General features: G+C 72.2%; 40 protein-coding genes and 1 pseudogene (1 of these 41 running past the window's edge). 21 read left to right on the forward strand and 20 right to left on the reverse strand.

Annotation, left to right across the window (positions count from 1 at the left end):
• The first annotated feature begins 374 nt into the window (after nucleotides 1-374).
• Nucleotides 375-962 (forward strand): Uma2 family endonuclease, encoded by a 588-nt coding sequence (locus tag AAFN69_RS21520; protein WP_347730269.1) that lies wholly within the window; start codon nucleotides 375-377, stop codon nucleotides 960-962.
• Between the two features lie 15 nt (nucleotides 963-977).
• Here the strand turns inward: AAFN69_RS21520 and AAFN69_RS21525 are convergent, their stop codons facing one another.
• The 6 genes from AAFN69_RS21525 to AAFN69_RS21550 form a co-directional block, all read right to left on the reverse strand.
• The gene (locus AAFN69_RS21525) at nucleotides 978-2,438 is read right to left on the reverse strand and encodes a penicillin-binding transpeptidase domain-containing protein (protein ID WP_347730270.1); all 1,461 of its coding nucleotides are present in this window, start codon (nucleotides 2,436-2,438) and stop codon (nucleotides 978-980) included.
• On the reverse strand, nucleotides 2,435-3,814 hold the full coding sequence (locus AAFN69_RS21530; protein ID WP_347730271.1) for an FtsW/RodA/SpoVE family cell cycle protein: 1,380 nt from the start codon (nucleotides 3,812-3,814) through the stop codon (nucleotides 2,435-2,437). The genes AAFN69_RS21525 and AAFN69_RS21530 overlap by 4 nt, the downstream gene beginning before the upstream one ends.
• An 86-nt stretch (nucleotides 3,815-3,900) precedes the next feature.
• The gene (locus tag AAFN69_RS21535) at nucleotides 3,901-5,232 is read right to left on the reverse strand and encodes a HAMP domain-containing sensor histidine kinase (protein WP_347730272.1); all 1,332 of its coding nucleotides are present in this window, start codon (nucleotides 5,230-5,232) and stop codon (nucleotides 3,901-3,903) included.
• A complete protein-coding gene (locus tag AAFN69_RS21540) occupies nucleotides 5,229-5,999 on the reverse strand; it encodes a hypothetical protein (RefSeq protein WP_347730273.1) in 771 nt (256 codons plus the stop codon). The genes AAFN69_RS21535 and AAFN69_RS21540 overlap by 4 nt, the downstream gene beginning before the upstream one ends.
• Nucleotides 6,000-6,320: 321 nt before the next feature.
• Nucleotides 6,321-6,680: a zinc-ribbon domain-containing protein gene (locus AAFN69_RS21545; RefSeq protein ID WP_347730274.1), complete on the reverse strand. Its 360-nt coding sequence runs from the start codon at nucleotides 6,678-6,680 to the stop codon at nucleotides 6,321-6,323.
• The gene (locus tag AAFN69_RS21550) at nucleotides 6,677-9,097 is read right to left on the reverse strand and encodes a PBS lyase (protein WP_347730275.1); all 2,421 of its coding nucleotides are present in this window, start codon (nucleotides 9,095-9,097) and stop codon (nucleotides 6,677-6,679) included. Before AAFN69_RS21550 ends, AAFN69_RS21545 begins: the two co-directional genes overlap by 4 nt.
• Before the next feature lie 186 nt (nucleotides 9,098-9,283).
• Between AAFN69_RS21550 and AAFN69_RS21555 the strand changes: the two genes are divergently transcribed.
• Nucleotides 9,284-10,123, forward strand: coding sequence for a nuclease-related domain-containing protein (locus AAFN69_RS21555; RefSeq protein ID WP_347730276.1), 840 nt, complete (start codon nucleotides 9,284-9,286; stop codon nucleotides 10,121-10,123).
• Between the two features lie 210 nt (nucleotides 10,124-10,333).
• Here AAFN69_RS21555 and AAFN69_RS21560 read toward each other — a convergent pair whose 3' ends face one another.
• Together AAFN69_RS21560 and ligD are read right to left on the reverse strand one after the other, a co-directional pair.
• A complete protein-coding gene (locus tag AAFN69_RS21560) occupies nucleotides 10,334-11,251 on the reverse strand; it encodes an ATP-dependent DNA ligase (RefSeq protein WP_347730277.1) in 918 nt (305 codons plus the stop codon).
• A 49-nt stretch (nucleotides 11,252-11,300) separates the two neighbouring features.
• Nucleotides 11,301-12,176 (reverse strand): non-homologous end-joining DNA ligase, encoded by an 876-nt coding sequence (gene ligD / locus AAFN69_RS21565; protein WP_347730278.1) that lies wholly within the window; start codon nucleotides 12,174-12,176, stop codon nucleotides 11,301-11,303.
• A 90-nt stretch (nucleotides 12,177-12,266) separates the two neighbouring features.
• Between ligD and AAFN69_RS21570 the strand changes: the two genes are divergently transcribed.
• Entirely contained in the window at nucleotides 12,267-13,436 is a 1,170-nt protein-coding gene (locus tag AAFN69_RS21570; protein ID WP_347730509.1) for a Ku protein, read from the forward strand.
• A 226-nt stretch (nucleotides 13,437-13,662) separates the two neighbouring features.
• Here AAFN69_RS21570 and AAFN69_RS21575 read toward each other — a convergent pair whose 3' ends face one another.
• Together AAFN69_RS21575 and AAFN69_RS21580 are read right to left on the reverse strand one after the other, a co-directional pair.
• Complete coding sequence (locus tag AAFN69_RS21575) at nucleotides 13,663-16,986, reverse strand: S8 family serine peptidase (protein ID WP_347730510.1); 3,324 nt, start codon at nucleotides 16,984-16,986, stop codon at nucleotides 13,663-13,665.
• 423 nt (nucleotides 16,987-17,409) lie between these two features.
• Nucleotides 17,410-17,937: a S8 family serine peptidase gene (locus tag AAFN69_RS21580; protein ID WP_347730279.1), complete on the reverse strand. Its 528-nt coding sequence runs from the start codon at nucleotides 17,935-17,937 to the stop codon at nucleotides 17,410-17,412.
• A gap of 557 nt (nucleotides 17,938-18,494) precedes the next feature.
• Here AAFN69_RS21580 and AAFN69_RS21585 point away from each other — a divergent pair.
• Nucleotides 18,495-19,424 (forward strand): class I SAM-dependent methyltransferase, encoded by a 930-nt coding sequence (locus AAFN69_RS21585; protein WP_347730280.1) that lies wholly within the window; start codon nucleotides 18,495-18,497, stop codon nucleotides 19,422-19,424.
• 263 nt (nucleotides 19,425-19,687) lie between these two features.
• Nucleotides 19,688-19,816, forward strand: a pseudogene (locus AAFN69_RS21590) (ATP-binding protein); the annotation flags it as partial.
• A gap of 148 nt (nucleotides 19,817-19,964) precedes the next feature.
• On the opposite strand, the gene AAFN69_RS21595 reads toward AAFN69_RS21590, so the two are convergent.
• A complete protein-coding gene (locus AAFN69_RS21595; RefSeq protein WP_347730281.1) occupies nucleotides 19,965-20,906 on the reverse strand; it encodes an SCO0930 family lipoprotein in 942 nt (313 codons plus the stop codon).
• 343 nt (nucleotides 20,907-21,249) lie between these two features.
• Between AAFN69_RS21595 and AAFN69_RS21600 the strand changes: the two genes are divergently transcribed.
• The 4 genes from AAFN69_RS21600 (at nucleotide 21,250) to AAFN69_RS21615 (ending at nucleotide 24,619) form a co-directional block, all read left to right on the forward strand.
• Nucleotides 21,250-22,254, forward strand: a complete 1,005-nt coding sequence (locus AAFN69_RS21600; RefSeq protein ID WP_347730282.1) for a DUF1996 domain-containing protein — start codon at nucleotides 21,250-21,252, stop codon at nucleotides 22,252-22,254.
• Between the two features lie 60 nt (nucleotides 22,255-22,314).
• Nucleotides 22,315-22,887: a sigma-70 family RNA polymerase sigma factor gene (locus tag AAFN69_RS21605; RefSeq protein WP_347730283.1), complete on the forward strand. Its 573-nt coding sequence runs from the start codon at nucleotides 22,315-22,317 to the stop codon at nucleotides 22,885-22,887.
• Nucleotides 22,884-23,591, forward strand: coding sequence for a zf-HC2 domain-containing protein (locus AAFN69_RS21610; RefSeq protein WP_347730284.1), 708 nt, complete (start codon nucleotides 22,884-22,886; stop codon nucleotides 23,589-23,591). The genes AAFN69_RS21605 and AAFN69_RS21610 overlap by 4 nt, the downstream gene beginning before the upstream one ends.
• Before the next feature lie 335 nt (nucleotides 23,592-23,926).
• Nucleotides 23,927-24,619: an alpha/beta hydrolase gene (locus AAFN69_RS21615; RefSeq protein WP_347730285.1), complete on the forward strand. Its 693-nt coding sequence runs from the start codon at nucleotides 23,927-23,929 to the stop codon at nucleotides 24,617-24,619.
• Between the two features lie 77 nt (nucleotides 24,620-24,696).
• On the opposite strand, the gene AAFN69_RS21620 is transcribed toward AAFN69_RS21615, so the two are convergent.
• Nucleotides 24,697-25,473: an AraC family transcriptional regulator gene (locus tag AAFN69_RS21620; RefSeq protein WP_347730286.1), complete on the reverse strand. Its 777-nt coding sequence runs from the start codon at nucleotides 25,471-25,473 to the stop codon at nucleotides 24,697-24,699.
• Nucleotides 25,474-25,649: 176 nt separating this feature from the next.
• Between AAFN69_RS21620 and AAFN69_RS21625 the strand changes: the two genes are divergently transcribed.
• Genes AAFN69_RS21625 through AAFN69_RS21640 form a run of 4 tightly spaced genes read left to right on the forward strand, consistent with a single transcriptional unit; the run spans nucleotide 25,650 to nucleotide 29,677 of the window.
• A complete protein-coding gene (locus AAFN69_RS21625) occupies nucleotides 25,650-26,654 on the forward strand; it encodes an iron ABC transporter permease (protein ID WP_347730287.1) in 1,005 nt (334 codons plus the stop codon).
• Nucleotides 26,655-26,659: 5 nt separating this feature from the next.
• Complete coding sequence (locus AAFN69_RS21630; RefSeq protein ID WP_347730289.1) at nucleotides 26,660-27,802, forward strand: iron ABC transporter permease; 1,143 nt, start codon at nucleotides 26,660-26,662, stop codon at nucleotides 27,800-27,802.
• The gene (locus AAFN69_RS21635; RefSeq protein WP_347730290.1) at nucleotides 27,799-28,647 is read left to right on the forward strand and encodes an ABC transporter ATP-binding protein; all 849 of its coding nucleotides are present in this window, start codon (nucleotides 27,799-27,801) and stop codon (nucleotides 28,645-28,647) included. Before AAFN69_RS21630 ends, AAFN69_RS21635 begins: the two co-directional genes overlap by 4 nt.
• A 1-nt stretch (nucleotide 28,648) precedes the next feature.
• Complete coding sequence (locus AAFN69_RS21640; protein WP_347730291.1) at nucleotides 28,649-29,677, forward strand: ABC transporter substrate-binding protein; 1,029 nt, start codon at nucleotides 28,649-28,651, stop codon at nucleotides 29,675-29,677.
• A 99-nt stretch (nucleotides 29,678-29,776) separates the two neighbouring features.
• On the opposite strand, the gene AAFN69_RS21645 is transcribed toward AAFN69_RS21640, so the two are convergent.
• Nucleotides 29,777-31,678, reverse strand: coding sequence for an ABC transporter ATP-binding protein (locus tag AAFN69_RS21645; protein WP_347730292.1), 1,902 nt, complete (start codon nucleotides 31,676-31,678; stop codon nucleotides 29,777-29,779).
• Nucleotides 31,671-33,341 carry an ABC transporter ATP-binding protein gene (locus tag AAFN69_RS21650; RefSeq protein ID WP_347730511.1) on the reverse strand — a complete coding sequence of 557 codons (1,671 nt, stop codon included), beginning with the start codon at nucleotides 33,339-33,341 and terminating at the stop codon, nucleotides 31,671-31,673. Before AAFN69_RS21650 ends, AAFN69_RS21645 begins: the two co-directional genes overlap by 8 nt.
• Nucleotides 33,342-33,640: 299 nt before the next feature.
• Here AAFN69_RS21650 and AAFN69_RS21655 point away from each other — a divergent pair, with 299 nt between their 5' ends.
• Both AAFN69_RS21655 and AAFN69_RS21660 read left to right on the forward strand, forming a co-directional pair.
• Nucleotides 33,641-35,488, forward strand: a complete 1,848-nt coding sequence (locus tag AAFN69_RS21655; RefSeq protein ID WP_347730293.1) for a siderophore-interacting protein — start codon at nucleotides 33,641-33,643, stop codon at nucleotides 35,486-35,488.
• Nucleotides 35,489-35,699: 211 nt separating this feature from the next.
• Nucleotides 35,700-36,611, forward strand: a complete 912-nt coding sequence (locus AAFN69_RS21660; protein ID WP_347730294.1) for a LysR family transcriptional regulator — start codon at nucleotides 35,700-35,702, stop codon at nucleotides 36,609-36,611.
• Nucleotides 36,612-36,743: 132 nt separating this feature from the next.
• Here the strand turns inward: AAFN69_RS21660 and AAFN69_RS21665 are convergent, their stop codons facing one another.
• Nucleotides 36,744-37,868: an aspartate kinase gene (locus AAFN69_RS21665; RefSeq protein ID WP_347730295.1), complete on the reverse strand. Its 1,125-nt coding sequence runs from the start codon at nucleotides 37,866-37,868 to the stop codon at nucleotides 36,744-36,746.
• Nucleotides 37,865-38,911 carry an aspartate-semialdehyde dehydrogenase gene (locus tag AAFN69_RS21670; protein WP_347730296.1) on the reverse strand — a complete coding sequence of 349 codons (1,047 nt, stop codon included), beginning with the start codon at nucleotides 38,909-38,911 and terminating at the stop codon, nucleotides 37,865-37,867. Before AAFN69_RS21670 ends, AAFN69_RS21665 begins: the two co-directional genes overlap by 4 nt.
• Nucleotides 38,912-39,390: 479 nt before the next feature.
• Here AAFN69_RS21670 and AAFN69_RS21675 point away from each other — a divergent pair, with 479 nt between their 5' ends.
• The 5 genes from AAFN69_RS21675 (at nucleotide 39,391) to AAFN69_RS21695 (ending at nucleotide 46,534) form a co-directional block, all read left to right on the forward strand.
• Nucleotides 39,391-42,150, forward strand: coding sequence for a hypothetical protein (locus tag AAFN69_RS21675; protein WP_347730297.1), 2,760 nt, complete (start codon nucleotides 39,391-39,393; stop codon nucleotides 42,148-42,150).
• Between the two features lie 294 nt (nucleotides 42,151-42,444).
• Nucleotides 42,445-43,188: a two-component system response regulator CseB gene (gene cseB / locus AAFN69_RS21680; protein ID WP_347730512.1), complete on the forward strand. Its 744-nt coding sequence runs from the start codon at nucleotides 42,445-42,447 to the stop codon at nucleotides 43,186-43,188.
• 5 nt (nucleotides 43,189-43,193) lie between these two features.
• Complete coding sequence (locus AAFN69_RS21685) at nucleotides 43,194-44,432, forward strand: HAMP domain-containing sensor histidine kinase (RefSeq protein ID WP_347730298.1); 1,239 nt, start codon at nucleotides 43,194-43,196, stop codon at nucleotides 44,430-44,432.
• Nucleotides 44,433-44,675: 243 nt separating this feature from the next.
• Nucleotides 44,676-45,578 carry a D-alanyl-D-alanine carboxypeptidase gene (locus tag AAFN69_RS21690; RefSeq protein WP_347730299.1) on the forward strand — a complete coding sequence of 301 codons (903 nt, stop codon included), beginning with the start codon at nucleotides 44,676-44,678 and terminating at the stop codon, nucleotides 45,576-45,578.
• Nucleotides 45,575-46,534: an endonuclease/exonuclease/phosphatase family protein gene (locus AAFN69_RS21695; protein ID WP_347730300.1), complete on the forward strand. Its 960-nt coding sequence runs from the start codon at nucleotides 45,575-45,577 to the stop codon at nucleotides 46,532-46,534. The genes AAFN69_RS21690 and AAFN69_RS21695 overlap by 4 nt, the downstream gene beginning before the upstream one ends.
• A 93-nt stretch (nucleotides 46,535-46,627) precedes the next feature.
• Here the strand turns inward: AAFN69_RS21695 and AAFN69_RS21700 are convergent, their stop codons facing one another.
• Entirely contained in the window at nucleotides 46,628-48,796 is a 2,169-nt protein-coding gene (locus tag AAFN69_RS21700) for a UvrD-helicase domain-containing protein (protein WP_347730301.1), read from the reverse strand.
• Nucleotides 48,797-48,897: 101 nt separating this feature from the next.
• Between AAFN69_RS21700 and AAFN69_RS21705 the strand changes: the two genes are divergently transcribed.
• A complete protein-coding gene (locus AAFN69_RS21705) occupies nucleotides 48,898-51,486 on the forward strand; it encodes a DUF262 domain-containing protein (protein WP_347730302.1) in 2,589 nt (862 codons plus the stop codon).
• 63 nt (nucleotides 51,487-51,549) lie between these two features.
• On the opposite strand, the gene drmC is transcribed toward AAFN69_RS21705, so the two are convergent.
• The 3 genes in view from drmC to drmA are tightly spaced (each overlapping or abutting the next) and all read right to left on the reverse strand, a layout consistent with a single transcriptional unit that may run on beyond the window.
• Nucleotides 51,550-52,314 carry a DISARM system phospholipase D-like protein DrmC gene (gene drmC, locus AAFN69_RS21710; RefSeq protein ID WP_347730303.1) on the reverse strand — a complete coding sequence of 255 codons (765 nt, stop codon included), beginning with the start codon at nucleotides 52,312-52,314 and terminating at the stop codon, nucleotides 51,550-51,552.
• A complete protein-coding gene (locus tag AAFN69_RS21715; RefSeq protein WP_347730304.1) occupies nucleotides 52,311-54,224 on the reverse strand; it encodes a DUF1998 domain-containing protein in 1,914 nt (637 codons plus the stop codon). Before AAFN69_RS21715 ends, drmC begins: the two co-directional genes overlap by 4 nt.
• Nucleotides 54,221-57,671: the 3' portion of a DISARM system helicase DrmA gene (gene drmA, locus AAFN69_RS21720; protein WP_347730305.1), read on the reverse strand. It continues 404 nt past the right edge of the window; the window shows 3,451 of its 3,855 coding nt (coding positions 405-3,855); its start codon lies beyond the right edge, outside the window; its stop codon occupies nucleotides 54,221-54,223. The genes AAFN69_RS21715 and drmA overlap by 4 nt, the downstream gene beginning before the upstream one ends.

Genomic DNA, 57,671 nt, shown 5'->3' on the forward strand with positions numbered 1-57,671 from the left:
GAACGACTCCTTCCCGTCAGACGGCTCCGCAGCCAGCCCCGTGTCGTCAAACGCAAGATGTCCAACTACCACCTCAGGCGAACCGAGCACCGTGCCTGGCCTCAGCCGGCCCGCACCGGCCCCCAAGCCGTCCTCATCACCAGACCCCCACCCGCAAGCCCGTAACGCAACGGCATTGGGCCTAGGCCGTCTCTTGCGGCCTGGCGGTGGGCTCGGTCCCGCCGTCCCGCCCCGGTACCTCCGGTGCGGGCCGGCGGCCGGGCGGGTCCGACCGGTCCCTGGGGCGCGGCAACACGGAGCGGGCTCTCACTCGTACGAGGGGCCGAGTGCCATTCTCCGTCGGTACGCCGGTGTGGCGGCAAGACTCCGGTCGCATGAGGACTGCACGCGATGACATGCCGGACGGGCGCCCGATATGGGCCCGTCCGCCTGCTGGTGGATGGACGGCGGATGACCTGGACACGCTTCCGGATCTCCCCCCGCACACGGAGCTGATCGACGGGGTTCTCGTCTTCAGGAATCCGCAGGTCGTCTTCCACATGATCACGGTGCGGCTCATGGAGCACGGGCTGCTCGGCTCGGCACCTGAGGAACTGCTCGTTCTCCGTGAGATGACGGTGAACCCGGCCACGCGCGACCGCCCCGAACCGGATGTCATGGTGGCCCGGCGCAGTGGCGTGACCAGCGCTCGGCAGACCTCGCTGGAGCCCGAGGACATCCTTCTCGCCATTGAGGTCGTCTCCGGCGAATCCGATGAACGCGACCGCGAGGTCGAAGCGCGTACGTACGCGCGAGCGGGCATCCCGCACTTCTGGCGGGTCGAGGAGAATGGCGGACTGCCGGTCGTCCACGTCCATGAGCTGGATCCGGCGACGCACGCCCATGTGGTGACCGGCATCCATCATGGACGGCTCGAGGTGGATGTTCCCTTCCCGATCAGTATCGAGCTCAAGGGCTTGTGAGCGCAGCGGCCCCGCTCACTCCCGCAGGGCCGCCTCCATCACCGCGCGGGCGATCGGGGCCGCGTCGCCGCCGCCGCTGATGTGGCCGCGCACCGCGTCCGCGTCCTCCACCACCACCGCCACGGCCACCTGGGGCTGCACGGCGTCGTGCGACTGGGCCCAGGAGATGAACCAGGCGTACGGGGTGCCGGAGTTGTCCCGGCCGTGCTGGGCCGTGCCGGTCTTGCCGCCGACCTTCGCGCCCGGGATCGCGGCGTTGCCGCCCGTGCCCTCCTCCACGACCGCCACCATCAGCCGCTGGAGCTGATGAGCGGTCGAGGGGTTCATCGCCTGCTGGTAGGAGCGCTGGTACGGCTGGTTGATCGTCCGCCCGCCGCCCCGGGTCGTCACCCGGTCCACCAGATACGGGTACTTCAGCTCACCGCCGTTGGCCACCGCCGCCGAGACCATCGCCATCTGGAGCGGGGACGCCGTCGTGTTGAACTGGCCGATCGAGGAGAGCGCCAGCTGGTCCGGTGACATCCGCAGGTCGAAGTTGGAGGGTGCGACCCGCGACGGGATGCGCAGATCGCGGTCGTTGAAGCCGAACCGGGCCACCGCGTCCCGCATCCCCGCCATCCCGACCCGGGCCCCCAGATGGGCCATCACCGTATTGCAGGACCACTGGATGGCGTAGGCCAGCGAGGCGTTCGCGCACCCCTTCGCCGCGTCCGGGAGCACCGTGCGGGTGCCGGGGAGGACATACGGGTCCGGGGTGCCCGTCGGGGCGTCCGCCGCGGAGACCACGCCCGCGTCCAGCGCCGCCGCGGCCGTCACGATCTTGAAGGCGGAGCCGGGGGGATAGGTCTGCCGGATCGCCCGGTTCAGCATCGGCTGGGTCGGGGCCGCGTTCAGCCGCGCCCAGGCCGCCTTGGTCTCCCGGCCGGTGCCGGAGAGCACCCCGGGGTCGTACGAGGGGCTGCTGACCAGGGCCAGGATCCGGCCGGTCGACGGCTCCAGCGCGGCCACCGCGCCCCGCTTCCCGCCCAGGCCCGTATAGGCCGCGCGCTGTATCGACGGCCTGATGGTGGTGATCACATCGCCGCCCGGCGGACGGCCCCGGCTGAGATCGGTCCAGAAGGGCACCGTCGCCAGCAGGGGTTCGGTGCCCGAGAGCACCGGGTCCTCGGCGCTCTCCACCAGCGTGGTGCCATAGGTCTGCGAGGAGAATCCGGTCACCGGGGCGTAGAGCGGGCCCTCGGTGTAGGTGCGCTCCCAGCGGAGCTGCTGGCGGCTGTCCCGGGAGCCGGTGATCCGCCGGCCCGCCACCAGGATGTCGCCGCGCGGCTCGCCGTACCGGGCGATGGCGTTGCGGCGGTTGGCCGGGTTGTCGCCCAGTGAGCCGGACTCCACCAGCTGCACCCGGACGGCGTTCACCAGCAGCGCCGCCAGCAGCAGCAGACAGAGCGCGGCGGCCCGCCGGATACAGCGGATCACCGGCCCTCCCCGCCCGCCAGGACCAGGGATCCGGCGGGCTCGGCGCGCTGCCGGCGGGCCGAGTCGCTGACCCGGATCAGCAGCGCCACGATGATCCAGTTGGTCACCACCGAGGAACCGCCCTGCGCCAGAAAGGGCATCGCCATGCCGGTGAGCGGGATCAGACCGGTCACCCCGCCGGTGATCACGAAGACCTGGAGCGCCACGATCGAGGCCAGCCCGACGGCGAGCAGCCGGCCGAAGGCGTCCGGCAGACTGAGCCCGGCCCGGAAGCCGCGCGCCACCAGGAGGGCGTACAGCAGCAGAATGCCGGTGAGCCCGGCCAGGCCCAGCTCCTCGCCGGCCGTGGCGAGGATGAAGTCCGACTTGACGGCGAAGCCGATCAGCGTGGAGTGGCCCATGCCCAGGCCCGTGCCGAGGAGTCCGCCCGCGCCGAAGGCGAAGAGCGACTGGGCGACCTGCCCGGGGCCCCGGCCCGCCGCGATGGTGGCGAAGGGGTCGAGCCAGTCCTCCACCCGCCCGTGCACATGCGGTTCCAGCGCGCCGACCGCGAAGGCCCCGGCGCCCGCCAGGGTGAGCCCCACCGCGATCCAGCCGGTCCGCCCGGTCGCCACATAGAGCATGATCACGAAGAGTCCGAAGAAGAGCAGCGAGGTGCCCAGATCCCGCTCCAGGATCAGCAGCCCCACACTGATCAGCCAGATCGCCACAATGGGCCCCAGCACCCGCCCGGTGGGCAGTTGCAGCCGCCAGATGCGGCGGCCGGTGACCGCGAGAGTGTGGTGGTTGGCGGCGAGATACGCCGCGAAGAAGACGGCCAGCAGGATCTTGGCGAACTCGCCCGGCTGGAAGGAGAGCCCGCCGATCCGGATCCAGATCCGGGCGCCGTTCACGGCCGGGAAGAAGATCGGCACCAGCATCAGCGCCAGCGCGGCGGCGACCGAGACATACGCGTACCGCTGGAGCAGCCGGTGATCGCGGAGCAGCACCACCACGGCGATGAAGAGCGCGACCCCGAGGGTCGACCAGACGAGCTGGGTGGGGGCGGCGCTCTCGTGCGGGGTCTCCAGATCGAGCCGGTAGATCAGCACCAGGCCGAGGCCGTTGAGAAGGACCGCGATGGGCAGCAGCAGCGGATCGGCGCAGGGCGCCCGCAGGCGTACGGCGAGATGGGCGAGGAGCGCGAGCACGCCGAGGCCGGTGCCGTACCGCAGCACATCCTGCGGCACGGCGTTGTTGCGGGCCAGCCCGACGATGGCGTAGCCGGAGACGACGATCAGCACGGCGCCGATGAGGAGACAGAGCTCCACCCCGCGCCGGCGGGCGAGGCGGTGGGCCGGCGGGGGAGCGTCCGCCGCGCTCGTCGTTGCGGTCATGCCACGCAACGTAGCAAGTGACGAGCTTTATGTCCCTTATGCGGTTTGTGTTGATGTCACAGCGGGACGCCGTGGAGCCCCGTCGGTCAGACGGAGGCGTCGCTCTCCCGCTCCCGCTCCGGCATGGGGGCGGGCCGCGCCGCCGGGCACCCCGCCGCGAAGGTCCCCGGATCCGCCGGATACTCCGGCAGCTCCAGCCGGGCCACCGCCCCGCCCTCCGGGGCGTTCCCGAAGACGAGCTCCGCGCCGATCACCGCCGCCTGGCCCACCGCGATCGTCAGCCCGAGCCCGTGCCCCTTGCTGCCGCCCTCGGTGCGGAACCGCGCCGGGCCGTGCTCCAGCAGATACTCCGGATACCCCGGGCCGCCGTCCGCCACCGTCACCACCGGCCCGTCCACCGTCAGCACCACCGGAGCGCCGCCGTGCCGGTGCGCGTTGGCCACCAGATTCCCCAGCACCCGCTCCAGCCGCCGCCGGTCCGTCTCCACGATCGCGTCCCGCACGATCCGCACCTCGGTCTCGGCCGCCGAGGCCCGCACCACCCGCCCGGCCAGCTCGCCCAGCTCGTGCACGGCCAGATCCACCGTCTCGCGGCCCGCGTCCAGCCGGGAGATCTCCAGCAGATCCTCCGTCAGCGACCGCATCGTGCGCACCCGGTCGCGCACCAGCTCCGCCGGACGCCCCTCGGGCAGCAGCTCCGCCGCCGCCGTCAGACCGGTCAGCGGCGTGCGCAGCTCGTGCGCCACATCCGCGGTGAACCGCTGCTCGCTCTGGAGCTTGCGCTGGAGCGAGGAGGCCATGGTGTCCAGCGCGCCCGAGACGGTGGCCACCTCGTCCTGGGGGCGGGACGGATCCTCGGTACGGGGGTCATTGACCCGGGCGTCCAGATCGCCCGCGCTGATCCGCCGGGCCACCTGCGCCGTCAGATGGAGCCTGCGGGTGATCCTGGTGACCGCGAACGCGCCCACCAGCAGGGTCGCCCCGATCGCCAGCACCGAGGAACCGAGGATCGCCCGGTCCAGGCCGGTGATCGTGCGCACGCTGTGGGTGTAGTCGACGCGCACCGCCAGCGCCTGCCCGTCCGCCGGGCCCGCCGCCCACATCGTCGGCCGGCCCTCGAAGGTGTTGACCATGGTGCCGCGCTCCCCGCTCACCGCCAGCGTCCGGAGCTGCCGGGGCAGCCCGGCGGGATCCAGCCCCGCGAAGGGCGGCATCGGCTCACCGGCCTCGTACCCCTCGGTCACCTCGGCCAGCCGGCCGAGCGCCTTCTCCCGCGCCTGGTCCACCGTCTGGTTGGTCACCGCGACATGGACCAGTGTGCCGAGCAGCGCGGCCAGGGTGCAGCACATCACCGTGATGAAGATCGCGGACTTGAAGGGCAGTCCGGCGGCCCAGCGGGGGAGCCGGGGGCGCCTCATGGCGTGCCTCCCGCCGACGCGCCGGCCCCAGGTGTGCCGGACGCGCCCGCCGCGGCGGACTCCCGGGCCTTCGACGACAGCCCCGAACGGCGGTCCGCGGCGCTCCGCGGCACCACCCGGATGATCTCGTCCCGCTTGGGCAGCATCGCCCGGTGCCGCTCGTCCCAGGACCAGGCGGTGCGGTACTCATAGCCGGGGATCCCCGCCGACACCGAGCGCAGCACCAGATCCCGGCTCGCCAGCTCCACACTCACCAGCTGGTCGGAGGTGGCCATGACCCGGGTCAGCCGGCCGTACTCGTCCGGTGTGTAGACGCGTACCGCCGTCTGCTGGCGCGGCATGGTGACGCCGGTGATCAGATCCTCCCGGCCGTCCCCGGTCAGATCCCCGTAGTACGGCGTGAGCACGGGACAGGTGCCCGGCTTCCGCCCGCACTCCCGGATCCCCTTCGCGGTCTCCCCGAAGAGGCCGTGGATGTCGCCGGTCCCCGGCTCGGCCTCCGCCAGGAGCACCTTGACCGGGTCGAGCCCCCGGACCCCGTCCGAGGGGACCCGGATCCGGGGCACGCGGGCGGTCGTCGCCTCCCCGTAGCCGTGCGGCGGGTCCGTGACGGGCGGCAGATCGGGCCAGATCCTGACCGGACCGGTGGCCGTCTCGGCCGGGCCCGCGCTCTTGATCTCGCCCGCCGTGCCGCATCCGGCGGCCAGCAGCAGGACGGCGAGCGCCGGCAGGCCGGTGCGGAGCGGACGTATGGAGCGCGGGCGCACGGTTCTCCTAGGGCCTCTCTTTCGGATCTTGCTGGGGTTCGCGTGCCCTGGCACCGCGCCTCGCCGCGCTGTCGTCAATCACCAATGGCCCCCTATGCCCTGCGGGCATGGGAGGTGCCCCCACCGCAGTGGCTCAATCCTCCGCCTTGCGATCCACGGCACCAGACCCCGCTCACTCACCCAGCCTGATCCGAAAGAAAGACCCTAGCCGGATGGTGACCGCTCTTGCCGGCGGTTCTCCCGTCCAGCGTAGGGCCTTCCCTCCGGGCGGGCGGGGCTGCCCGCCGTACGAGTCGGTAACCCGCCCGGGGGGCCGGGGCGTCAGCGCTGGTACGGGTTGGCCGGCGGCTGTCCGTACCCCTGGCCGCCCTGTCCGCCCTGCCCGTACCCCTGTGCGTCCTTCCCGCCGGCCCGGCCGGGCTGGAGGCCGGGCATGCCCTGGCCCGCCGCCTGCTGCGCCAGGAGCTGGTCCGACTGCTCGGCGGTCAGCTTCTGCTCGGCACCGCAGAAGGTGCACTGGGTCCCGTACTTCGTCGACACCGGGAAGAGCGGGACGAAGAACAGGGTGAATTTGGTGACCCGCTTGCGGAGCGTGTGCGCCGCGGGATTCCCGCACGAACCGCACACCAGGGTCAGTATCGCCAGCTGGTGCAGATAGCCCTTGGTACCGAAAATAATCATTCCGTGGATCTCTCCCTGGTCAGCGCGCGCCGGCACAGGGCCAGCAGCCTCTCGTCCCTCACGATGTCATGGCTGCCGTACCCCCCGTCTATGGCATTGTGCCGCCGGACCCGGGACAGCTCGGCCCAGAGCAGCCGGTCCGCGCCCTCCGCCCGCCCGGACCCGGAGCCGCCCGAGCACTCCGCCAGCCGCTCCGCCGTCGGCACCCGGGTGAAGGGCGCGGTCTCCCAGGCCGACATCAGCACCGGCCAGGCCCGCTGCGGGCTCCCCGTCACCCGCCAGAGCGCGATCGCCGCGTCCACCCGGGTCCACGGATCGGCGGCCCGCAGCAGCACTCCCAGCTCGGGCGCGGTCTCCCAGGCCGCCGGGCCCATCGTCCCGAGGACCGAGGCCGCCGCCCGCCGGGCGCCCGAGTCCGCCGCCGACAGCGTCCACCGGAGCGTCGGCAGCACCGCGCCCGCCTCGCCCTCCACCGCCCAGAGCGCCGCCGCCGCCTTCGCCGCGAACGCCGCCGACTGCGGGCCCGAGCGCGCCGCCCGCGCCAGCAGCTCCCGCAGCTCCGGCACCGCCTCCCGGGCCGCCGGGCCGAAGGCGGCCAGGGCGCGCAGCGCCTGCTCCAGCACCCACTCCCGGCGGTACTCGGGTGCCCCGCGCAGCACCCGCAGCACCTCGGGCAGGGCCTCGGTCGCCCGCAGCGCCGTCAGCCCGTAGAGCAGCGGCCCGGCCACGTCGTACAGCCGGTCGTCCAGCTCCGTGCGGGCCAGCCGCCGGCGCAGCGCGGGGGCCAGCGGGGCCGCCGCCGCGCCCAGATGGTCCAGCGCATAGCCGAGATCCTGCGGTGCCTCCGGCATCTCCAGCATCCGGCCGAGCACCGGCACGGCCCGCGCGTCGCCGGTGCGGGCCAGCGCCGCGACCGCGCTGCCCAGCATCCGGGGGCCACTCGCCCACTCCTGCGCCCAGACCCCGGGATTCCCCTCCACGAACTCCGCCAGCGCGTCGGCGGCGGGCAGCGCGAGGCCGAACAGCTCCCCGAGGGCGGCCGCTGCGGCGTCCGAGAGCCGCAGCTCCTTGTCGGTGAGCTGCTCGCCGATGAGCACCACCAGCTCGCCGTATCCGCCGCGCCAGGTCCGCATCAGTGCGGTGCTCATGCGCACGGCGTCGATCCGCTGCCCCCGGTCCGGGCTGCACAGCTGATCGGCGAGCAGGGATATTCGGTCGCCGACCCGGTCACCGAGGCCGGAGTGGAGCGCCCGCAGCAGATCCCCGGTCCAGGGGGCATGCCGCCCGGCCGCCTCGGATCCCCGGTGCTCCCGGCGCTGCACCGCGGGCGCGGGGGCCGGGGGCGGCTGCCGCTCGGCGGGCGGTACGGCGCCGCCCGGCTCGGCGCGCAGCTCCCGCAGCAGCCCCATCACGGCGGGGACCACATCGGGGGGCAGGGTCTGGGGGGCGCAGCGGGCGAGCTGGGCGAGCGCGGAGAGCCGCAGCCCGGCGTCGTACGGCCGGGGGCGGTCGGCTCCGTCCTGTGGCCGCTCGGGCGTGGGAACGTTTCTGCCGGCTGTCCCGGCCTCGCCCGGCGCGCGTTCACCGGCCGGCGGGCGTTCACCTGCTCCCGGCGGGCGTTCACCGGCTCCTGCCGCACGGAAGCCGGCCGAGTGGTCGAAGGCGCCGGGGCCGCCGTCCTCCCGCGACCGGCGGTGGGTGTCGTCGCCGTCACCGGTATCGCGCCCGCCGCGTCCGCCGGGTCCTTCGCGTCCGTCGTGCCGGAAGGCGTCTCCCGTGCCGCCGCCGTACGGACCCGGCTCCTTCGGCAGCCGGGTCAGCCCGATCAGCCACTCCACCACCTCCGGCGCCAGCGACTGGTGCCGCAGCGCGATCCGCCCCCCGGCCTCCACACAGGCGAACCGCACCTCGGGGTCCCGCTCGATCCGCAGCCTCTCCCGGAGCAGCCCCAGCACCAGCTCCGGTTCGCCGTGCAGCGTGGCCAGCGCCAGCGGCGCGGTGAGCCGCACCCCTCGGTCGGCGTCGTCGATCAGGGCGAGAAAGACATCGGCGCCCGCCGTCACCGCCGAGGCGGCCATGGCGTAGTTCGCCGCGTACTCGAACTCCTCGCCCTCCAGATCGAGCTCGTCGTCCCCGTCCAGATCGATGCCGCCGATGCTGGTCAGCAGCTCCACGATGCCGCCCCGGTCCCGGACCGAGGGATCCGCGACCAGTTCGAGCAGAAACGGTATGCAGGCGAGGGTCGAGTCGTAGACGTCCCCCTGGTGGTGCACGGCGCCGTACATTCCGTCGAGCGCCGCCTCGCGCTCCGCCGGATCGCCGGAAGCCAGCCCGCGCAGCAGCTCCGGCACATCCTCCGCCGGACCGTAGGCATGCTCCAGTCCGGCCCAGCCGACCTCATTGATGTCCTCGAACACGCCTGTCCCCCTCCCGAGAACCGCGCGTCTTCACCTGCGCCCTGAACTATGCGCCGGGAACTGTGCGCTTGGGGAGAGTTTGCACCACGGCCCGGACATCGCGTGGTTATTGCTCAGAAGGCCCTGGGGCTGTTCCCATGGTTCCCGTGACCGACGAGGCCCCATCGGCGACCAAGGGATGGTGGAATGGTGCGATTACGGGTCATACCGGCACGATTCGAGGGGTGTGACCGGATCTATGTCAGCCTGCCCGACGGCCGTCACGCCGCCTGGTACGACCGGCCCGGCACCACCGGCTCGCATACCGGCGACGGCGGGCACATCTCGCTCGTCCACGAGCACCACCGGGAAGACGTGCTGCGGGCGCTCGGCCCCTATCTGGCCGGCGAGGTCACCATCGGCCCGCCGCCCGTGCCCACCTCCGCCGATCTGACCCGGCTCGCCCTCCACCCCGATGACGATCTCGCCCCCAACCGGCCCGGCGAATCGCTCCACCACGAGCTGGACCGCACCGGGGGCCCCGCCCGCCGGCTGCTGCGCGACCCGCGCCGGGGCAGGTTCGCCCGGCTCGCCGCCGAGGAACTGCTGGGCGCCGAGCTGGACCGGCTGGAGGACGCCGGCTGGCGGATCCTGCACTCGGTGCCGCTGCCCGGCGCGGACCGGATCGACCATCTGGCCGTGGGCCCCGGCGGTGTCCTGGCCATCCACACCCTCCCCGCCGCCGGGCTGCGGATCCGGATCACCGACCCGGACATCCGCTCCGGCCGCTCCGGTGCCGTCCCTCTGCTGCGGCTGACCCGCCGCCGCGCGGTGCGCGCCTCCCGGGCCCTGGCGACGGCGGTGCGCCCGGTGCTCGCCGTGGTCGGGGCGGCGCGGGTGGAGACACCGGACGGCCCGCCCGGGGTGCGGATCCTGCGGGAACGGGAGGTGGCGTCCCTGGCGGCACTGGCCGGGGTGCACAAACCGGCCGACATCGAGTCGCTGTACGCGGTGGCGAGGGACCGCCGGACCTGGACGGTGGTCTGACGCCCTGCGGAGGGACCGGGGGCCGCCCCCGGTCTGCCGTCGCCGGTCCCGCCGTACGCGGCGGTCCGGCGGGGTGCGGTCCGTGTCGGGCGCCGGCGCGGCCCTGCGGCTCCGTTATGCGCCGTCGTGCGCCGCCGCCCGTCCGGCAGCCCACGGCCCAGGTCGTTTCTTACGGATCAGGCGAGCCCAGCAAGATCCGTAAGAGACGGCCTAGTCCAGATCCTGCGGCAGCCGCAGCCTGACCACCGCCGTGGTCGCGTGCCGGGTGGTGCGCTGCTCCACCTCCGCCGTCAGCCCAGGGGCCACGGGTGTGTACGTGATCTCCCCCCGCCCGGCGGCCATCGCGACCGGCGGCGGCCCGCCCGCCCCGGGAGCGGGCGGCGGCAGGGCGGCGGCGGCCTGCGCCCGCAGTGCCGGGGTCAGCGGGCTGGACACCACCGGGGCCGCTTCCCCGGCCACCGCCAGCACCAGGGCGTGCGGCCGGTGCGCCGGTCCCGTGTGGCCGATCACGGCCGCGTCGCGGGCCGTGGTGTGCCGCAGCTTCAGCCAGGCCCGCACTCCGCCCCGGTAGGTCTGATCCAGCCGTTTGACGACCAGCCCCTCCACCCCGATCGCGGGCAGCGAGGCGTACCAGTCGGCGGCCTCCCCGGCGCTGCGGGTCATCGGCACCGCCTGGATCGGCGGCCCCAGCGGGGTCAGCAGGGCGACCAGCCGGGCGCGTCGGCGCTCGTACGCCAGTGGGCGCAGATCCTCGCCGCCCTCGGCGAGCAGATCGAACGCGGCGTACGAGGCGGGCAGTGCCCGGGCCAGGGCGGGCGCCCGCCCGGGGGTCGCGGCGGCCCGCTTCTGGACGGCGGCGAAGTCGGTGCGGCCGGCGGACCAGACCACCACCTCGCCGTCGAGCACGGCGCCGTCCGGCAGCGCCAGGGCCGCCGCCGCGAGGTCGGGGAAGGCGGCCGTGACGATCCGCCCCGAGCGGGCCTGGAGCAGCACCTCCGCCCCGCTCCGGAAGATCAGCATCCGGTGGCCGTCGAATTTGGGCTCGTACGCGAGGTTCGCCCCGCGCGGCAGCGTGCCGACGGATTCGGCGAGCGCCACCCGCAGCGGCGGCCGGAGCACCCCGCTCACCCCCCGGCCCGGCGCACCCCGGTCCCCGGACAGGGCCCGCCCGGCCGTCTCACGGCAGCGGCCGGGCGCGGGCCGGGTCCGTGAGCGGGGACATCAGGTCGCCGAACCGGCTCAGCCGGGGGGCGATGTCCTCCAGCCGGAAGACCAGGTCGCGGGCGGCCTCCACCTCCTCCCAGGTGATCGGCGTGGAGACGGTCGGCTCGGTGCGCGCCCGCAGGGTGTACGGCGCGGCGGTGGTCTTCGCGGCGGCGTTCTGGCTGTGGTCGACGAAGACCTTCCCGGGCCGCAGCACCCGGTTCATGCGGTGCAGAATCAGCCTCGGCAGGGCTGCCTCCCCCTCCAGGGCCAGCGCTTTCGCATAGGCCGAGACCTGGTCGGAGGGGGTCGGCTCGATCGGGACCAGCAGATGCAGGCCCTTGGCGCCGGAGGTCTTGGCGTACGCGTCGAGTCCGTCGGCGGCCAGCCGGCTCCGCAGCCAGCGGGCGACCGCGCAGCACTCGGACATCCCGGCCGGGGGGCCGGGATCGAGATCGAGGACCAGCCGGTCCGCCATTCCGGGCTCGTCCGCCGTCCACTGCGGGGTGTGGAACTCCACGACCAGATTGGCGGCCCAGACGAGTGACGGCAGATCCGTCACGACGATCTGCGTGGCGTCCGGCTCGTCGGAGCGCGGTACGGGAGTGGTCCGTACCCATGATGGCGTACCGGGCGGCGGATTCTTGGTGAAGAAGCGCTGGCCGTCCGGCCCGTCCGGGTACCGCAGGAAGGACACCGGCCGGTTCTGTACATGCGGCAGCAGCGCCTGCGACGTGACCGCGTAGTAGTGCAGGATCTCGCCCTTGGTGGTGCCGGTGGCGGGGTGGATGACCTTGCCCAGATTGCTGAGCGAGAGCCGCCGTCCAGCCACCTCCGTGATCGGCGTCATACGATGACATTCCCACAGAGTCCGATATGTGTAGAAATTATACGGAGCAGGCGGTGCGGACGGGCTCGACGAGGATGAGAGGGATCCATGGTGCGATCCATCTGGAACGGCGCGATCTCCTTCGGCCTGGTCTCCATCCCGATCAAGCTGGTGAACGCGACGGAGAACCACTCGGTCTCCTTCCGCCAGATCCACACCTCCGACGGCGGCCGGATCCGCTATCGCAAGGTCTGTGAGCTGGAGGAGAAGGAGGTTCCGGCGGCCGAGATCGGCAAGGCGTACGAGGACGCCGACGGCTCGATGATCCCGATCACGGACGAGGATCTGGCGGCGCTGCCGATTCCCACGGCCAAGACGATCGAGATCGTGGCCTTCGTGCCCGCGTCCTCCATCGATCCCTTGCAGATGGACGCCGCGTACTACCTCTCGGCCAACGGGGTGCCGGCGGCCAAGCCGTACACCCTGCTGCGGGAGGCGCTGAAGCGGAGCGAGAAGGTCGCGCTGGCGAAGTACGCGCTGCGCGGCAGGGAGCGGCTGGGCATGCTGCGGGTCGTGGACGATGTGATCGCCATGCACGGACTGCTCTGGCCCGATGAGATCCGCCGGCCGGAGGGGGTGGCCCCGGAGACCGAGGTGACGGTCCGGGAGGCCGAGCTCGATCTGGCGGACGCACTGATGGACACCCTCGGCGAGGTCGAGCTCGAATCCCTCCACGACGACTACCGGGAAGCGGTCGAATCCATGATCGCGGCCAAGGCGGAGGGCGGCGAGGTGATCGCCGGGCAGACCCCGGAGGAGGGTGCCGGCGGGCAGGTCATCGATCTGATGGCGGCGCTGGAGAGCAGTGTGAAGGCGGCGAGGCGTGCCAGGGAGGGGGAGGGGGAGGAGGACGGGGAGGTCGCCGAGGTGACCCGGCTGGGGGAGCGGCGCCGGGCGCCCGCCCCGAAGCAGGGCGCGGCGGCCCACAAGAGCACCGCCAAACAGGCGGGGAAGCCGGCGGAGAAGGCGGTCAAGTCCACCGCGAGGGGCGCCGGGAAGGCCGGTGCGAAGGCCGGTGCGAAGAAGACCGCCCGGAAGACGGCGGCCGGCACCGGCGAGTCCGCCGGCGAGGCCGCTCCGGCGGCCGGTGCGAGGAAAACGGCCGCGAGGAAGACGGCCGCGAAGGAGACGGCCGCGAAGAAGACATCCGCGAGGAGCGGCGCCCGGACGGCGGCGGAGAAGCCCGCGAAATCCGCGCCCCGCAAGCGCACCTCCGCCTGACCACCCGGGGCCTCGGGGCGCACGGCGCGGCGGCCTCCCGGAGACCCGCGTCCCCGTACGCGGGGATCGGCGGCCTCCCCCGGACCCGTACCACCGGGCCCACGGCCCCGTACCACCGGGACACCCCCGGCCCCGTACGCACAGAGCGGCGGCCCACCGGGGTCCCCCGGTGGGCCGCCGCCCGTACTCACTGATCACCGCCGGGCCCGTGGGGCCCGGCCCGCGCCTACTTGCCGAAGTAGGCGTTGTACACGGTCACCAGCGCGGTGTTGCCCTTCTTGTCCACGACCTTGGCGCGCAGCGAGACCGCCTTGCTCTTCGCCGGGTTCTTGATGCTCACCTTCCCCTTCTTGACGGTGAGCGTCTTCCAGGTCTTGCCGCCGTCATAGGAGGCGTACGCCTGGAGCGACTTCAGATTCGCCCCGGCGGCCGCTCCGTGCACGGTCAGCGGTACGGACTGGGTCACCCCCGCCGGCACCCTGCTGTCCAGCCCGACACTCGCCCCGAACCGCGCCGTGGAGACGGGAAGCTGGACGATCTTGTCGCCCGTGGGCTTCTTGGAGCGGAAGGTCCAGCTCACATCGACCCGGCCGGCGACCAGGGAGACACTCGCCGGCCGCTTCACGGTCGACTTCAGGGTGTACGCGGCGTCGGCCGCCCCGACGGTGAACTCCGACTGCCCGGTGAGCGGGTCGGTGTTCTGGCCGATCTTCGTCTTGCCCCGGTGGAGCGTGGTCACCGCCGTGGAGCCGGCGGAGTCCCCGTAGTGGCCCTGGCCGTCCGCGAAGACCGGGAGCGAGGCCCAGAGACTCGAACCGTGCCGGTGGACCCCCGCGTTCTCGCGGTCGACCAGCGGCGAGTGGACCGCGGTGTTGAAGTTCTCCTTGTAGATCTTCCCCGCGGTGGGCACCAGCGGGGCCTTCAGCATGTAGTACGCCTCGGTGGAGGGGAATCCGTCCGGTTCGGGCTTGCTGCCGTGCACCTCGTACAGCAGCTCCCAGCTGGTCCTGGCGGCGGTGGTCACATGGACCGTCCGCGCCTCCGGCAGCGCCCGCTCGGCCGTCGCGGGGAAGCCCAGGTTGGAGCCGGGCACGGTGCCGAAGGTGTGCAGCGCGCCCTTCTTGCCCTTGACCGAGCTGCCGAGACCGACCTTCAGTGTGGCGAATTCAGCCGCCTTGTACTGCTTGGTGTATCCGGTGGCCAGCTTCCTGACCTTGCCGCCGGCGATGGTGTTGTACTGGAGCGCGCCCCGGCTCCACTGCCCCGACCAGTACTGCGACAGCGAGCCGTCGGTGACCTCCGGGCCCAGGTGCGCGGTCCGGACGGGTGCGAAGGAACCGACGTCGATCGAGGTCGTCCCGCCGCCCTGCGGGTTGTTGTACTCGTACTGGAGCACCGCGCTCGTCGGAACCGCCTTCGGGTCCGGTACGGAGATGGCGACCGGCTTGGCGGTCCGCGCGTCCAGGGTGATCGCGGTGTCCCGGTCCATGGTCAGCCGGGGCTGGGCGAACCAGTCCAGGCCCTTCGCCAGGTCCGTGGCGTCCACCAGGTGGAAGGACTCCAGCAGATACTGCCCCTTGGGCACCCGGACCGTGACCTTGCCGTCCGGGCCCGCCGGACCCGGCTCCACGATCGTTCCCTCGCCCGACTGGCCCTCGATCAGGCTCTGGAAGTTGCCGGTGGGGGCTCCCGCCCGGTCGAGCTGGGTGAGGGTGAGGTTGTACGACTCCACCTCGCGGTTCACGGCCGCGGTCGCGCGCACGGTCTGGCCGCCGCCGGTGCCGGTCACCGTCGCGGAGTAGGCGCCGTTGACCGTGCCGCCGATGGTGGTGTCGGCGGTGACGTCGACGGTGGCGGTGGAGCCCGGCGGTACGGTGACCCGGTTCGCGCCGAGGGTGAAGAATCCGGCCGGTGCGGGCTTGCCCGTGGGGTCGCTCCCGGTGACGGCGAGATCCAGCGTCACCGCCGAGGTGCCGCTGTTGCGGTAGGTGATGGCCTTGGAGACCGGGGTGTCGTCGGTGTGCGGCCACTGCTGCACACCGAGGTTGACCGAGACCTGCTCGGCGAAGACGGTCTGGTCGACCGCCTTGTCGACGGCGATCCGGCCGGTGCCCTGCTGGAAGGCGGTGTGCGGGCCGCCCACGGCGGACGCGGCGAGCACGGACTTCAGCCGCTGCGGCGTCCAGTCCGGATTCTTCTGCTTGAGCAGGGCCGCGGCGCCGGCGACATGCGGGGTGGCCATCGACGTACCCGAGATGCTGGTGTAGCCGGGCGGATTCTGGCCGTACTCGCCGTCGATCAGGCTGCCGGGCACGGCCGCCGCGGTGGTGTCGACCCCGGGCGCGGTCACATCCGGCTTGACGCCGCCGCTCGTGATGAGGGGTCCGGCGCTGGAGAATTCGGCGATCTTGTCGGCGTCGTCCACCGCGCCGACGGTCAGCGCCGCCTCCGCGCTGCCGGGCGATCCGACCGAGCCGGCGTCCGGGCCGGCGTTGCCCGCCGCGATGGCGAAGAGGATCCCGTGGTCGGCGGTGACCTCGTTCACCCGGGCCTCGATCGGGTCCAGCTCGGGGGAGTCCCAGCCACTGAGGCTCATATTGATGATGTCGGCGCCCTGAGCCACCGCCCAGTCGATGCCCGCGACGATGCCGGAGTCGTCCCCGGAGCCGCCGTCGTCGAGCACCTTGCCATTGAGCACGGTCGCCCCGGGCGCCACGCCCTTGTACTTGCCGGCCGACTTGACTCCGGTGCCCGCCGCCGTGGAGGCGACATGGGTGCCGTGTCCGACCCGGTCCTTGGTGTCGGGCGAGCTGGTGAAGTTCTTGGCCCCGACCACCCGGGTCCTGAGGTCCGGGTGGGTGGCGTCGACCCCGGTGTCCAGGACGGCGATCTTCACGCCCGTGCCGTCGTAGCCCAGATTCCACAGCTTCGGCGCGCCGATCTTCGCCACGCTCTTGTTCAGGGTCGCCTTGCGGACCCCGTCCAGCCAGACCGTGCCGATACCGGCGCTGGTGGTGCGCTCGCCCTCACCGGCGGGCCGGGTGAGCGTCCGCCACAGCGTGTCGGAGTCGTCGGCCGGGGTGGTGACGGCGTCCGCGTTGAGCGAGGCGAGGCTGCGCCGCACCTCCGTGTCGCCCGCCGCCCGGACCTTGGCCCGCGCGGTCTTCGCGGCGGTGCCCCGGTAGCCGACGATCAGCTTGAGACCGTCGCGGTGGGACTCGCGGCTCTCCGCCGTGCTGAGTCCGGTGATGTCGAAGAGACGGCGGTCCAGCTTCCCCGAGCTGATCAGCCGCTGCGCGTCCAGCGGTACGACGGAGGTGCGCCCCTGGTGGGTACTGGTCCGGATCGGCACCCCTTCCCGGCCCTTGGCGCGCTCGATCCCGACGACCTTGCCCTTGGTGTCGACGCTGACCCGGTCACCGGTGATCAGTGTGATCCGGTGCGCGGGCTTCGCGGTCTTCCCGTCCGGCCGGGCCCGCTCCGTCACGGAGCTGTCCACGGCCGTCCGGTCCGCGGTGTTCTGTCCGGTCGCGGCTGCCGGAGCGGTCATACCCGCCGCGAGGGCGACGGCCGCCGCCACCGCGACGGCGGGTATGCCCGCCCGCTTCGCATTCCTGTGCAAGTCTCCCCCTGAGAATCCCCGTGGGACGGGCGGGATCCGCCCGTCGCGCCGAGGCGGAACCCGTCATACATGCGAACGAATCGAGCCTCGGGAGGATGAGTATGCAGGCGTTGTCCGAGCACGCTCAAGGCGGCTGTGTAATAAGGGTGCTATCGCTTGCCCCGGCCCCCCCCGCCGCCCCCGGCCGCCCCTGCGGCCGCCGGCAGCCCCCGAGCCCGCGCCCGCCCCTGCGGCCGCCGGCAGCCCCCGAGCCCCCGCCCGCCCCCGCGGCCGCGAGCGGCCCACCGGAATCGCCCGGTGGACCGCCCTGGTGAGAGCCGGGGCTGTTCATCCCCCGCCCCGGCTGTGCCGCTACGTGCCGATGAAGGCGTTGTGGACGGTCACCAGCCCCCTGTTGCCCCGCTTGTCGGTGATATCGGCGCGGAGCGAGATCCGCTTGCCCTTCGCCGGGTTCCTGAGGCTCACCTTCCCCTTGGCGACGGTGAGCCTCTTCCAGCTCTTGCCGCCGTCATTGTCGCCCAGCGCCTTGGCGTTGAGCAGGCTCGCTCCGGGGGCGACGCCCTTGTGTCCGCCGCCGGTGCCCGCCGCGATCGACGCCACATGGGTGCCGTGTCCGAGGCGGTCCCCGGTGTCGGGTGAGTCGGTGAAGTTCTTGGCGCCGACCACCCGGTCCTTGAAGTCCGGGTGGTCGGGATCGATCCCCGAGTCCAGCACGGCGATTCTCACGCTCTTGCCGTCATAACCCGACTGCCAGAGGGCGGGCGCGCCGATCTGCCCGGTGTCGAGATCGCCCGGTGCACCCGGTCCGGCCAGACCCGCTCGATCCCGGCGGCGGCGGAACGCGCTCCCCGCCCGTCCGTGCGAGTGATCGTCCGCCACAGTTCCGCCGCGTCCCGGGCGGGGGTGGTGACGGCATCGGCGTTGAGCGACGGAAGGCCGCGGCGCACCTCGGCCCCGCCCGCCGAACGGACCCCGGTACGCACGGATACGGTGCTCTCGCCCCGGTAGCCGACGATCAGCTTGAGCCCGTCGCGACGGCGGAAAGGTGGAATTTCATTGATTTTTGACGCACGTATCCCCTTGGGTCGCGTGGGTGGGAATTCAGCCGAAACACTCGTGTTCGGCTGCCTGCGAGCGGAAATTCGTGCAATGAGGGAATTCGCCGCCGCCGGGCTGAAGTATGAGGCGGCCCCGAAACGCCTGTCCAAGTACTCCGCCGGTGATAGCCGTTGGGGCGACCGTCGGCCCGGCCGGAAGCCGCCGCCGATGCGGGAAAGCGCCGGCTCGGGGCCGTACCCACGGCATTCGGGGATAGTCGGGGCGGATCCTGGAAAGGATCACCGGCGTCCGGACTCCGACCGTTCCCGAACGAACAGCGCATGCGGGACCCGTGGTTCTCCTTTTCGGCGTTCAACCGATCGAAAGGTTTCCCCTCCTTGCACACGCAGACCCCGAACAGCGCGCCCGAACCCACCCCCACGCTGCTGGAACGGCTCCCCGTTCTGCGCCGCGGGCTCGACCGGCTGGAGAGCAGGCCCACCGCGTTCGGCATGGTGATGTGGGCCTTCGGACTCGCCAAGCCGGTGTTCCTGGACCATGTGGTGACACCCGAGCCGCGCGCCGAACTCGGCCCCGTACGCGATCTGCTGGAGAAGAACCGGGAGCGGTACGCGCAGCACCTCACCGGCTTCCTGGAGCACAGCGACCACCTGGCCCGGATTCCGCTGCACGGGGTGGAGAAGGCGTCCACCGCCTACTGGGGCAACACCTGGCTCTCCCCGCTCGACGCCTTCTCGCTCTACGGCTTCCTCGCCTCGGAGAAGCCGGCCCGCTATCTCGAAGTCGGCTCCGGCAACTCCACCAAATTCGTCCGCCAGGCCATTCGGGATCTGGATCTGAGCACCCGGATCACCTCCATCGACCCGGAGCCCCGGGCCCATATCGACCATCTCTGCGACGAGGTGATCCGCGTCCCGCTCCAGGACGCCGACCTCGATGTCTTCGCCGAGCTGGAACCGGGCGACATCCTCTTCATCGACGGTTCACACCGGCTCCAGATGGGCTCCGACGTCATGGTGTTCTTCTTCGAGCTGCTGCCCCGCCTGAAACCCGGGGTGCTGATCCAGGTGCACGACATCATGCTCCCGGCGGACTACCCCGAGTCCTGGCGCTGGCGGCTCTACTCTGAGCAGTACCTGCTGGCCGCGCTGCTCACGGCCGCGCCGGACCGCTTCGACGTGCAGCTGCCGAACGCCTTCATCCACGCCGACCCCGAGCTGCGGAAGATCGCCGAGCCGCTCTGGCGCCGGATCGGAGTGCGCGAGCACTACCACCCGGGCTCCTTCTGGTGGCGGCACACGGGCTGACGCCCCCGGCGCATCCGTGAAGTCCGCCGCGGAATTCACGGATGGGATATCGCCCCGGCCGCAACCACGACCGCCTCCCGGCACACGAACTCGGCATGCGCCGGTCGGGAATTCGGCGCCTCCCTTCCCATGAGGAAGCGGAGCGCTCCGGCACGAGGACGCCCCGCGGTGAGGATCCGCTGCGGGGGTGGTGGTGAGGGCGGAGGGGCGGCCCGGGTGGCGCGGGAGACGAAGCCCGTCCGGGCCGCCGGGGACAGGTGCCCGCGCCGCCTGCCGACTCCGAGAGCGGGCGCGGGCTCATCCTCGTGGAGGCGCCGGCCGACCGGTGGTCGGTGCACGACCGGGGGCCGGTGGGGAAGACCGTACGCGCCGAGATCACCCTGCCGCGCTGAGACGCGTACCGGGCACGCACCGGGCACGCACCGGGCTCCGGGCCCGTACCGCCGTCGCCGTATCGACACCGCCGCCGTCCTCGCGAAACGGCCGTGGGGCCGCTCCCCCTGAACGGAGCGGTCCCACCCGCCGGCGGCATTCCGGCGGCTACTTCGCGAGCGAACCGTCCGCCCGCACCGCGAACCAGGTGCCGCCGACCCCCTGGCCGCTGATGTCGCCCGGCTTCCGGTCGCCGGTGAACCAGTACAGCGGCCAGCAGTCGATCGTCAGCTGTACGGTGCCGTCGTCCTCGCGATTGAACGGAATCACCAGCTTCGGATCGATGCCCTCGATCCGCTTCAGATCCGCCTTCGCCGGCATCTTCGCCGGCTTCCACTTGTCCAGGCAGGCCCCGGTGCAGGCGGAGGACATCGGCCAGTCGGTGTCCTTGGTGAAGCGGTAGAGCGTACGTCCCCCGGCATCCCGCACGATGTCGCCGAGCCCGGTGTTCTTCACGGTCGACAGCGGGGGCAGCGCTCCGGCGGCACCCGCTTCGCCGCTTCCGCCGGCCTGGCCGCTCTTCGCGGCCTCGCTCGCCTTCCCGCCGTCCGCCGCGGCGGCGAACCAGGTCCCGCCGACGCCCTCGCCATTGGTCTGACGCGGACGGGTGTCCTTGGCGAAGCGGTACAGCGGCCAGCCGGCCAGCGTCAGCTGCTCCGCACCGTCCGTACGGGTCACCTTGCCGAGCAGCGCCGGATCCATACCGGCCGCGGCCTGTGCGTCCGATGCCCGCACCGGAGGCCATGACGTCGCGCAGTCGCCCTCGCAATTCGTCTTCGACGGCTTCGCCGTGTCGTTGTCGAACCGGTAGAGGGTGAATCCGGCGCCGTCGGTGACCACATCACCCACCGCCGGGCTCTTCCATATGCTCAACTGGCCCGCCGGGGAGAGCTCCAGACTCTCCATCGGGACCGGATCGGCGCCCTTCGCCCGCTCCTCGACGGCGGTCGACTCGATCCGCTCCGTGTCCTTGTCCGAGCTACAGGCCGCCGTCAGCATCACCAGGGCCGTCGCCGCCGCCATGAGCGCCGCACTCCGCATTCTCCGCATGCCTTACTCCTCGTCCGCGTAACGTCATTCCGGCAGCCGCCCGGTTTCCGCCCATGCCCGGTGGCGGATTCGTCATCGCTTTGTCAGTTGCCATGGACACGAGCCCGGCCCGGGAAGGGTTCAGCCCGCGCCCGGCTTTTTCGGCCCCGTTTCCGGGCGGCCCGCCGGAGAGCCCGAGGGCGGACGGAATCCGAGGTCACCGGTGTGCGGGCGGCGCCCGCCGGCCCCCGTGGGAGCCCGCCGAGGGGGACGCGGCCCGCCCCGTGCCCGTTCGGACGGAACTGAACGATGGTTCAACGAGGGGGTTGTTGAAGATGCCGTCCGGTGCTGCGATTCTGAGGACGTGCTGACGCAACTCCGCCCGCGCATCGTCTCGTTGAAGAGGACGAAGACGCTCCTGCTCGCCCTTTCGCTCTGCCTGGTGGGCGCGGCGATCGTGGTCAATCGCACGATCGACGCGGATGCCTCGTCCATGGGCGCGAATTACGCGGACATCGCGGAGTTCCCGGCGTCCCCGGCGGCCCCGCCCGCCGGCCCGGACGCGTCGACCGGAACATTCACCCAGGACTGCGGACGCAATGAGCGGGGTCACCACAATGCCGACAATGTGGTCGTCTCGCCCGGACTGGTGGGTGGCGCCCACCACATTCACGACTATGTGGGCAACATTTCGGTCAATGCCCGGTCGACCGAGCGGAGCCTCGCCGGGGCCGGTACCACCTGCGTGGACGGCGACCGTTCCAGCTACTTCTGGCCGGTGCTGCGCAGACTCGACCGGCCGGGCGCGGACGCCCGCGCGCACGGCGGCGGAACGCACGGAAACGAGGGCGAGATCGTGCGCGCCTCCTCCGTCAGCCTGGAATTCCTGGGGAACCCGGCCGCCAAGGTACTGCCCATGCCCCGTTTTCTGCGGCTGATGACCGGGGACCCGGTGGCGGCCACCACCGCCGATGACAAGGTCCGCGCGCGGTGGGGCTGCACCGGCGGGCCGGGGCGCCACTCGGCGGACCGTTATCCGCTCTGCCCCGCCGGCAGCGGGCCGACCCGCACCCTCGAATTCCCGAGCTGCTGGGACGGGCTGCACGAGGACAGCCGGGATCACCGCACGCACGCCGTCTTCCCCGCGGCGAACGGAGTCTGCCCGCCCGCGACCTTTCCCGTACCGAGGCTGCGGGTGACCCTGGCGTACGACATCCCGCCCGGGGTGCCGTACGCGGTGGACTCCTTCCCCGAGCAGAGACGGCATCCGAAGACCGACCACGGCATGTTCATCCATGTGATGTCCGACCGGCAGCGGGCCGCGGTCGCGGAGTGCCTCAACGAGGGCCGCCGCTGCGAGGCCGGGTGAACCGTTTCCGTACGGCGGCCGTGTCCAGCACATCGGACCGGCGGAGGACGGAGTGAGCGGATGGCGGCATTGTGGTCGCGCACTCGGCGGAGAACGAGTGACGAAGTGATGATCCGGGCCCTCTACGAGGAACACGGCAGAGCCCTGCTCGCCTACGCGCAGCGCCTCACCGGAGACCGCAGCGCCGCCGAGGACGTGGTCCAGGAGACCCTGATCCGCGCCTGGAAGAACCCCGATTCCCTGGTCAACGGCAAGGGCTCGGTGCGTGGCTGGCTGCTCACCGTCACCCGTAACATCGTCACGGACCGGTACCGGGCGAGGGCCGCCCGGCCCACGGAGGTGGCGGAGTCCTCCACCGGCGGGCCGGTGGAGAAGGATCACGCGGAGTCCGTGGTGGACTCCATGGTGGTGATGGAGGCGCTGGACCGTCTCTCACCGGATCACCGGGAGGTGCTGATGGAGATCTACTTCCAGGGGCACACGGTCGCCGAGGCCGCCAAGATCCTCGGAATCCCCGCCGGAACCGTCAAATCGCGGTCACACTACGCGCTGAAGGCACTGCGCGAGCTGTACACGGACAAGCAGCAGCCCGGGAAGCCGAAGCTGGTCGTGTGGAAAGGGGCGGCGGCATGAGCACCGCACAGCATGACAGCGAGCTTCTCGGCGCCTACGCGCTCGGCGCCCTCGAAGAGGAGGAGGCGCGCACGGTGGAGGAGCACGTGGCCGCCTGCCGGAACTGCCGCGAGGAGCTCGCGGTGCTCGGGGAGCTGGAGGCGACACTCGGTGAGGTGCCGCCGGAGGCGTTTCTCGACGGGCCGCCCGACGGCGGCGAACTGCTTCTTCAGCGCACCCTGCGCCGGGTCCACGAGGAGCGGAGGGGCGCGGAGTGGCGCCGGCGGTCCGCGCTGGCGGCGGTGGCGGTGGTCGCCGCGGCGGCGGTCCTGGGCGGCGGCTTCCTGATCGGCCGGTCGGGCGGTGACGACCCGGGGAGGACCGGCGCACAGCCGGCGGTCTCGCAGAACCCGTCCCCGCCGCCCGGCGTGAGGACCGCCACGGCCCGGGATTCCGGCACCGGGGCCAGGATGACGGTACGGGTGACACCCGCCGCCGACTGGGTCCGGGTGTACGCCACGGTGAACGGCATCCCCGCCGGTGAGCTGTGCCGTCTGGTCGTGGTGGACCGGGACGGCAAGCGCGAGGTGGCCGGGAGCTGGCTGGTGGGCGGCAAGGAGAAGGGGGCCCGGCTGGACGGGTCCGCCGCCGTCGCGGCCGGCGACATCGACCGGATCATCGTGGAGAACGACCGGGGCAGGGTTTATGTGACCGCTGCCGTCTGAGGTGCCGATGTGCCGAGCTGCCGATGTACCGAGGTGCCACCCGCTGAGGTGTGCGAGGTACCGAGGCGTACGAGCCCGGCCCGCCGCGGATCCGTCCCCCTTCCGCGGCGGGCCGTCCCTCTGTCCGCGGAGAGGCACACCCCCTGTCCCCCGCGGTGCGCACCGGCCGTCCGCCGTGAGGCGCACCGGCCCCTGCCACGGATGGCCGCGCGCGGTCGCCGGGTCGGCACCGCCTGCTTACCGTGAAATCGGCCCTCGAACCGGCCGTGGATCCCTCTCCGCGGATCCGGCCGGGCAGCGGCACCCCCCCCCACGAGACAAGAAAAGGTGTGAACATGGCGGACAAGCCCACGATCGTTCTGGTGCACGGGTTCTGGGGCGGCGCCGCCCACTGGAGCAAGGTCATCCTCGACCTCCACCGCCGCGGCTTCGACAAGCTGAACGCGGTCGAGGTACCGCTCACCTCGCTGGCCGAGGACGCGGAGCGCACCAGGAAGATGGTCCGCCAGGTCGACGGTCCGGTGATCCTCGTCGGTCACTCCTACGGCGGTGCGGTCATCACCGAGGCGGGCGATCTGCCGAATGTGCAGGGGCTGGTCTACATCGCCGCCTTCGCGCCGGACGCGGGCGAGAGCCCCGGCCAGATCAGCCAGGAGCACCCCCCGGCCGCCATCGAGAACCTCGCCCCGGACTCCGACGGCTATCTCTGGGTCAAGCAGGACAAGTACCACTGGAGCTTCTGCGAGGACCTCACGGCGGACGAGGCCCTGGTCCTGGCCGTCACCCAGAAGGCGCCGCTCGCCTCCACCTTCGGGGACAACATCACCGAGCCGGCCTGGAAGAAGAAGCCGGTCTGGTACCAGGTCTCCACCGGCGACCGCATGATCGACCCCGACAACGAGCGCCGGATGGCGAAGCGGATGAATCCGCGCGCGATCATCGAGCTCGACGCGAGCCACGCCTCCCTGGCCTCCCAGCCGGGGCCGGTCACCGATCTGATCGAGAAGGCGGCCAACGAGGTCGGCTGACGGGCGCCGCCCCGCCCGGGGCGAAGGGTGCCGCACCGGACCGCGCCGGCCCGGTGCGGTGCCGCGCCCGGGGCGGTTCAGGCGGCCGAGTGCTGCTCCGAGCGCCGCATATAGGCGCCCGGGGTCTCGTGGAAGTACCGCCGGAAGGCCAGAATGTAGCCATTGGTGCTGACGAACCCCACCCGCGCGGCCACCGTGCTCACCATCTGCCCCTGGGCCAGCAGATCCAGTGAGTGGTTGAGCCGCAGCCGGGTCCGCCACTCGGAGAAGGCCAGGCCCGTCTCGGCCCGGAAGGCCCGCCGCAGACTGGTGGAGTTGGTGTACAGGCTCTCCGCCCACTCGGTCGCGGTGCGCGGATCGCTGGGGGTGCGGATCAGCTCCCGGGCCACCGTCCCGGCGGCGTGACTGGTCGGCCGGGGGAGCGGCAGGGAGTCCGGGTGGCTGCCGGAGAGCGCCGCGAAGACGGAGGACTCGTCGTGCTTGGCCTCCGAGCTCCGCATCCGGCCCAGCAGCAGCCGCCGCTGCTCGGCCGAGACATTGACGATGGTGGCCCGGGTGTAGGGAAGCGTGTGGCGGTCGGTGCTGAAGGTCTCGACCGCGAAGAGGGAGTCGCTGTCGAAGCGGGCGCTGTGCGGGATCCCGGCCGGGATCCACAACGCCACCGAGGGGGACAGCTGATGGTCCCGCCCGTGCGCGGTGATGACGATCCGGCCCAGCGGGACATAGAGGAACTGGTGGAAGTCGTGCACATGGGTGGGGTGTCCGCCCATGGCGATGAAGTCGTCATCCACCGCGGCTCCGGCACCGGCACCGGCCTCGGTCCCGACGCTCGTCATGACGGCGCGCTCGGCCACGACTACCTCCAGCCTGCGGGGCCGGAAATGACCCCTGAGTGTGAATGGTCCGCCTCCGGTCTTGGATCGACCGGAAGATAAGTAAGGGTAACCTTACCTGCCGCTTGTCCAGGTAAGGAGCTCGGAACAAAGCCATGACTCACGCGTCCCCGCCGGTGACGTCACCTCCGGCACCCGTGAGGACCACGTCCTCACGCGGTACGGCGGTGGCGCTGATCACCACCATCGTGCTGGTCGCCGTGCTCATCGCGAGCATCGGGCTCGGCGCCCGCTCCATCGCGCCGGGCGAGGTCGTCGGTATCGTCCTCAACCCCGACGGCGACGGCTACAACTCCCATGTGCTGTGGACCGAGCGGATCCCGCGCACCTTCCTGGGGCTGGTGGTCGGCGCCGCGCTCGGCGCGTCCGGGCTGGTGATGCAGGCGCTCACCATGAACCCGCTCTCCGACCCGGGCATCCTCGGCATCGAGCAGGGCGCGGCCATGTTCGTCGTCCTCGGGATCGTCTCCTTCGGAGTCACCGGAGTGACCGCCTACTTCTGGCTGGCACTGGTGGGCGCCGCGCTCACCTCGGCGGTGGTCTATCTCATCGGCATCCGCACCAACGCCGGCAGCTCCACCATCGGACTGGTCCTGGCCGGTGTCGCGGTCGCCGCGGTCATGTCCTCCCTGATCACCCTGCTGGTGGCCCGGAATGAAGCGGTCTACGCGCATCTGCGCTTCTGGTCCGTCGGCCAGCTCACCGGCCGGGGCTCGATCGTGGACGAGATCGCGCCGTTCGTCATCGCCGGAATCCTGCTGGCCCTGCCGCTCGGCCGCACCCTCAACATCCTCAGCCTCGGCGACGAGACCGCGCGCGGACTCGGCATCCGCGTCGAGCGCTCCCGGCTGATGGCCGCGGCCGTCGCCGTACTGCTGTGCGCCAGCGCCACGGCGGCGGTCGGCCCGGTGGCCTTCGTCGGCCTGATCGCCGCGCACTGCGCGCGGATGCTGGTCGGCGCCGACCACCGCTGGTCGCTGCCGGTCTCCATGGGCGTCGGCGCGATTCTGCTCACCGCGGCCGACACCGCCGGGCGGATCATCCTCGACAACGGGGAGATCCAGGTCGCCGTCATGACCGCCGCCATCGGCACCCCGTTCTTCGTCTGGCTCGCCCGCCGCCGCGACCTGGTGAAGGTGTGATGACCGTGCCCGACTCCGTCACGACGAAGAACGCACCCGCCCCGGCCGGGACCGTACGGAAGGCGGATCGCCCGGCCGCCGTGCCCGGGAACGAGGACGTACGGGCCGTCACCCTGGCCCGGATGAGGAGCTCGCACCGGGGCCGCAACCGGCGTACCACCGCCGTCTCCACCGGGCTCGTGGCCGGTCTCCTCGCGCTGTTCGCCGCCTCCGTACTCCTCGGCGGCCTCGGCCGGGTGGACCCCGCCGACGTCGTCCCCGCCGCCTTCGGGCTCCGCGACGGACTCGCCGACTACGTCATCTTCGAGACCCGGATACCGCGCGCCCTCGCCGCGCTCCTCGCCGGCGCCCTCTTCGGCATCTCCGGCGCGATCTACCAGCGGCTCATCCGCAACCCCCTGGCCACCCCCGACATCGTCGGCATCTCCGCCGGTGCCGGGGCGGGCGCCACCACCGTCTTCCTCTTCGCCCCCGCGCCCGTCCTGGTGGCCGGCTTCGGGGCGCCCACGGCCGCGATCCTCGGATCGTTCGTCCTGCTCGGCCTCATCCACGTGCTCAGCAGCCGGGGCGGTCAGGTCGACACCTACCGCCTGGTGCTGGTCGGCATCGGGATGAGCGCCATCTGCACCGCGTACACCAACTACCTCTTCACCGTGGCCGACAAGCACAGCATCGCCATCGCCATGCGCTGGCTGATCGGCAGTGTGAACGGTGTCGACTGGACCGGGGTCACCACCCTCGCCACCGGATTCGCCGTCTGCGGGCTCTGCGCCCTGCTGCTCAACCGCTCGCTCGGCAGCATGTCCCTCGGCGACGAGCTCGCCACCGGGCTCGGCACCCATGTCGGCCGCGCCCGTACCGCGGCGCTGCTCCTCGGCGCCGCCGCCGCCGCGCTGGCGACCAGTGTGGTCGGGCCGATCGGCTTCGTCTCCCTCGTCAGCGGCCCGATCGCGGTACGGCTGGTCGGGTCCGACCGGGCCCTCGGTCTCTCCGCGCTCGTCGGAGCCGTCCTCGTCCTCGGCGCGGATGTGCTGGCGCAGAACGCGCCCCTGATCAGCCCGGTACCCACCGGGGTCCTCACCGCGCTGCTGGGCGCGCCCTACTTCGTCTGGCTGATCCTTCGGCGCAGGCAGGAGGCCACCACATGACCACCACCACCGAGACCGCCCCGGCGGCCGGCGCGACCACCGCCGCCCCGCGGATCGAGGCCCGTGCCATCAGCACCGGCTACGGCAAGTCGCTCATCAGCGAGGGCCTGTCGGTCGCCATCCCCGCGGGGGAGATCACCGCTCTCGTCGGCCCCAACGCCTGCGGCAAGTCCACCCTCCTCAAGTCCATCGCCCGGCTTCAGCCGATCGCCGCCGGATCGGTGCTGCTGGAGGGCGCGGACATCCACTCCCAGCCCACCCGCCAGGTGGCGCGGCGGCTCGGCATCCTGCCCCAGTCGCCCATCGCGCCCGAGAGCATCACCGTCGGCGACCTGGTCTGGCGCGGACGCCATCCGCACCGGCAGTTCGGACAGCGCCGCACCGAGGCCGACGAGAAGGTGATCGTGGACGCCCTGATGGCGACCGGCACCGCCGAACTCGTGGACCGGCCGGTGGACCAGCTCTCCGGCGGCCAGCGCCAGCGGGTGTGGATCGCTCTCGCCCTGGCCCAGGACACCCCGACCCTGCTGCTGGACGAGCCGACCACCTATCTGGACATCGCCCATCAGATCGAGGTGATGGATCTGCTCGCCGATCTCAACGAGCGGAGCGGCAAGACGATCGTCCTCGTCTCCCACGACCTCAACCAGGCCGCGCTCTACGCCTCGTCGATCATCGCCATGCGCGACGGCGAGATCGTCCGCCAGGGCGCCCCCGACGACGTCCTCACCGAACAGACCGTCGCCGACGTGTTCGGACTGGAATGCATCGTCGTCCCCCATCCCCGCACCGCCAGGCCCCAGATCTTCCCCCTGGGCCGCCGCAACCACACGCTGGAGAAGTGAAATGAACCGCCCGATACGCCGCCGCACCACCGTACGGACGCTGCTGGCCACCGCTGTCTGCGTCGGACTGGTCTCCGCCTGCGGGGGCACGGACAGCGGCGACGCTTCCGGCTCGCCGAAGGGCGGCGGCGGGCAGTACCCGCTCACCCTCACCAACGCCTGGGACAAGACGGTCGTGGAGAAGAAGCCGCTCAAGGTGGCGACCACCTCGGACGGCGACACCTCCATCGCCCTCGCGCTCGGCCTGGTGCCGGTCATCACCCCGGACGTCGAGGACGGCGGGCCGGTCCCGGAGTACAAGAAGCGCGGCATGGACAAGCTGGGCGTCGGCAAGCTCAAGAAGTACGACGACTCCGACGGCACCGACTACGAGGCCATCGCCGCCGAGGACCCGGATGTCATCCTGGGCATGAACTCCTGGAGCATGGACGCGGATTACGCCAAGCTCGCCCCGATCGCGCCGGTCATCACCTACACGGACAAGAAGCACGCCGATGTCCTGCCCTGGGAGGACCGGCTGAAGACGGCGGCGAAGGCGCTGGGCCTCAGCGAGAAGGCCGACGAGGTGATCGCCGCCAACCGCAAGGCGGTCACCGACGCCGCCGCCGCGCACCCGGAGCTGAAGGGCAAGCGCTACACCTACAGCGTCGTCCACCCCGAGCAGCTCACCTACATGTCCTACGCCGACCAGGACCCGGGCGTGCTGGAGAAGCTCGGCCTGGTGAAGGACGAGAAGTCGAAGAAGTACACCGCGAAGAAGAACCGGATCAGCCTGGAGAACCTGGACGAGCTGGAGTCCGACCTGCTGCTGATGACCTACCCCTTCGGGGACGAGGGGCTGCTCAGCGCGTCGGAGCTGGAGAGCAACAAGCTCTTCCAGTCCCTGGACGTGGTCAAGCGGAAGAACTTCACGGTGATTCCGTCGGAGAACACCCTCGCCTCCTCCATGGCCTACCCGGACGCGCTGAGCGCCTCCTGGGTGGTCGAGGAGCTGGCGCCGATCCTGGCCAAGGCCGTCGCCGGGAAGTGACTTCCCCGCAGGCCGGCCCGCCGCCCCGCCGCCCCGCCGCCCCGCCGCCCCGCCGCCCCGGTGTCCGGGGAGCGGGGCGGCGGTGTGCCGGGGCCCGTGTCAGGAGTGCTGCGCTCGCTCGGTGCCGGTTCGCTCGATACCGGTTCGCTCGATGTCGGTGAGCCGGCCCTCCGGCATCGACAGCAGCCGGCGGCCCCGGGAGATGGTGTCCGCGCGGTGCGCGATCACCACCAGGGTCCGGTCCTCGGCCGCCGCCGAGAGCGCCTCCTCGATCCGTCCGGCCGTGTCGTGGTCCACCCCGGCCGTCGCCTCGTCGAGGATCAGCACCGCCGGATCGGCCAGTACGGCACGGGCTATCGCCACCAGTTGGCGCTCCCCGGCCGACAGGGTCCGGGTGCCGACATCGGTGTCGAGACCGCCGGGCAGCGAGGCCACCCACTCGTCGAGCCCGAGCCGGCGCAGCGTCCGCTCGACGAGCTCCCGGCCGGGCCGGGTGGCGACCAGCGCCAGATTCTCCGCCAGGGTGCCGTCCACCAGCGCCACCTCCTGGGGCACCAGAACGATCCGCCGCCGCAGCGACTCCGTGTCCAGCGCGGCCAGATCGTGCCCGGCGTAGGCGATGGTGCCCCGGTCCGGCGCGTACAGCCCGGCCAGCAGCTTGCCGAGGGTCGACTTCCCCGAACCCGTCTCCCCGGCTATCACCAGCCGCTCGCCGCTCTCGATCGTCAGCGAGAGACCGCCGAGCACCTCCCGGCCGCCCGGATAGCCGAAACCGACCCCGGAGAGGGAGAGCGCGCCCCGGTCCGGCGTCCCCGACTGCCCTGTCCGTCCCGTCTGTTCTGTCCTCTTCTCGCGTTCCGGCCGCCGCGTGCCGCCCGGCCGCTCCGTCGCGCGGATCAGATCGAGCAGCCGGGCCAGATGCACCTGGGCCTCGCGGGCGTCGCCGATCGCCGCCGCCGCGCTCTCGAACCGGTTGAAGATGTCCCGGGTGGCCAGGACGAAGACCACCGCCGCGCCCACCGTCAGCGTCCCCCGGCCGACCAGCACCGCACTCAGCACCAGCAGTCCGGCCACGGACCCGGCCTGCACCACGGCCAGCCGGTCCAGCCGCAGCTCGGTCTTGATCCGTACCGACTCCGCCGCCAGCAACCGCTCATTGTCCCGGTCGAAGAGCTCCAGCCGGCGCGGCACGGCGCCGCTGGTCCGCAACTGCTCCTGGGCCGGCAGCGACTCGGCGAAGGTCGCCGCCATCGCCGCCTCGGCCGCCGCCACCTCGGCATAGGCGGGACCGGCCCGGAGCTGGAAGCCGCGTACGACGAGCACCGCCGGGGGCAGGAACACCAGCAGCAGAAGCAGGGTCAGCGACCAGGAGTGGAGGGCCAGCATCAGCACGGTGAAGCCGAGCACCGCGACAGCGGCCACCAGATCGGGCAGGGTGGTGCCGACGAAGTGCCCGAGTCCATTGATCTCGCCGGTCAGCCGGCGCAGCAGCTCGCCCCGCCGGTGCGACTCCACGAAGCGCAGCGGGGCGGCGCCCACCGCCGCCGTCGCCCGGTCCCGCATCCCGGCGAGCACATACTCGCCGACGCGGATCAGCCAGTACCGGGACAGCCAGGTCAGCACCCCGCTCGCGGCGACCAGCGCGCCGAGCACGATCACCCAGCGGAGCAGCCCCGCCCGGTCGCCGGCGCCCGCCGCGTCCACCACCCGTCCGATCGCGCCCGTCACCCCGGCGGTGAGTCCGGCACCGGCGAGGGTGAGCGCCACGGTCGAGGCCAGCGCCCACCGGTGACCGGCGAGGAAGGGCGCGGCGCGGCGGAAGACCCGCCGCTGATCGGGCAGTTCGGCCAGCGTGCCTCCGGTGGTCCCGGTGGTCCCGGTGGTCCCGGTGGTCCCGGTGGTCCCGGTGGTCCCGGTGGTTGCGGTGTCTTCGGTGGTCCCCGCGGCCCCGGTGTCTTCGGCGGCCGGTATGAGCGGCTCGGCGGAAGTGGGATCAGACATGGAGCGGCCCCCGGCCGGACATGCCGTCGGCGATCACGACCTCGCGGTCGGCGAGCGCGCGCACGGCGGGCGAATGAGTGGCGAAGACGACGACCCGGCCGGCGGTGGCACGGCGCAGCCGGGCCAGCACCTCCGCCTCCGTCCCGGCGTCCAGGGCCGAGGTCACATCGTCCAGCAGCAGTACGGGACACTCCCGCAGCAGCGTCCGCGCGAGGGCGACCAGCTGCCGCTGTCCGCCCGAGAGGGCCCCGCCGCGCTCACCGACCTCGGTGTCACGGCCCCCGGCGAGCCCGGCGAGTGCCAGATCGAGCCCGGCCGCCGCGGCCGCGGCGTCGAGTTCCGCCTCCGTACGGTCGCCGCTGAGCAGCAGATTCGCGGTGACGGTGCCGCGCATCAGCAGCGGCCCCTCCGGCACGAAGCCGACCGCGCGGTACAGATCGTCCGGATCGAGCGCATCGAGCGGCACCGTGCCGAACCGGGCCTCGCCCGCCGCTGGCACGAGCTGGGCGATGGCGCGCAGCAGGGTGCTCTTGCCCGAGCCGGTGGGCCCGGTGAGGACCACCCACTCACCGGGCGCCGCCTTGAGCTCCAGCGGCCCGATCGGGGGACGGCCCTCCCGGGTCACCGTCAGCCCGGTGACCCGCAGCGCGGCCCGGCGCGGCACCGGGGGAGAGTCCTTCGGCTCCGGCACCAGCGCCAGGATCCCGGCGATCCGGCCGGCCGCGACCTTCGCCTCCGTACGGTCGCCGAGCCGGGCCACCAGGACATCGACGGCGAGCGAGACCGTACCCATCCACAGTACGAAGGTGGTCAGCGCGCCCACCGTGATCCGCCCCTCGACGACGGCGTGACCGCCCACCAGCAGCCCGGCGGCGACCGCCGCCAGCGGCACCACGGAGGCCAGCGCCTCCCAGGCCGAACCGGTGGACGCCAGCCGCAGGGTGTCCCGGGTGACGGCGGCACTGCGCCGGTGGTGCCGCTCCACCATCAGCCGGTCCGCCCCGACCCCGCGCAGCGACAGCAGCGCGGAGAGCAGCTCGTCCGCGACGGCGCCGCGCCGCGCGTGGGACTCGCTCAGCTCCTCGGCCCGCTTTCCGTAGACCGGCGGGAACACCCGGTTGACCAGCAGGAGTACGGGTACGGTCAGCGCGGCCACCAGCAGCAGCAGCGGATCCAGCCCGCCGATGGCCGGGACCAGCACCACTCCGGTGAGCCCGATGACCACCCAGGCGGTCAGTCCGTGCACCCACACCACGATCGCGTCCACGTCCCGGGTCGCCCGGGTGGTGAGATCGCCGAAGCTGCCGGTGCGGCGCTGCATGGCATCGGTGTCGATGGCGAGAATCGCGCCGAGCAGCCGGCTCCGCAGCCAGGCGCCGGTGTGGGTGTCGGCGAGGGTGGTCCACAGCTGCCAGCCGCGGATACCCGCGTACTCGAACACGGCGACGACCGCGAAGGCCGCCGCCCATCCGGCGGCGGCGGTGGCGGAACCCCGTTTCACCCCGGCGTCAATGGCACGGCCGAGCAGCCAGGGCATGGCGAGGAAGGCGCACTGCCGCAGCACCGCCCAGGCGACGGAGCGGACGAGGAACTTCCGTGCGTGCACCAGGCACTGCCGGAGCAGCCCGGGGGCTGCCGACGGGGGGCGGGAGCGGAATCTCATCACGAGGGGCGGGTGTCCTTCTCGGCGTCGCGGGGGAGATGGTGCGGGCTCCCGGGAACGGTAGAAGCGGGCCCGGCCCGCCGGTCCAAGACAGAGCCCCGCCGATGGAACCCCGCGCAGCGGTTGCGCCCGGCCGGCCCCGGGGAGCCCCGGCCGGGTTCCTCGGAGCGCGGGCCCGCCGCCCCGGTGTCCGCGGAATCACGTCCCCCAGTGCCACCGCCCGCTCCCGCGGGTTGGATCCGGCACCCCTCCGCGCCTCTAGCCTGACGGGACCCCACCCCTACCAAGGAGCCGCAGCGATGTCCCGCAGTCCCCGTTCGGTAGTCACCTTCCCCATCGTGCTCAGGGAGCTGACGGTGCTGCGCGTCACCGATGTGACCCCGGGAATGCGGCGCGTCACCCTCGGCGGCCCGCAGCTGCACGCCTTCCGGAACAACGGTCACGACCTGCCCGCCCTGCGCACGGACGGCTTCGACGACCATGTGAAGTTCTTCTTCGCCGAGGGCGACAACCCGCCGGTCCTCCCGGGCCAGAACGTCAGCAGCCTGGACTGGCCGGAGGACGCCCGGCCGATCGCCAAGGACTACACCCCGGTGCGGTTCGACCCGGAGGCCGGCGAGATCGACTTCGACTTCGTACGCCACGAGGGCGGCATCGCCTCGTCGTGGGCGGAGCGGGCCGAGCCCGGCGAGGTCACCTGGATCGCCGGGCCGAAGATGTCGCACAGTCACCCCGAGGGCGTCGACTGGCTGCTGGTGATCGGTGACGAGACCGCGCTTCCCGCGATCGGCCGCTGGCTGGCGGAGATGCCCGCCGGCACCCGGGCGCGGGTGTTCATCGAGGTCGGCGAGGACAGTCACCGCCAGCCCCTGCCGACCGCCGCGGACGCCGAGATCACCTGGCTCTCCCGCGCCGGCGCCCCGGCGGGCACCACCACCCTGCTGGAGGACGCGGTACGCGGCATGGAGTGGCTGCCGGGCACCGCCTTCGTCTGGGCGGCGGGCGAGGCGGGCGTGCTCAAGGGGATCCGCCGCCATCTGAGCGCCGACCGCCAGGTGCCGCGCGACCACACCCACATCACCGGGTACTGGAAGTACACACCGCACACCGCGCACGGCGCCGCCGGTGCCGGGGCCGACGACGAGGACGACGCCCACGACCGGCTGCACGAGCTCACCGATCTGGCACCGGCGTACGCGATCCGCACCGCCGTCACCCTCGGCCTGGTGGATCTGGTCCACTCCGGCGTGCGCGATCCGGACGAACTCGCCCTGCGCAGCGGCGCCGACCCGGAGACGCTCGCCGCGCTGATGTCCTATCTGGTGGCCATCGACATCTTCGCCGCCGACGAGGAGGGCTATCTCCTCACCGCCATCAGCGAGGAGCTGGTGGAGGACGACCACTCGGCCGAGGAGTACGACCTCGGCGGCGCGCAGGCGGCGTTCGATCTCTCGCTCGCCGGACTGCTGCACACGGTCCGCACCGGCGACGCGGGTTACCGCACCCTCGCGGGGCAGCCGCTGGCCGAGGCCATGCGGGACGACGCCCGGCTCGGCGGCGCGGCCCGTGCCGCGATCGAGGAGGAGGCCCGCTGGATCGCGCCCGGAGTGGCCGGCGGCTACGACTGGTCATCGGTGACCGAGCTGACCGCGGCCGGTCACGGTGTGGGCACCGTGGTGAACGCCCTGGTCAAGGAGTTCCCGGAGCTGCGGGTACGGATCGGGGCGATGCCGTCGGCGCTGCGGGCGCTGGAGGAGGGCATCCTGGACACCGATGTACTGCCCCGGGTCGAGCTGGTGCCGCAGAGCGGCCCGGTGCCGCGCGGCGGCGCGCGGGTGCTCGTCTCGCATCTGCTCGACTGGCTGCCCGACGAGGACGCCGTACTGGCTCTGGCGGAGACGGCCGGCGCGCTGCCCGCCGGCGGCGAGCTGATCATGGTGGAGCAGGTCACCGCGGCGGACACCGACGATGTCGACGCGACCCTGCACCATCTGCGGCTCAAGTGCGCCTTCGGCTCCGGGGTCCGGTCGGCCGAGCACATCGGGGCGCTGGCCGAGCGCGCCGGTCTGGTCGCGCGCGAGTGCCGGGACATCGGCTGGGACCACCGGCTCTGGGTGCTCGGCCCCGCGCCCCGTACGGCCCCCTGAGGCGAAGCCGCTTCCGGGCCGGTGGCCGCCGCCATGCCGTCGGCGGCCACCGGCCCGCTCCGGGACGTGCTGGGAATCACAGACCGCTTCGGGGGGAATGTTCCCTATGGCGTGATCCCCTCCGGATCGCCGCGTACCGCATCTCCACCGACGGCCATTCGGCGATGCAGAATTGGCTGGCGCTCCATGACGGCCACCCTCCGGAGGAACAGTGGAATTCCGACAGCTGGTCACCTTCCGTCAAGTCGCGAAAGACTTGAGTTTCACTCGGGCCGCGGTCGAACTGAACTATGCGCAATCCAGTGTCACGAGTCAGATTCGAGCGCTTGAGGCGTCATTGCACACCGAGCTCTTCGACCGTCTCGGCGGCCGGATCAAGCTCACCGAGGCGGGCCGGCGGCTCGTCCCGTACGCCGAGCGGATCATCGAGCTGGCCGAGGAGGCGCGGACGGCGGTGCCGGGCATCGGCGCCGGCGCGTCCGGGACGCTCACGATCGGCACCATGGAGAGCATCACCTCCTATCGGCTGCCGCCGCTGCTGGAGTTCTTCCACCACCGGTATCCGGGGATCCGGCTGCGGCTGCGGCCCGGTGGGTGCGCGGAGACCTGTCGTGAGCTGCGGCGGGGGAGCTGTGACATCGGCTTTCTGACCGAGGCCGCGACCGAGCACGAGGGCGTGCACACCGAAGTCCTCTCGCGCGAGTCATTGGTGCTGGTGGCGGCGCCGGAGCACCCGATGGCCGGGGTCCGGGAGATCACTCTCGGCGGACTGCGGGAGGCCACCGTCCTGGCGGCCGAGCCGGGCTGCTCGTACCGCGATCTCTTCGAGGACGTGCTCCGGACGGCGTCCGGGGAGCCGGTGACCTTTCTGGAGTTCGGGACGGTCGAGGCCATCAAGCGGGGCGCGATCGGCGGGCTCGGCGTCAGTCTGCTGCCCCGGGTCGCGGTCGCCGACGAGCTCGCGTCGGGCCGGCTGGCGGCGCTTCCGTGGGATCCGCCGTTCGCCGTGTACACCCAGCTCGCCTGGCGGCGCGGCAAGCGGGTCTCACCGGAGATGAGGCTGTTCATCGACGAGACGATGCGGCTGATCGGCGAGGAACAGCAGTTGAGCAGACCCGCGTGACGCGTTGAACGAACCCGGTGAATGGGTCCGGCGAACGCACCCGGTGAATTGATCCGCGCGGAAACGGCCGAGCGGAAAACGGTCGACAGGAATGTTCCGCCGAATTCCGCCGTATTCCGTCGCACGGGCCATTCACTCCCTCCGGTGCGGTCGGACCGATGTGAGCCGGGGTCCGTTCCCGGCGGTGAGCGGTTCGTGCAGCTCCTGCGCCAGCCGTACGGCCCCGGCCTCGTCCGGCGCCACATGGACCAGGGCCCGGCCGCCGGAGACCTCGGTGACCGGCACCCCGTCCCGGTGCGCGGGGGGCAGTCCGTGCCGGGTCCGGAAGCCGTCGAGGTCGGGATGGCCGCCGATCACCGCCACCCGCGGCCCGTCCTCCAGCCGTACGGTGTCCACCCCCTCGGAGCCGAAGGTGAGATGCGCCCGGTCGGCCGCCGCGTCATCGGTGTACCGGAGCACCACCGAACGCCGGTTGACGATCACCGCCGCGGCCTCCGCGCCGGTCTCCCCGACGGTGGTGCCGACCGGGAACGGCGCCCGGTTGAGCCGGTGGACGATGGTGATGCGGTGCTGCCCGGCGAGACGTACCGCCCGGCGGTGCAGCACCGCCGCACCGTGCAGGGACATCAGCGCCGCGGTGGCGTACGAGAGATCGGGCAGCAGCCGGGTGCCGGCGACGAGACGGGGGTCGGCGCTGCGGACACCGTCGACACCGGAGTGGATCTCGCAGCGGTCCGCGCCGACGGCCGCGGCCATCGCGACCGCCGTCAGATCGGCGCTGTTCCTCCCCAGTGAGGTGGGCCGCAGCTCCGCGTCGACCGCCTGCCCGCCGGGTACGACCACGGTCTCGTACTCCGCCAGCGCGTCGGCCGGCGGCCCGGGGTCGATGTTCTCCAGCCGGGCGCGGAGAAAGGTGCTGGTGGTGGTCAGCCCGATCCGGTGTCCGGCGAGCACGGTGGAGCTGCGGCCGGCCCGCTGGAGGGCGGCGGCCAGCAACTGGGCGCTGATGGTTTCCGCGAGGGTGAGCAGCCCGGCGCCCAAGGCGTCCGCCGGATGCGGATGGACCGCGTACAGCCGCTCCCGCAGCGCCTCGGTCTCCCCGGGCCGGGCGCCGGCCACCACGATCAGCCGGCGTCCGTCCGCCGCGATCCGGTCGGAGAGGGCGCGGGCCAGCAATCCGTACGCCTCCGGGGTCCGGAAGGCGGAACCGCCGAACTTCACCACGGCGGGCCGCCGGGCTGCTCCGGCGAGGGTCACAGCGTGCCCCGCAGCGTCATCGCCTCGGCGATCTGGAGGGCGTTGAGCGCCCCGCCGACCCGGGTGTTGTCGGCCACCACCCAGAGCCAGAAGCCGCGCGGATTGGTCTCGGAGACCCGGATCCGGCCGACATGGACATGGTCGGGCCGGGAGGTGACGGTGCGCGGGGTCGGGAAGGCGTTCGGGGCGATCCGGTCGTGCACGGTGACCTCGGGGAGCTCGGTCAGCCGCTCGATGAGCTCATCGCGTTCGACCGGGGCGGCGCACTCGATCCAGGCGGTCTCGGAGTGGCCGTGGGCGACCGGCACCCGGACACAGGTGGCGGTCACATCCAGATGCGGCAGGCTCAGGATCTTCCGGGTCTCCTGGCGCATCCGCTGTTCCTCCGAGGTGAATCCGGAATCGAGCGGGGTGCCGATGAAGGGGATCACGTTGAAGGCCAGGGAGGGGGTGAACTCCTGTGCCGGGCCGAGGTCGTCCGGATCGGCGAGGGTGGCGCTGCCGGCCGCGTAGAGCTCAGCGGTGCCGGAGTGGCCCCGGTCGGAGGCCGCCTGATAGGTGCTCACCACCACCTGCCGGATGCCCCATCTCCGCTCCACCGTGCCGAGCAGCCGGACCAGCGGCACGGTGGGGCTGGCGGGGGCGGCGACGATGCCGCTCGCCGGCCGGCGGCCGAGCACATGGGCATTGACCTGGGGGACGACCAGCGGGGTGGCGGGGTCCATGCGGAAGGCGCTGGTGCTGTCGATCACCAGGGCGCCGGCGGCGGTCGCGGTGGGGACGTACTTGCGGCTGATGTCGTCGCCGGCCGCGAAGAAGGCGATGTCGACCCGGGAGAAGTCGAAGTCCGCGAGATCCCGGACCGGGTGGGGGCGGCCCTCGACGGTCAGTTCGCGGCCCGCGGAGCGGTCGGAGGCGAGCAGATGGAGGGCGCGGTGGCGGAATCGGCGCTCCTCGATGAGCCGGATGAGGGTGGTGCCGATCACGCCGGTGGCGCCGACCAGGGCGACGCGGGGGGCCGCGGGGTCGGTGGTGAGGGTCATCGCGTCACTCCGGGGGTCGTGGGCGGTGGGGTGACACCGGCGCGGTGCCGGCCCGGCCATGAGCTGGCATGGGCATGACGTATATCCCGCGTCGGGAGGGCTCCGGAGGGGTTCGTGGTGGAAAAAAGCTATGGCTCCGGGGGACGGCCGGTCCATGAGCCGCTGGGGCACGCTGCCGATGAGCCGCATCGATTCGTTCGATGGACAGGAGCCGGAGCGCGCACCGGCCGAGGGCGAGGTGGGACCGCGCGGGGACCGCGAGGCCGCTCACCCGTCGGCCGCGCACTCGCCCGCGACCGGCGAGTCCGGCCCCGGCCCGGCCTCGCTCGCTCCCCGGCCTGTGCACCCCTTGTCAGATTCCTGTCAGATTCCGCGGCCGGAACAACCCGTGACGGCACGTCAGCATCTCTGCTGTTGCGGGGGGTGCCCCTGGGGCTCCCGGGGCGCTGAAGCATGACCGATGACGAGGAGACACCATCGTGAGACAGGTCTCACGCGCACTGACGGCCGCCCTGGCGGCCGTGGCGCTGGCCGCGAGTGCGCCGGGGCCGGCGCATGCGCGACCGGCCGCCGAGCCCATACCCGGCTCGGCCCCGGGCACGCTCGGGGAGCAGCTGCCGAAGGGGTGGCGCATCGCCGGCGGCGCCCTGGTCTGGAGCTCGCCCGAGCCCGTGGGCACGGGCAGCGCCCTGGTCGAGTTCCGTTCGGGGGAGCGGAGCCTGGGATTCCCGAAGCCCTCCGACGACCACCGCACCTTCCGGCTCCCCATCGACCGGGCGCTGATCGGACCGGCGAGCGAACTCCGGGTCCTCGCCGGATCGCGTCCGCTGGACGCGGCGGGAGCCGACCGGTCATCCACCGAGCGGCGCTCGCGCGGCGCGGCGGCGCCCGAGGCCCCGCTCCCCGCCAACCAGGTCGACCCCGGCATCGCCGGGAAGTACCGCACCACCACCGGTGAGTACGGGCTGAAGCCGGTCGCGCTGCCGGGCTTCGCGCACCCGGTGGAGATGCGCGCCACGGTCGTCGGACCGGTGAACGCGCCGGGCAAGCGGCCACTGGCCCTCTTCCTCCACGGCCGCCACTCCACCTGTTACGAGCCCGCCGAGCGGAGCCCCGCGATGGCGTGGCCCTGCGCGCCGGGCCAGAAGGAGATACCGAGCCACCGGGGCTATCTGCACGACCAGAAGCGCCTGGCGTCCCAGGGTTATGTGACGATCTCGATCTCCGCCAACGGCGTCAACGCCCAGGACCACGAGGCCGCCGACGCCGGTGCGCAGGCCCGTTCGTCCCTGGTGCGCCGCCACCTCGCCCAGTGGGCCCAGTGGGGCGCGAAGCCCGCGAAGGCCCCCGCGGCCGTGCGCGCGGTGGACCCCGCCGACCTCTCCAAGGTGCTCCTGGTCGGCCACTCCCGGGGCGGCGAGGGCGTCAACCGGGCGGCACTCGACAGCGTCTCACCGCCCCCGCCCGCCGAGGACGGCTACCGGGGCCGGGTCGACTGGCGGATCCGCGGCACCGTACTGATCGGACCCACGATCTTCGGCCAGAACCCCGCGCCCGACGTGCCCTCCATGACCATTCTGCCGGGGTGTGACGGCGATGTGAGCGATCTTCAGGGGCAGGTCTACATCGACGGCACCCGGGGCGTCGGCCGGGGCACCGCACTGCACAGCTCCGTCTACATGGTCGGCGCCAACCACAACTACTTCAACACCGAGTGGACACCCGGCCAGGCCGAGGCCCCGGCCGCCGACGACGTCTGGGACGACGCGAGCCCGGTCTGCGGGCCCACCGCCGGGCACCGGCTGAGCGCCAAGCAGCAGCAGACGGCGGGCACCACCTACATCGCCGCCGCCGCACGCCTCTTCCTCGCGGGCGACGACCGGGTCCGCCCGCTGCTCGACGGCTCCGGCCGGCGCGCGCCCTCGGCCGGACCCGCCCGGGTGCTGACCCACGCCGTCGGCGGCGCGCGCACCCCGGCGATCCTCCCCGACGCGCCGCTCTCCGTGACGAACGGGCGCGTCTGCCGCCAGGTCACCACGAGCGCCGCCCTCGCCTGCCGTCCGGAATCCCCCATCGGCGCCTCCCCGCACTTCGCGGTCTGGCAGGCGGCCGACGACGAGCCGGGCCGCAACGCGGTCACGGCCCGCTGGACCAAGCCCGGCACCCCGGTCCGGCTGACCCCCGGCCGCGCCTTCTCGCTGGCGGGCTCCGACGCGCTCGCCCTGCGGGTCGTCGTGCCGCCGAACACCCGGGGCACCCGGCTCGACGTCACCCTCACCGACACCTCCGGCAAGCGGGCGAAGCTCGGCCGGGTCACCGCCGACGGCCTCCCCGGCTCCGACTCGACCACCGCGGAGTGGGCGCGTGAGCTCCGCGTACCGCTGAAGGCCGCCGCCGGTCTCGATCTGGCCCGGCTCACGTCGGTCGAGCTCACTCCGCGCGGCGGCGCCGGCGAGTTCTGGCTGATGGACGCCTGGGGCTGGCGCGCCGGCACCCCGGCGGTCCGCCCCCTCCCCCTCCCGCGCGTCGACATCGGCACGCTCAGGACCGAGGAAGGCGACTCCGGCACCCGTACCCACCGGGTGACCGTCCGGGCCACCGGCAAGGGCACCGGCGTGATCAAACTCGCCGTACGCGACCCGGAGACCCACAAGTCCACGGTCCGCACCGTGAAGGTGAAGGCCGGCCGCCCGGTGGACGTATCGGTCACGGTCGAGGGCAACACCCGCTACGACACCGACGCCGACCACACGGTCGCGGCCAAGGCCGTCCGCGGCACAGCGGTCGGCGGCGCCCTCGGCGGTCTGGTCGTGCGGAACGACGACCCCATGCCCACGATCACCGCGACCCCGGTCGCCGAATCGGTCACCGAGGGCACACCGGTCAGCTGGACGATCCGGCTCTCCGAGCCTGCCGACACCACCATCGAGACGCCGCTCGGGCTGCTGCCGGTGACCGGGGGCGCCGAACTGTCCACGAAGGACGTCGACCCGCAGTGGCTCGCCGACCAGTTCGGTCTGCCCGCCGACCCGGAGCAGCCGCTCTCCCGGGACAACTACTTCCTCTGGCCCGTCGTGCCCGAGGGGGAGACGAGCACTCGGGTGTCCATTCCCACGATCACCGACACGGTCACCGAGCCGGAGGAGTCGGTGCGGGCACAGATGCACATCCTCGACAACAACGAATGGCTGGAGGGCCCGATCCTCACGGGGAAGGTCACGGACGCGCCCCGGCGCTGACACCCCCGCGCTGATCGCCCGACCGCACTGACCCGTCCGACCGCGCTGATCGCCCGACCGCACCATCCGATGGCACCGGCCCCGCAGCGGGACCGGTGCCATCGGCATGCCGCCCGCGGCGCAATACAGGATTGATACACGCCCTACGCCGTACCGACGTCTGCCTGCCGGAGAGTGGGCCCGGCGGGCCCGCATGCCCGCGGCAGGGCTCCGGCCAGGCAGTATGGAAGCCGGTGAACAGCGTCGTCGTAGGTGGAGAGGCCCGGAGTGACCGCACAATCGCAGCAGGGGACCGTGCCGGATTCCCCGGACGGCACCGGGCAGCCGGGGCGCATCCCCCTCATCCTCCTGGTGGAGGACGACGAGGTGATCCGTACGGCGGTGTCGATGGCCCTGGAACGCTACGGCTACGTCGTACGGTCGGCCGCCGACGGCCTCACCGGGCTGGAGATGTTCCGGGAACACCAGCCGGATCTGCTGCTGCTCGATGTGATGCTGCCGGAGCTGGACGGCATCGGCCTCTGCCGGAGAGTACGGGAGAGCAGCCTGGCCCCCGTCCTGATGATGTCCGCGCGCGGTGACTCCCTGGACGTGGTCTCCGGCCTGGAGGCGGGCGCCGACGACTATGTGGTGAAACCGGTGGACACCCCCGTACTGGTGGCCCGGATCCGCGCGCTGCTCCGCCGCACCACCTTCACCCCCGACTCCGCCGATTCCCCCGGCCCCTCCGACCACGCCCCGGCCCCACCCCGTGACCTGCTCGTCTTCGGCGATCTGACGGTGGACACCCGAGGTCTTGAGGTGCGCCGAGGCGGTGAACCCGTCGCCCTCGCGCCCACCGAACTCCGGCTGCTGCTGGAGTTCGCCGCCCACCCCGGAATCGTGCTGGACCGGCAGACACTGCTGCGCAATGTCTGGGACTACGGATGGGACGGCGACAGCCGGGTCGTCGACCTCTGTGTGCAGCGGCTCCGCCGGAAGATCGGCCCGGACCGTGTCGAGACCGTCCGCGGCTTCGGCTACAAGCTGCGGCGCTGACGGCGATGAGCGTATGGAACTGGAGATCACTGCGCTGGCAGATCGCCGCCCTGGTGATCGCCGCGTCCTGTGCGGTGGCGCTGGTCATCGGCGGTCTCGTGCACCGGTCCACCGAGGACCGCAACTTCGTCAATGGTGAGAGCCATGCCCTGTACGAGCTCCGCAAGGTGGTGCGGGCGTACAAGGCGAACGGCTGGCTCAACGATGTGGTGACCAACCCGGCCGAGATGCCGCCCGGACTGGTCCGCCTGGTGGAGGGCACCCGGAAGCCGGTCACCTTCTACGACACGGAGAGCCGGCACGGCCCCTGGATGTGGGCCGCGCAGCCCGTGGACGACCTGGTGCTCACCGCCCATGTGGACATGGGCTCCGCCGAGCGGAATCTGGCCGCCCTGAACCGCACCACCATCAAGATCTCGGCGGCCACCCTCGCCGTGATCGTCCCCGTCTCCTTCCTCCTCACCGAACTCCTCAGCCGCCGGCTCCGCCGGGTGGCGCGCACCGCCCGGCGCATCGCCGGCGGCGAACTGGACACCCGCACCGGAGCGGCCGGACGGGCCGGCGACGAGATCACCGAGATCGCCGGCGCCATCGACTCGATGGCGCACAACCTCCAGGAGCGGCTCCGCAATGAACAGCGGTTCACCGCCGATGTCGCCCATGAGCTGCGGACCCCGCTGATGGGCCTGGTCACCTCCACCGAACTGCTCCCCGAGGGCCGGGCGACCGAGCTGGTACGGGACAGGGTCCGCGTGCTGCGCGGACTGGTCGAGGACCTGCTGGAGATCTCCCGGCTGGACGCGGGCGCCGAGGCGGCCGACACACGGCCGGTGCCGGTGGGCAGCGTCGTCGAGGCATCGGTGGCCCGGACCGGACAGCCGACCGGCATCGTGGTGGCCGACAACCGGCGGCTCCCGACCGACCCCCGCCGCCTGGACCGCATCATCGCCAATCTCGTGCTCAACGCGCACCGCCACGGCGGCCTCCCGGTCGAGGTCCGGGTGGACGGCGCCACCGTGACGGTGCGCGACCACGGCCCCGGCTTCCCCGCATCGCTGCTGGCGGACGGCCCCCGGCGATTCGTCACCGGCGCCTCGGAGCGCGGCCACGGCCACGGCCTGGGCCTGACCATCGCCCTGGGCCAGGCCGGGGTCATCGGCGCGGCGCTCACCTTCGCCAACGCGCCGGACGGCGGAGCGGTCGCCGTCCTGCGCCTCCCCGAGCCGGACCCCCTCGCGGACTGACACCCCACGCGCCCGGCTCCCCACGCCCGACACCCCACGGACCGATACACGGCGGACACAGAGCCGAGCGCTTGCCGACAACCCGCCTCCGTGACCCGGACACACCGCCCTCGCAGGGTGGCTGACATGCGCATTCGCGCCCGTCAGCCCCCGGAGGCAGCCATGCACGTCATCCCGTCCGATCACGCTCCCTCATCCGGTCGGGCCCCGGCCCCTCACATCCCGCCCCCCACCCGGCGCCCGGTGACACGCGTCCCCGCCACGGTGCTCTGGGGCACGGTGACGGCACTGATCGTCGCGGCCCTCGGCGGCCGGCTCGTCAGCGCGGAGACGGGACCGGACGGCCGGCACAGCGAGGCACCCGCCTCCATCACCGGGCAGCTGTCGCTGCCGTGGCCGGAGAGCGGCCAGGCGAGTGTGCTCGACACGGGAAGCGGCCGGACGGGAACGAGCGGTGAGCAGACCCCCGTACCCATCGCCAGTGTCACCAAGGTCATGACCGCCCATGTCATCCTCACCGGCCACCCGCTGCGCGAGGGCGAGTCCGGCCCGCTCATCACCGTCGACCAGCAGGCCCAGGACGAATCCGCCTCCCTCGTGGAGTCGACCGCCCGCGTCGAGGCGGGGCAGCGGCTCAGCCAGCGCAGGCTGCTGGAGCTGCTGCTGCTCCCCTCCGGCAACAACATCGCCCGGCTGCTGGCCCGCTGGGACGCGGGCAGCGAGAGCGCCTTCGTCGCGAAGATGAACCGCGCCGCGGCGAAGCTCACGATGAAGCGCACCAGCTACACCGGCCCGAGCGGCTTCGAACCCACCACCACCAGCACCTCCGGGGACCAGCTGAAGCTCGCCCGCGAGGCCATGCGCGACCCGGTCTTCCGGTCGATCGTCGCCACCCGCCAGGTCGACGCCGGCGGCGTCACGGGCACCGTCACCAACACCAACAAGCTCCTCGGCACCCACGGCGTCATCGGCATCAAGACCGGATCGAGCACCCCCGCCGGCGGCGCCCTGATGTGGGCCGCGACCGCCGAACGCGGCACGATCCTCGGCGTCGTACTCCACCAGAGGCCGAACACCACCCCCGCCGAGGGACTCGACGCCGCCTACGACGCCACCGAGCGTCTCGTCACCGCCGCCCGCCGATGACCAACACCGCGCCCGCCGCCGCCCCCGCACCCCGCCGCGTCGACTGGAGCCGGGGCAAATGGCCCGCCGCGGCCTGCGTCCTGTACGCCGCCGCCCTGCTCGCCCACCCCCTGCTCCCCAACGGCGAGCGGAACAGCGGCAGCCTGATCGAGACCTTTCTGCCCTGGTCGGCGCTGGCGATCGTCCCGCTGCTCCTGATCGCCCTGCTCCGCCGCTCCCCGCTGGCCCTGGCCGCCGTACTTCTCCCCTCCCTGACCTGGCTCGCCCTGTTCGGGAACTCCCTGACCGACAAGCGCGACAGGGCCGGGGAGCTGACCGTCGTGAGCCACAACATCGGCGCGCACAACCGGGATCCGGCCGCCGCCGCCCGCGCACTCGCCGGCACGGGCGCCCAGATCATCGCGGTCCAGGAACTCTCCCCCGAGGCGAAGGACACCTTCCACCGGGCACTTCCGCCCCGCTACCGGCATCACACGGTCCAGGGCGGAGTGGGCCTGTGGAGCACCTACGAGATGACCGCCGCGGCCCCCGTCGACATCATGCCGTGGCCCCGCGCCCTGCGCGCCACCCTCACCACCCCGAAGGGCCCCGTCACCGTCTTCGTCGCCCACCTGGCCTCGGTCCGCGTCACCCCGGAATCCGGCTTCACCACGAGCCGGCGCGACGCCGCCGCCCACCTGCTCACGGAGGCGGTCAAGCGCGACCGCACCCCGAGAACCCTCGTGGTCGGCGACTTCAACGGCACCCCCCACGACCGCGGCCTGTCCGCCCTCCGCCGCGGAATGACCTCCGCCCAGGACACCGCGGGCTCCGGCTTCGGCTTCAGCTGGCCCGCCCGCTTCCCCCTGGCCCGCATCGACCACATCCTCTCCCGCGGCCTCCACCCGACCTCCGCCCACACCCTCCCGGCCACGGGGAGCGACCACCTTCCGGTGTCCGCGTCCTTCAGCTTCTGACGGGATGTCCCCGAGGCGAGCGGGATTTGCCGGCCGCCCGTCCCGCGGCCACGGTCACACACCTCGTGCGCCGCGGTGGGCGATGGCCGCCCGTCACACCCGGATCCGGCCGAGAAAGGGGCTCGGATTCCCGTGCCAGGAGACCCGCAGCGCCTCCCGTGCCCGTGTGCAGGCGACGAAGAGCAGGCTCAGCTCACCCAGCAGATCCTCCCGGTGCTGCTGGGCGTCCACCTCCTCCGCCGTGACCGCGTTGCGCAGCGGTACGACCCCGTCGCTCACCCCGGCGGCGGCCACACAGCGGAACTCCAGCCCCTTCATCCGGTGCATGGTCCCGATCCGGACACCGTCACCGACCTTCGACGACGAGCCCAGCAGACTCGCCGGCAGCCCGGACCGCTCCAGCGCCTTGGCGATGTCCTTGCCCAGCTGGGTGAAGCGCACCGCGATCCCGATCTCGCTCGGGGCTACATCGGACCCGGTCCACTCACCGATCTGGGCCACCAGCGCCGCGATCTCCTCGGACTTGGTGGCCGACCCCAGCAGTCGCGGCGGCGGACCCTGGTAAGTGGAGCGATAGCCGGTCAGCGAGTCGTCGCCGCCGTCCATGTCGTCCACCTGTTCTCCCGTCAGCAGGGCGGTGGACCAGGCAAGGATCTCCCGTGTGGTGCGGTAGTTGATCCGCAGGCGGGCAGAGCGGCCGGTCACCTCGATACCGAGGCTGCGCAGCGACACCTTGTTGCCGTAGATCCGCTGATGAGTGTCGCCCGCGATGAACAGATCGTCGGGACCGGGCCGGACCAGCGCCCGCAGCAGCCGCCACTGCGCCGGATGCAGATCCTGGGCCTCGTCGACCACGACATGGCGGTACGGACGGTCCTCGCCCCGCCTCTTCAGCACCTCGGTGGCCTCGGCGCACACCTGGAGGAAGGTCCACTCGGCCGATTCGCGCAGTTCCCGAGTGAAGGCGTCCACCGCCCGCCACACCTGGGCCCGCTTCAGCGGGCCCAGAGGCGTGCCGCGCCCGCTTCTGGACGCCCGGAGGTACACCTCGGGGGAGCGCAGGTCCTGGGCGAGGACGACCTGCCGCCACTCCTGGTCGAGGAAGACATCGGTGTACTCGACACCGAGCCGTTCGGCGATACGGGCCCAGCGTGCCGAGATGTCCCGCTGCGCGGTGACGATGTTGAGCGGTGCGCCGCGATCCTCCCGTACGAGCTGATTGGCCAGCGCGTCCACATTGGCGACCCGGATCCTCGCCCGCAGTTCCGGTTCGGGGATCAGCAGTTCCAGACTGTGACGGAGATCGGTTGCGAGATCCCGGGTGTAGGTGGTGAGCAGGATCGACTCGTCGGGGGCGTCCGCCGGAAGCCCGCGGGCCAGATGCAGGGCTCGGTGCAGGGCGACCACGGTCTTGCCCGTACCCGGGCCGCCCGTGACGCGTGCCGGACCCTTGTAGGACGGGTGGTAGGCGACCTTCTGCTGGCTCGGGTGCAGAAAGATCCGCCAGGCGTCGAAGGGCCGGGTCAGGATGTCCAGCAATTCGTCCGGGCCGGAGACCAGCGCGATCCGGCCCTGCGAGCGGGCCATGGCGGCCGACAGTTCGTCCGGCCGGCCGGCCCGCTCCGCCGACCCGTCGCCCGGCCGCCGGGGTTCGGCGGCGGGTGCCCGCACCAGTTGCGCGAGAACCACCTCGCGCCACACTTCCTCCGGCTCCATCCCGGCGGCGAGACCCGCCAGCACGTCGTACTGCTGCTCGGGGAGGATCTTGGCCAGTGCGTCGAGCTGGGCCTCGTCGCTGAGGTGACGCACCAGCGGGAGCAGATCCGCGTCAACTCCGAGACGCACCAGGTCCTTCTCGGACACATTCGCGAAGAGTCTGCGGCTCCCCTCTCCCGCCAGCTCCCGGACACCGGCGGTCGCGCGCTCCAGAGCGACATCGTCGCGCAACTCGATGCCCTGGGTGGCGGAGTTCACCGTCACCCGGTGCTTCACCGCCCAGGCGATGGCGTCGTCGTGCGGCATGACCTTGAGCAGCAGGAAACTGCCGCCCGACTCCGGGGCCAGAACCACACCGCGCATGAACTGGGTTATGCGGATGGTACGGATGCGCGGATCCCTGGCCTTCTCCAGTTTCTCCAGGTGAAGCCCGGCGTGCCGGTGCTCCCGAAACTTGTCGAAGACCTCGTGAACACGCTTCTGGACCGGCTTCTCCAGCCTGGCGAACTCCATCAGGAAGTCCTTGTGGATTCCCAGCGTCGCCATGCAGCCCCCCGTTGGCCTGGTTCGTCGACTCTCTCCGGTCACCGTACCCGGATGAGGGAGAATGTCGCTCCGGCTCGGACGGTGTGGGGGAGAGACAGCACGTGCAGGCTCGCGAAGTCACGTTCAGCAAACTCGTCGAGGGCGAGAAGCAGTTCCAGGTTCCGCTCTACCAGCGCACCTACAGCTGGGAGGAGGAGCAGCTCCGCCAGCTCTGGGACGACATGGGGGAGCTGGTCGACGACCGCCTGGAGGGCAGGGAACCGCACGCGCACTTCCTCGGCTCCGTCGTCCTGGCCCCGGACGGTGTCGTCGCCGGTGGAATGCAGCGCTGGCTCGTGGTCGACGGCCAGCAGCGCCTGACCACTCTGATGCTCGTCTGCACGGCCCTCCGTGATCACTACCGTGCCCGGGGCGAGGACCGCAAGGCCAACCGCATCCACGATCTCCTGCTGGTCAACGGCTACCAGGACGGCGACGACCACTACCGGCTGCTGCCCACACAGGCCGACCGGGCCGCCTTCACGGCCTGCGTCCACGCCCGGCCCCAGGCCGGTGGGGCGGGCAACATCGGAGCCGCCTACCGGTTCTTCCGCGGCGCCCTGTCGGCGGGGGAGGAGAGCCGCGGCGAGAGGTGGACCGATGAGATGGGCGCGGTCATCGGCGATGGTCTGTCGATCGTCTCGATCACCGCGTCCGAGGGCGACAACGTCTACCGGATCTTCGAGTCCATCAACAACACCGGTGTCGGTCTCAGCCAGAGCGACCTGCTGCGCAACTACCTGTTCATGTATCTGCCGACCAGGGGTGAGGCGGTCTACCGCGACCTCTGGCTGCCCATGCAGAAACTCCTCGGGCCGGCCAACCTCGAACTCCTCGTCTGGCTCGACCTGGTTGTCGCGGGCGACAGCCGGGCCAAGCAGAGCGATGTCTATCGGGATCAGAAGAGACGCCTGGAACCTCTCACCCGCGACGAGGCCGCGCTGGAGGCGGAGATCGCCGTACTCGCCGCCCGGGCGGGCCGGCTGATGCGGATCCGCGAACCCGGGCGGGAGGGCGACCCGGAGCTGCGCGAGGTCCTGGAACGGCTCGCCCGGTGGGGCGGCCAGGTTCACTACCCGCTGGCGCTGTGGCTGCTCGACCTGGTCGACAGCGGGGAGACCGGTGCGCCGGAGGCCGCCGAGGCACTGCGCTGCGCCGAGGGCTATCTGGTCCGGCGGCTGCTGGCGGGTCTCTCCACCACGGGTAACAACCGCGTCTTCATGGAGCTGCCCAGAGAGGTGGAGAAGGGCGGCTCCCCGGCCGAGGGCGTCCGCCGGTATCTGTCGAGGAACAAGACGGGAGCGCGCTCCTGGCCAGGGGACGAGGCGCTCCGCGAGGCGATCCGAACCCGCCCGTTCTACCGGACGGGCCGGGCCGCCCAGCGCTTCCAGGTGCTCCGGCGGCTGGAGGAGAGCCATGCGACGAGCGAACCCGTCGACTACGCCAGGGCGCGGCTGACCGTCGAGCACGTACTGCCGCAGAACCCCGCACAACAGTGGTTCGACCTGCTCGCCGAGGAGACGGAGGACGGCGAGAGTTCCGGCGAACTCCATGAGCGTCTCGTCCACACCCTGGGCAATCTCACCCTCTCCGGTGACAATGCCCGGCTCTCCAACCACCCCTTCCACCGCAAGCAGGAGATCCTCGACTCCAGCGCCCTGCGGATGAACCAGCACATCGCCGCAGAGGAACGCTGGGGTCGGCGGGAGATCCTGGCCCGCGCCGACGAACTGGCCGAGCGGGCCGTACGGCTGTGGCCCGGCCCCGTGGAGGAACTCGTCCGGGCCGACGACGAATGGGCGGGCTGGAAGGAGCTGCGGGCGGCGCTGTCGGCGATGCCCGCGGGGACCTGGACGGCCTACGGAGACCTCGCGGCGCTCATCGGCACCCACGCCAAGCCGGTGGGCCAGCACATCACCGCCCATCCCGGACTGCACGGCGCACACCGTGTCCTGACCGCCGACGGCCGGATCTCGGCGGGATTCCGCTGGTCCGACGAGCGGCGCACGGACGATCCCCGGGAACTGCTGGAGGCCGAGGGAATCCCCTTCAGTCACTTGGGCCGGGCCCGCCCCTCCCATCGGCTGACCGCCGGGGACCTGCGCACACTGCTGGGCCGGGAGCCGGCCGACGAGCCAGCCCCGGTCCCGGACAGCACCACGAGCGAGCAGCACCGGGCCGCCGACCGGTTCGAGGACCAGCTCCGGGCCAACCATCGGCCCGAGACCGTGGCGGGCGTACTGGGCGCGCTCCGCTTCTGGGAGGAGCAGGGCGGCCGGCGCGCGTACGGCGAAGCGAGCGAGACGAGCTGCTTCCCGATGGTGGACGTGGACCCGGCCGGCTCGGCGCGCACACTGTGGCCGTTCGCCCTTTACCCGGTGTCGGGCACGGTCGAGGTCGTCTTCCAGTATCTGAAGCGGCGTCCGCCGTTCGACGACGAGCCGCTGCGGCGGGAGCTGATGACTCTGCTGAACCGCATCGAGGGCATCGACCTGGCCGAGGCGAAACTGGATCTGCGGCCCTCGTTCCCCCTGGAGGTGTTCGCCGAACGGAGCGAGGCGCTCTGCTCGGTCCTGGAGTGGTTCGTCCACACCGTGGCCCTGGCGGAGGCCCGCCGCCCCATGGACGACGATCCGGTCACGCGGAGCTGACACCGACCCCGGCGCGCAGCCGTGGGCCCGGCCGTCCGGCCGGGCCCACACCCCGGCCACATCTCAGCCCGGCAGCGGTACCAGCACACCCCGCCGCTGAAGATCGCGTATGTGCTCGGCGGCCCGCCGGGGCGCGTCACCGCCCCTGACCAGCACTCCCGCCTCCAGATTCCGCCGCACCCCCGACTCGGTCAGGTTCGCGCTGCCCAGCAGCAGCACCTGCCGGTCGGCGACCGCCAGTTTGGCGTGCTGTCGCGCCCGCCGGTGCTCACGGCGTTCCGGGGCCCAGTGCCACAGACGTATCCCCGGTACGCCCGCGAACGCCTCGGCCGGTTCCGGCCCGCTGAGCAGACCGGCCGCGCCCGCGTTGGTCTCGACCACCACATGCACCTCCACACCCCGGCCGACGGCGGCCAGCAGCGCCGCCGTGAGCGGTGCCCAGGGCCGGGCGGAGTACGTCATCGCCAGCAGTTCGCGCTCCGCCCCGCCCACCACCTCGGCGAGCACGCGCGCGGTGGGACGCACCGGGACGCCCGGTGTGGCGGGCCCGCTCCACACCGTGGTGACCTCGGTGTCCTGAGGCCGCTTGGCCAGACCGGCGACAAAGCCCCGCAGATAGGCGGCTGCCTCCGGAGCGGACACACCCTCCCGCCGCAGCGCCGCGTACACCTCCGCTATGGCCTCGCTCGCGGCCTGCTCCGGAATCGCGAGGAGGGCATGCTCCAGGCTCTGCCCCCGGGCGAGCACGCCCACCAGGTCCTTCGTTCGCGCCGACCCCAGGACCGCGGCGACGGTCCGCGCCGCCGCCTCGAATCCCTTCCGGCTCACGGCCGCAACGCCACGGGCGTCAGCACCTCGCCCGTCTCATCCCCCAGCGGCACCAGGAAGCGCCGGTCGAGGAAGCGGTTGCCGCGCTCGCAGGTCGTCTCGGAGACGAAGAGGCAGGCATGGCAGGCGGCGCCGTGCAGGGTGTCCGCCGGGTCGCGCGGCAGCCGTTCCGAGCAGAGCGGATCGGAGGAACAGCGGGCCGCGTCCCGCAGCGCCCGCCGCACGATCCGCTCGAAGTGCGGATCCTCCGCGAGGGAGACCAGCCCGCCGAGAGTGCCCTCCGAGTCGGGCACCGCGGTGTAGATGAGGATGCCCGTGTGCGGGTTCAGCTCATCGCCCGCGTAGATCCGCTCCCCGAGGCTGGCCGAGCTGTATCCGCACTCCAGGGAGATGGTGCGGATCAGCAGATGCGAGAGCGTGTGCAGGGCGATGAACCGCTCCCCGGGCCACCCCTGCATGGGGTCGAACGCCCCGCTCAGCCGGTCCGACTTGCGGTTGGTGCGGAACCGCGCGAACGCCTCCCGGTGCGCCTGCATCGAGGACGACCCCCGCATCCGGCCCTCCCACTCGGCCATCAACTCCTCGTCCACCCGCAGGAAGACCCCCTCGCCGCGCACCTCGCTGGCGGGCACCCAGTTCTGGGAGGTGCGCCACAGCCGGACCGGCCGGCCGATGTCCGGGGTCTCGTGATCAGGCGCGTCGAGCCTGGTGAAGCCGATCAGCGCGCGCGCCTCGCGCAGCCGCTGCACCTGCCGCACGTCGGAGAAGAGCCCACCGAGGGCGGTGGGCACCGTCACCTCTTCGAGCGCGAAGTCGTCGGACGGATCCGGCACCGGGGTCGCCGAGAGCACCGCCCACTCGGGGCTGAGCAGATCGCCCGGCCCCTGCGAGGCCCCTTGCGAGTCCTCCGTCCCGTCCGTCCGCCCCGCCAGCCGGTCACGGTGCGCCCGGATCGCGGCGAGGACCGCGTCGGCGTCGTACGTCTTCAGATAGGCATAGGCGGGCAGGCCGGTGAAGGCGTCGAGAATCGGGCGCGAGGTGATGGTCTGGAGCTCGACCCAGCGCGATTCCACCAGATCGGGCAGGTTCTCGTCCTTCGAGGGCGGCAGGGCGAGGGTGCTGAGGGTGATCGGGAACCACTGGTTGGACGCGCCGGCGACCATCAGGATCGCCTGCTCCTCGCATCCGTCGCTCTCGTAACTGCCCAGATGCGGGTGACGCCCCCGGCAGCGGGGAAGATTGCGCCGCCCCCGCTCACCCATGGCGTCGCGGATGTTGCGCGGCTCACCGCAGGCGACACACTCCAGCGTCACATTGGCCGCCTGGTTGCCTCCGTGGTCCTTCATCCTGAGCAGCGGCCTGGGGGACTTGGCACAGGCACCGCCGTGGTGGACGAACGGTGTGTACGGGAACTCGTCCAGATGGCCGGACGCGCAGACCAGGGTGAAGCGGGCCGCCACGGCGAGCGGCTTGCTCCGCTTGCAGTCGTGGACGAACTTCGCCTCGTGCGGTGTGCGCGGGTTGTTGTTGACGAAGATGAAGGTCTGCGCGTCGATGGGCGCCAGCACATTGCACGCCGTGCACCGCAGCCACTGCGGGAAGGGCGTCACGGGTACCCCGACCTGCTGTGCGGCCCAGTCCTTGGGGGAGGTGTCGGCCCCCTCCATCCAGGGCGCGGAACGCAGTTCGTCGATCCGGGCACTGCCGTACAGCTGGAGGGCACGGTTGACGGCGGTGCGCAGCCGGGGCTCCTCGACCGTGTATCCGGCGAGCCCCTGGTGGCTCCACGACTCCAGACCTTTGACCAGAACGGAGAAGTTGGGCAGGTCGATCAGCGAGCCGACGCCCGCCGTGTACATCAGATGGCTGGGCCGTGCCGCACCCACGCGCCGGTAGTGGTTTCCGCTCATCGTCGTCCCTTTCCGGCCGCGCCGGACGCGGCGTCCCCGTACTCGTCGGCGTTGACCGGTGCGTCCGGTGTTCCCGTGCCGCCGTTCTCCGTCCCGTCGGGCGGCGTGAACCGCCACTCGGGCCCGCCGTGGGTGGCCTGGTCGACGAAGCCTCCACCGGCGGGCAGCAGCAGATTGAGCTCGTTCTCCGTCTCTCTCATGGACATGGGCACGGTGAGCTGATCCCAGCGGGAGCCGTCGGCCCGGTTGAGCAGCCCGTTGACCATCGTGTCCTTCTTCTTCTCCCGGCGGTAGCCGAGCGTGCCCCCGAGCTCGCGCCGTTCGGCCCAGGAGTCCTTCAGTGCCGTGATGCGCTCCTGGAGATACCGCCGCGCGCGGTCCCCGCCGACCCGGTCGGCCCGCTCCAGCATGCGCCGTTCGACCTCCGCCGCGATCGGCCCGGCGAGATCGATGTGATGGGCGTCGGTGTTGCGGGAATGCTCGTACGCGGCATGGCGCAGCGCCGCGATGTACGCCGGAGCGGTCCCCCGGTCCAGTGCCCGCCGGGTGTACGGGGTCACCGAAAGCGCCTCCACCTGGCGGTAGAAGGTGGCGTGGTAGTGCCCGAAGTCCTCGAAGTGGGCCAGGTCGCGCGGCCGGGACCAGTTGTAGAGCGTGACAACCAGACCTGGCCGGCGGGCGTCACGGCCCACCCGGGACGACGCCTGGATGTACTCGGCGGTGTTCTTGGGCTGGCCGACCACGAGCATCAGCCCGAAGCGGGAGACGTCCACCCCGACCTGGAGCATGGAGGTCGCGAGTACGACGTCGATCGCCTGCTTCCGCACCGGAGTCAGCGCGACGCGCGGATCGCGCTTGTCCCGGTGGGCCGCCGCGAATTCCGCGAAGAGCGCCCGCCGCCGCAGCGAGGTGTCCCGCTCGGGGTCGAAGGGTGTCTCCAGCCGCCCCAGCGTGGCGCCGATGTCGGCGGAGGAGATGCGTGATGTCAGCTCCTGAATGCCCAGCATGCCCGCCTTGGTGACGATGCGGTTGGCGATGGTCTCGTGTCCCTTGCGGCTTCCGTTGATCCGCACCCGGGTGGCGATGTCGTCGTCCATGTACCGGCGCATGCCGGCCAGCTCACGGGTGGCGTTGAAGTAGCCCACCAGGGTCATGTACGGGTCTGCCGGGGCGCCGTAGTCGTCGAAGAGCTGCTGGGCTCCGAGCAGCAGGATCTCCGCGACCCTGATCTCCGCCGCCTTGAGCCGCGTGCCGTGGGCGCAGACGCCGAGATAGCGGCGGCCCGGTGTGGCCGGGGTCAGCTCCACCTCGCGGGAGAAGAAGGTGTCGCCGACGTCGAGCACCTGCGGCGGGAAGACCGCGACCTGCCGTGCGAACACCCCCCGCACCTGGTCTGCCGCGCGCTTGGTGGTCGCGGTGGAGGCCACGATCTTCGGGCCCACCTCCTGCCGGTGTCCGGCCGGGTCGGTGAACGCCCAGCCGCACAGCTGGTCCACGGCGGACTCGAAGAGCCCCACGGTGGTGCCCAGCGCCCCGGAGATCAGATGCAGCTCGTCCTGGATGATCAGATCCGGCGGGCGCAGCCGGGTGACCGGCCGCGCGGTCACCGCGTCCAGGCCGCCCTTGCGGTTGTGCCTGCCCCGGCAGCCGGTGCGCTCGTCCAGATCGTCGTGCCGGTATCCGTGCCGGGGGCACCACTCGGTGACCCGCCCGAAGAGCAGCCCCGCGTAACCGTTCCACGGCAGCTGTGCCAGCTTGTCGACGGTGGCGATGACCATCGCGGGCGCGAGCCGGTAGATCTCCTCGTCCACGGTGATCACCGGGATGCCCTCGGAGAATCCCTCGGCGTCCCGGGAGCCGAGGCGCGAGAAGGGACAGCGCTGTTCGCCCTCGCCCCGGGGGCAGTGGAGGAGTACCCGGCGCCGGTCGGCGTCGTACTCCATGTTCGAGTGGGCGGTCAGGCTCTCGCCGCACCAGGGGCAGCTCTGTACCTGGATCACCCGCGCGTGCTTGTCGCTGGAGCTCTCCTTGGCCCCGGCGATCTGCTCCTGTGCCTCGGTGAACCAGTTGGGGGAGACCGAGTTGCCGACCCACAGTCCGATCCGGAACGGTGTCGCGCCCCACCGCCGGTCCCGTACGAACTCCTCGCGCCGCAGCACCTCACATGCGCTGACCAGTGCCGCCGCCCGCTGGAACTGCTGGGCGGTGAGGAGCCGCAGGGTGTACCGCATCAGGACACCGACGCCCGCCCCGCCGTCGCGCGCCTCGGTGCCGCTGCCCACCACACCTTGGAGCCGGCGCAGGGCGAAGGTGTACGCGGCCAGCCCCAGATAGGCCTCCGTCTTGCCACCACCGGTCGGGAAGAACAGCAGATCGACGAGGGCTTCCCGGCCGGTCCCCCGGTGCGGATGGCCGGGCCGGCTCAGCGAGGCCAGGTTCAGCAGGATGAAGGCGAGCTGGAAGGGCCGCCAGCTGGCCGCTTCCTTGCCGCGGCCGTACACCTCGTCGTACGCCTCCTGGTAGGAGACGTTCTCCCGACGGGTGCGCAGATCCGTGATGGCGGTGTTCCGCCGCTGGAGCGCCATCGCGCGGTTGGCGAAACGGAAGGCTTCGAGGGCGTCCGGGTCGGCGCCGAGCGCGTCGATGCCGAACGCGATGCGGTGGCACACCTCCTCGGCCTGGTCCATGGCGGCCTCGGCGGTCACCCGCAGATCCTCGGGCAGCGTCCGAGCACGCTGCCGCTGCTCCCGCAGCCAGATGTCGTAGCCGTCGGAGAGCGGGGCGAGCGCCTTGGCCAGGTCTGCCTGCCGCCCCGGTACGGCGAGCGCCGCCAGCTCGTCCATGCCGAGTTCGAGTCCGCCGAGCAGCGGTTGCTCGGCGGCGGTCGGCGCCGAGGTGGCGGCCACGTCGTACTCCGGCAGCCAGGTGGTGCTGAGCCGGTGGGCCCGCCGCTCACCCTTGCGCGCCTCCACCCTGACCGCCACATTGCGCCCGGCGGCGTGCCGCAGGCTGTTCCGGTACAGCAGCCGCAGCCGCCGTTCCTCCATGTCCCCGGAGGACTCCGCCGCGGCCGGGTCCAGCGGGTCGTCGATGGGCAGGAAGACGGCGGCCCGCTCGTCGGGGAACGCCGTCACCACGATCCGGGTCTGGAAGAGCCACTGGGTGTCCCGCCGCTCCGCCTCGCCCTCGGGCAGCCGGTTGACGAGCGCGATCTCCACCACCCGCAGATCCTCGCCGCCCTCGCCCGCGGCCCGCTCGCGCACCTGTACGTCGAGGAGAATCCCGGACTCCTTCTCCCCCTCCAATACGCGGCTCTGGTCCCCGGTCCTGGTCACGTCGATGTCGCAGGGGTGCTCCACCGGTTCGCGCGACCACGTCAGAGAGCTCCGCCCCTCGTCGGTGAGCTCCGCGGCGAGCGCGTACCGGCCCCAGGACGCTTTGACGGTC

The organism is Streptomyces sp. CAU 1734 (genome assembly GCF_039888735.1).
GTDB lineage: Bacteria > Actinomycetota > Actinomycetes > Streptomycetales > Streptomycetaceae > Streptomyces.

Excerpts from the sequence above, each read along its gene's own strand:
- AAFN69_RS21530 (WP_347730271.1), bottom strand. The coding sequence starts at position 3,814 with ATGACCGCAACGACGAGCGCGGCGGACGCTCCCCCGCCGGCCCACCGC.
- AAFN69_RS21615 (WP_347730285.1), top strand. The coding sequence starts at position 23,927 with ATGGCGGACAAGCCCACGATCGTTCTGGTGCACGGGTTCTGGGGCGGC.
- AAFN69_RS21645 (WP_347730292.1), bottom strand. The coding sequence starts at position 31,678 with ATGTCTGATCCCACTTCCGCCGAGCCGCTCATACCGGCCGCCGAAGAC.
- AAFN69_RS21610 (WP_347730284.1), top strand. The coding sequence starts at position 22,884 with ATGAGCACCGCACAGCATGACAGCGAGCTTCTCGGCGCCTACGCGCTC.
- AAFN69_RS21695 (WP_347730300.1), top strand. The coding sequence starts at position 45,575 with ATGACCAACACCGCGCCCGCCGCCGCCCCCGCACCCCGCCGCGTCGAC.
- AAFN69_RS21640 (WP_347730291.1), top strand. The coding sequence starts at position 28,649 with ATGAACCGCCCGATACGCCGCCGCACCACCGTACGGACGCTGCTGGCC.
- AAFN69_RS21595 (WP_347730281.1), bottom strand. The coding sequence starts at position 20,906 with ATGCGGAGAATGCGGAGTGCGGCGCTCATGGCGGCGGCGACGGCCCTG.
- AAFN69_RS21635 (WP_347730290.1), top strand. The coding sequence starts at position 27,799 with ATGACCACCACCACCGAGACCGCCCCGGCGGCCGGCGCGACCACCGCC.
- AAFN69_RS21520 (WP_347730269.1), top strand. The coding sequence starts at position 375 with ATGAGGACTGCACGCGATGACATGCCGGACGGGCGCCCGATATGGGCC.
- AAFN69_RS21655 (WP_347730293.1), top strand. The coding sequence starts at position 33,641 with ATGTCCCGCAGTCCCCGTTCGGTAGTCACCTTCCCCATCGTGCTCAGG.
- AAFN69_RS21545 (WP_347730274.1), bottom strand. The coding sequence starts at position 6,680 with ATGATTATTTTCGGTACCAAGGGCTATCTGCACCAGCTGGCGATACTG.
- AAFN69_RS21575 (WP_347730510.1), bottom strand. The coding sequence starts at position 16,986 with ATGACCGCTCCGGCAGCCGCGACCGGACAGAACACCGCGGACCGGACG.
- AAFN69_RS21670 (WP_347730296.1), bottom strand. The coding sequence starts at position 38,911 with ATGACCCTCACCACCGACCCCGCGGCCCCCCGCGTCGCCCTGGTCGGC.
- AAFN69_RS21715 (WP_347730304.1), bottom strand. The coding sequence starts at position 54,224 with ATGAGCGGAAACCACTACCGGCGCGTGGGTGCGGCACGGCCCAGCCAT.
- AAFN69_RS21650 (WP_347730511.1), bottom strand. The coding sequence starts at position 33,341 with ATGAGATTCCGCTCCCGCCCCCCGTCGGCAGCCCCCGGGCTGCTCCGG.
- AAFN69_RS21535 (WP_347730272.1), bottom strand. The coding sequence starts at position 5,232 with ATGAGGCGCCCCCGGCTCCCCCGCTGGGCCGCCGGACTGCCCTTCAAG.
- AAFN69_RS21555 (WP_347730276.1), top strand. The coding sequence starts at position 9,284 with ATGGTGCGATTACGGGTCATACCGGCACGATTCGAGGGGTGTGACCGG.
- AAFN69_RS21605 (WP_347730283.1), top strand. The coding sequence starts at position 22,315 with ATGGCGGCATTGTGGTCGCGCACTCGGCGGAGAACGAGTGACGAAGTG.
- AAFN69_RS21700 (WP_347730301.1), bottom strand. The coding sequence starts at position 48,796 with ATGGCGACGCTGGGAATCCACAAGGACTTCCTGATGGAGTTCGCCAGG.
- ligD (WP_347730278.1), bottom strand. The coding sequence starts at position 12,176 with ATGACGCCGATCACGGAGGTGGCTGGACGGCGGCTCTCGCTCAGCAAT.
- AAFN69_RS21685 (WP_347730298.1), top strand. The coding sequence starts at position 43,194 with ATGAGCGTATGGAACTGGAGATCACTGCGCTGGCAGATCGCCGCCCTG.